The sequence below is a fragment of the Leucobacter komagatae genome (genome assembly GCF_000834055.1).
Taxonomy (GTDB): Bacteria; Actinomycetota; Actinomycetes; order Actinomycetales; family Microbacteriaceae; genus Leucobacter; species Leucobacter komagatae_A.
On the sequence record NZ_JXSQ01000003.1, the window covers coordinates 1 to 56,706 of the forward strand.

Annotated in this window: 53 protein-coding genes and 1 pseudogene (1 of these 54 only partly in view); 35 read left to right on the plus strand and 19 right to left on the minus strand. The window is 65.4% G+C overall.

What is annotated here, in order from left to right; all coding sequences use genetic code 11:
* The 6 genes from SD72_RS02995 to SD72_RS03020 form a co-directional block, all read right to left on the minus strand.
* The coding region (locus SD72_RS02995; RefSeq protein WP_157000432.1) for a TIM barrel protein at positions 1-545 on the minus strand (545 nt) is incomplete at its 3' end.
* An 89-nt stretch (positions 546-634) separates the two neighbouring features.
* Positions 635-2,101, minus strand: coding sequence for an FGGY-family carbohydrate kinase (locus tag SD72_RS03000; RefSeq protein WP_042542972.1), 1,467 nt, complete (start codon positions 2,099-2,101; stop codon positions 635-637).
* 2 nt (positions 2,102-2,103) lie between these two features.
* Positions 2,104-2,601 (minus strand): YjbQ family protein, encoded by a 498-nt coding sequence (locus SD72_RS03005; RefSeq protein ID WP_042542973.1) that lies wholly within the window; start codon positions 2,599-2,601, stop codon positions 2,104-2,106.
* A 73-nt stretch (positions 2,602-2,674) separates the two neighbouring features.
* Positions 2,675-3,574 (minus strand): carbohydrate ABC transporter permease, encoded by a 900-nt coding sequence (locus tag SD72_RS03010; RefSeq protein ID WP_084766725.1) that lies wholly within the window; start codon positions 3,572-3,574, stop codon positions 2,675-2,677.
* Positions 3,571-4,506, minus strand: coding sequence for a carbohydrate ABC transporter permease (locus SD72_RS03015; RefSeq protein WP_042542974.1), 936 nt, complete (start codon positions 4,504-4,506; stop codon positions 3,571-3,573). Before SD72_RS03015 ends, SD72_RS03010 begins: the two co-directional genes overlap by 4 nt.
* Entirely contained in the window at positions 4,506-5,942 is a 1,437-nt protein-coding gene (locus SD72_RS03020) for an extracellular solute-binding protein (protein ID WP_052492423.1), read from the minus strand. The genes SD72_RS03015 and SD72_RS03020 overlap by 1 nt, the downstream gene beginning before the upstream one ends.
* Before the next feature lie 206 nt (positions 5,943-6,148).
* Here SD72_RS03020 and SD72_RS03025 point away from each other — a divergent pair, with 206 nt between their 5' ends.
* Both SD72_RS03025 and SD72_RS03030 read left to right on the plus strand, forming a co-directional pair.
* Positions 6,149-6,958, plus strand: coding sequence for a DeoR/GlpR family DNA-binding transcription regulator (locus tag SD72_RS03025; protein ID WP_052492424.1), 810 nt, complete (start codon positions 6,149-6,151; stop codon positions 6,956-6,958).
* Positions 6,951-7,718 carry a triose-phosphate isomerase gene (locus SD72_RS03030; protein ID WP_042542976.1) on the plus strand — a complete coding sequence of 256 codons (768 nt, stop codon included), beginning with the start codon at positions 6,951-6,953 and terminating at the stop codon, positions 7,716-7,718. Before SD72_RS03025 ends, SD72_RS03030 begins: the two co-directional genes overlap by 8 nt.
* On the opposite strand, the gene SD72_RS03035 is transcribed toward SD72_RS03030, so the two are convergent.
* From SD72_RS03035 to SD72_RS03050, 4 genes are all read right to left on the minus strand, one after another.
* Positions 7,715-8,659 carry a bile acid:sodium symporter family protein gene (locus SD72_RS03035; protein ID WP_084766726.1) on the minus strand — a complete coding sequence of 315 codons (945 nt, stop codon included), beginning with the start codon at positions 8,657-8,659 and terminating at the stop codon, positions 7,715-7,717. The genes SD72_RS03030 and SD72_RS03035 overlap by 4 nt on opposite strands.
* A gap of 107 nt (positions 8,660-8,766) precedes the next feature.
* Positions 8,767-10,455 carry an ATP-binding cassette domain-containing protein gene (locus SD72_RS03040; protein WP_042542977.1) on the minus strand — a complete coding sequence of 563 codons (1,689 nt, stop codon included), beginning with the start codon at positions 10,453-10,455 and terminating at the stop codon, positions 8,767-8,769.
* Between the two features lie 257 nt (positions 10,456-10,712).
* Positions 10,713-12,164 carry a carboxylesterase/lipase family protein gene (locus SD72_RS03045; protein WP_042542978.1) on the minus strand — a complete coding sequence of 484 codons (1,452 nt, stop codon included), beginning with the start codon at positions 12,162-12,164 and terminating at the stop codon, positions 10,713-10,715.
* Positions 12,165-12,324: 160 nt separating this feature from the next.
* Positions 12,325-13,605 carry an MFS transporter gene (locus tag SD72_RS03050; protein WP_042542979.1) on the minus strand — a complete coding sequence of 427 codons (1,281 nt, stop codon included), beginning with the start codon at positions 13,603-13,605 and terminating at the stop codon, positions 12,325-12,327.
* Positions 13,606-13,734: 129 nt separating this feature from the next.
* Between SD72_RS03050 and SD72_RS03055 the strand changes: the two genes are divergently transcribed.
* Together SD72_RS03055 and SD72_RS03060 are read left to right on the plus strand one after the other, a co-directional pair.
* A complete protein-coding gene (locus SD72_RS03055) occupies positions 13,735-14,481 on the plus strand; it encodes a MerR family DNA-binding transcriptional regulator (protein WP_042542980.1) in 747 nt (248 codons plus the stop codon).
* Between the two features lie 158 nt (positions 14,482-14,639).
* Positions 14,640-15,554: an alpha/beta fold hydrolase gene (locus SD72_RS03060; protein WP_052492425.1), complete on the plus strand. Its 915-nt coding sequence runs from the start codon at positions 14,640-14,642 to the stop codon at positions 15,552-15,554.
* Between the two features lie 141 nt (positions 15,555-15,695).
* Here SD72_RS03060 and SD72_RS03065 read toward each other — a convergent pair whose 3' ends face one another.
* Both SD72_RS03065 and SD72_RS03070 read right to left on the minus strand, forming a co-directional pair.
* Positions 15,696-17,561: a putative Ig domain-containing protein gene (locus tag SD72_RS03065; protein WP_042542981.1), complete on the minus strand. Its 1,866-nt coding sequence runs from the start codon at positions 17,559-17,561 to the stop codon at positions 15,696-15,698.
* Positions 17,562-17,978: 417 nt separating this feature from the next.
* On the minus strand, positions 17,979-19,814 hold the full coding sequence (locus SD72_RS03070; RefSeq protein ID WP_042542982.1) for a putative Ig domain-containing protein: 1,836 nt from the start codon (positions 19,812-19,814) through the stop codon (positions 17,979-17,981).
* A 251-nt stretch (positions 19,815-20,065) separates the two neighbouring features.
* Between SD72_RS03070 and SD72_RS03075 the strand changes: the two genes are divergently transcribed.
* From SD72_RS03075 to SD72_RS03110, 8 genes and pseudogenes are all read left to right on the plus strand, one after another.
* On the plus strand, positions 20,066-20,737 hold the full coding sequence (locus SD72_RS03075; protein ID WP_042542983.1) for a response regulator transcription factor: 672 nt from the start codon (positions 20,066-20,068) through the stop codon (positions 20,735-20,737).
* A gap of 3 nt (positions 20,738-20,740) precedes the next feature.
* Positions 20,741-22,150: a sensor histidine kinase gene (locus tag SD72_RS03080; RefSeq protein WP_042542984.1), complete on the plus strand. Its 1,410-nt coding sequence runs from the start codon at positions 20,741-20,743 to the stop codon at positions 22,148-22,150.
* Positions 22,143-23,129, plus strand: coding sequence for a TAXI family TRAP transporter solute-binding subunit (locus SD72_RS03085; protein ID WP_042542985.1), 987 nt, complete (start codon positions 22,143-22,145; stop codon positions 23,127-23,129). The genes SD72_RS03080 and SD72_RS03085 overlap by 8 nt, the downstream gene beginning before the upstream one ends.
* Positions 23,130-23,332: 203 nt before the next feature.
* Positions 23,333-24,079, plus strand: a complete 747-nt coding sequence (locus SD72_RS03090) for an amino acid ABC transporter ATP-binding protein (RefSeq protein WP_042542986.1) — start codon at positions 23,333-23,335, stop codon at positions 24,077-24,079.
* Positions 24,080-24,132: 53 nt separating this feature from the next.
* Positions 24,133-25,050, plus strand: a complete 918-nt coding sequence (locus SD72_RS03095; protein WP_042542987.1) for a glutamate ABC transporter substrate-binding protein — start codon at positions 24,133-24,135, stop codon at positions 25,048-25,050.
* 98 nt (positions 25,051-25,148) lie between these two features.
* A complete protein-coding gene (locus SD72_RS03100) occupies positions 25,149-25,805 on the plus strand; it encodes an amino acid ABC transporter permease (protein ID WP_042542988.1) in 657 nt (218 codons plus the stop codon).
* Positions 25,802-26,725, plus strand: a complete 924-nt coding sequence (locus SD72_RS03105; RefSeq protein ID WP_052492453.1) for an amino acid ABC transporter permease — start codon at positions 25,802-25,804, stop codon at positions 26,723-26,725. The genes SD72_RS03100 and SD72_RS03105 overlap by 4 nt, the downstream gene beginning before the upstream one ends.
* Positions 26,726-26,836: 111 nt before the next feature.
* Positions 26,837-27,669: pseudogene (locus SD72_RS03110) on the plus strand (TSUP family transporter).
* A 210-nt stretch (positions 27,670-27,879) separates the two neighbouring features.
* On the opposite strand, the gene SD72_RS03115 reads toward SD72_RS03110, so the two are convergent.
* The 3 genes from SD72_RS03115 to soxR all read right to left on the minus strand — a co-directional run bounded on the left by SD72_RS03115 (position 27,880) and on the right by soxR (position 30,952).
* On the minus strand, positions 27,880-28,935 hold the full coding sequence (locus tag SD72_RS03115) for a hemolysin family protein (RefSeq protein ID WP_042542990.1): 1,056 nt from the start codon (positions 28,933-28,935) through the stop codon (positions 27,880-27,882).
* A complete protein-coding gene (locus tag SD72_RS03120) occupies positions 28,932-30,296 on the minus strand; it encodes a hemolysin family protein (protein ID WP_157000433.1) in 1,365 nt (454 codons plus the stop codon). The genes SD72_RS03115 and SD72_RS03120 overlap by 4 nt, the downstream gene beginning before the upstream one ends.
* Before the next feature lie 203 nt (positions 30,297-30,499).
* Positions 30,500-30,952, minus strand: coding sequence for a redox-sensitive transcriptional activator SoxR (gene soxR / locus SD72_RS03125; RefSeq protein WP_042542991.1), 453 nt, complete (start codon positions 30,950-30,952; stop codon positions 30,500-30,502).
* Positions 30,953-31,057: 105 nt separating this feature from the next.
* Between soxR and fdxA the strand changes: the two genes are divergently transcribed.
* The 9 genes from fdxA to SD72_RS16785 all read left to right on the plus strand — a co-directional run bounded on the left by fdxA (position 31,058) and on the right by SD72_RS16785 (position 39,164).
* The gene (gene fdxA / locus SD72_RS03130; RefSeq protein ID WP_042542992.1) at positions 31,058-31,387 is read left to right on the plus strand and encodes a ferredoxin; all 330 of its coding nucleotides are present in this window, start codon (positions 31,058-31,060) and stop codon (positions 31,385-31,387) included.
* Positions 31,384-32,751: an FAD-dependent oxidoreductase gene (locus tag SD72_RS03135; RefSeq protein ID WP_042542993.1), complete on the plus strand. Its 1,368-nt coding sequence runs from the start codon at positions 31,384-31,386 to the stop codon at positions 32,749-32,751. Before fdxA ends, SD72_RS03135 begins: the two co-directional genes overlap by 4 nt.
* Positions 32,748-33,326 (plus strand): flavin reductase family protein, encoded by a 579-nt coding sequence (locus SD72_RS03140; protein WP_084766728.1) that lies wholly within the window; start codon positions 32,748-32,750, stop codon positions 33,324-33,326. The genes SD72_RS03135 and SD72_RS03140 overlap by 4 nt, the downstream gene beginning before the upstream one ends.
* Before the next feature lie 67 nt (positions 33,327-33,393).
* On the plus strand, positions 33,394-33,993 hold the full coding sequence (locus SD72_RS03145; RefSeq protein WP_042542994.1) for a superoxide dismutase: 600 nt from the start codon (positions 33,394-33,396) through the stop codon (positions 33,991-33,993).
* A 294-nt stretch (positions 33,994-34,287) separates the two neighbouring features.
* The gene (locus tag SD72_RS03150; protein ID WP_232299626.1) at positions 34,288-34,941 is read left to right on the plus strand and encodes a M15 family metallopeptidase; all 654 of its coding nucleotides are present in this window, start codon (positions 34,288-34,290) and stop codon (positions 34,939-34,941) included.
* 5 nt (positions 34,942-34,946) lie between these two features.
* A complete protein-coding gene (alr, locus tag SD72_RS03155; protein WP_232299627.1) occupies positions 34,947-36,119 on the plus strand; it encodes an alanine racemase in 1,173 nt (390 codons plus the stop codon).
* A complete protein-coding gene (locus SD72_RS03160; protein WP_042543169.1) occupies positions 36,116-37,090 on the plus strand; it encodes a D-alanine--D-alanine ligase family protein in 975 nt (324 codons plus the stop codon). The genes alr and SD72_RS03160 overlap by 4 nt, the downstream gene beginning before the upstream one ends.
* A gap of 8 nt (positions 37,091-37,098) precedes the next feature.
* The gene (locus SD72_RS03165; protein WP_042542995.1) at positions 37,099-37,782 is read left to right on the plus strand and encodes a response regulator transcription factor; all 684 of its coding nucleotides are present in this window, start codon (positions 37,099-37,101) and stop codon (positions 37,780-37,782) included.
* Positions 37,782-39,164 carry a sensor histidine kinase gene (locus SD72_RS16785; protein WP_052492427.1) on the plus strand — a complete coding sequence of 461 codons (1,383 nt, stop codon included), beginning with the start codon at positions 37,782-37,784 and terminating at the stop codon, positions 39,162-39,164. The genes SD72_RS03165 and SD72_RS16785 overlap by 1 nt, the downstream gene beginning before the upstream one ends.
* A gap of 7 nt (positions 39,165-39,171) precedes the next feature.
* Here SD72_RS16785 and SD72_RS03175 read toward each other — a convergent pair whose 3' ends face one another.
* Positions 39,172-40,359: an ROK family transcriptional regulator gene (locus tag SD72_RS03175; protein WP_042542996.1), complete on the minus strand. Its 1,188-nt coding sequence runs from the start codon at positions 40,357-40,359 to the stop codon at positions 39,172-39,174.
* Between the two features lie 114 nt (positions 40,360-40,473).
* Here SD72_RS03175 and SD72_RS03180 point away from each other — a divergent pair, with 114 nt between their 5' ends.
* The 7 genes from SD72_RS03180 (at position 40,474) to SD72_RS03210 (ending at position 48,598) form a co-directional block, all read left to right on the plus strand.
* Positions 40,474-41,655 (plus strand): Gfo/Idh/MocA family protein, encoded by a 1,182-nt coding sequence (locus SD72_RS03180; protein ID WP_042542997.1) that lies wholly within the window; start codon positions 40,474-40,476, stop codon positions 41,653-41,655.
* On the plus strand, positions 41,652-43,187 hold the full coding sequence (locus SD72_RS03185; RefSeq protein WP_042542998.1) for a sugar ABC transporter ATP-binding protein: 1,536 nt from the start codon (positions 41,652-41,654) through the stop codon (positions 43,185-43,187). Before SD72_RS03180 ends, SD72_RS03185 begins: the two co-directional genes overlap by 4 nt.
* Positions 43,184-44,260, plus strand: coding sequence for an ABC transporter permease (locus tag SD72_RS03190; RefSeq protein ID WP_042542999.1), 1,077 nt, complete (start codon positions 43,184-43,186; stop codon positions 44,258-44,260). Before SD72_RS03185 ends, SD72_RS03190 begins: the two co-directional genes overlap by 4 nt.
* Positions 44,257-45,375: an ABC transporter permease gene (locus SD72_RS03195; RefSeq protein WP_084766730.1), complete on the plus strand. Its 1,119-nt coding sequence runs from the start codon at positions 44,257-44,259 to the stop codon at positions 45,373-45,375. Before SD72_RS03190 ends, SD72_RS03195 begins: the two co-directional genes overlap by 4 nt.
* Positions 45,375-46,574 carry a substrate-binding domain-containing protein gene (locus tag SD72_RS03200; protein ID WP_042543000.1) on the plus strand — a complete coding sequence of 400 codons (1,200 nt, stop codon included), beginning with the start codon at positions 45,375-45,377 and terminating at the stop codon, positions 46,572-46,574. The genes SD72_RS03195 and SD72_RS03200 overlap by 1 nt, the downstream gene beginning before the upstream one ends.
* Before the next feature lie 141 nt (positions 46,575-46,715).
* Positions 46,716-47,585 carry a sugar phosphate isomerase/epimerase family protein gene (locus tag SD72_RS03205; protein ID WP_042543001.1) on the plus strand — a complete coding sequence of 290 codons (870 nt, stop codon included), beginning with the start codon at positions 46,716-46,718 and terminating at the stop codon, positions 47,583-47,585.
* Positions 47,582-48,598 carry a sugar phosphate isomerase/epimerase family protein gene (locus SD72_RS03210; protein WP_042543002.1) on the plus strand — a complete coding sequence of 339 codons (1,017 nt, stop codon included), beginning with the start codon at positions 47,582-47,584 and terminating at the stop codon, positions 48,596-48,598. Before SD72_RS03205 ends, SD72_RS03210 begins: the two co-directional genes overlap by 4 nt.
* 32 nt (positions 48,599-48,630) lie before the next feature.
* Here the strand turns inward: SD72_RS03210 and SD72_RS03215 are convergent, their stop codons facing one another.
* Both SD72_RS03215 and SD72_RS03220 read right to left on the minus strand, forming a co-directional pair.
* Entirely contained in the window at positions 48,631-49,800 is a 1,170-nt protein-coding gene (locus SD72_RS03215; protein WP_042543003.1) for an acetyl-CoA C-acyltransferase, read from the minus strand.
* A gap of 34 nt (positions 49,801-49,834) precedes the next feature.
* The gene (locus SD72_RS03220; RefSeq protein WP_052492428.1) at positions 49,835-50,728 is read right to left on the minus strand and encodes an acyl-CoA thioesterase domain-containing protein; all 894 of its coding nucleotides are present in this window, start codon (positions 50,726-50,728) and stop codon (positions 49,835-49,837) included.
* Positions 50,729-50,785: 57 nt separating this feature from the next.
* Between SD72_RS03220 and SD72_RS03225 the strand changes: the two genes are divergently transcribed.
* From SD72_RS03225 to ribB, 5 genes are all read left to right on the plus strand, one after another.
* Positions 50,786-51,277, plus strand: a complete 492-nt coding sequence (locus SD72_RS03225; RefSeq protein WP_042543004.1) for a winged helix-turn-helix transcriptional regulator — start codon at positions 50,786-50,788, stop codon at positions 51,275-51,277.
* A gap of 85 nt (positions 51,278-51,362) precedes the next feature.
* The gene (locus SD72_RS03230; RefSeq protein ID WP_042543005.1) at positions 51,363-51,779 is read left to right on the plus strand and encodes a hypothetical protein; all 417 of its coding nucleotides are present in this window, start codon (positions 51,363-51,365) and stop codon (positions 51,777-51,779) included.
* A gap of 153 nt (positions 51,780-51,932) precedes the next feature.
* Positions 51,933-52,892 carry a cytochrome c oxidase assembly protein gene (locus SD72_RS03235; RefSeq protein ID WP_042543006.1) on the plus strand — a complete coding sequence of 320 codons (960 nt, stop codon included), beginning with the start codon at positions 51,933-51,935 and terminating at the stop codon, positions 52,890-52,892.
* Positions 52,889-53,653 carry a DsbA family protein gene (locus tag SD72_RS03240; RefSeq protein WP_084766732.1) on the plus strand — a complete coding sequence of 255 codons (765 nt, stop codon included), beginning with the start codon at positions 52,889-52,891 and terminating at the stop codon, positions 53,651-53,653. Before SD72_RS03235 ends, SD72_RS03240 begins: the two co-directional genes overlap by 4 nt.
* 170 nt (positions 53,654-53,823) lie before the next feature.
* Positions 53,824-54,468 carry a 3,4-dihydroxy-2-butanone-4-phosphate synthase gene (gene ribB / locus SD72_RS03245; RefSeq protein ID WP_232299628.1) on the plus strand — a complete coding sequence of 215 codons (645 nt, stop codon included), beginning with the start codon at positions 53,824-53,826 and terminating at the stop codon, positions 54,466-54,468.
* Here ribB and SD72_RS16790 read toward each other — a convergent pair.
* Positions 54,456-55,196 carry a siderophore-interacting protein gene (locus tag SD72_RS16790; protein ID WP_198141841.1) on the minus strand — a complete coding sequence of 247 codons (741 nt, stop codon included), beginning with the start codon at positions 55,194-55,196 and terminating at the stop codon, positions 54,456-54,458. The genes ribB and SD72_RS16790 overlap by 13 nt on opposite strands.
* Before the next feature lie 91 nt (positions 55,197-55,287).
* On the opposite strand from SD72_RS16790, the gene SD72_RS03255 reads away from it, so the two are divergent.
* On the plus strand, positions 55,288-55,908 hold the full coding sequence (locus SD72_RS03255) for a TetR/AcrR family transcriptional regulator (protein ID WP_042543008.1): 621 nt from the start codon (positions 55,288-55,290) through the stop codon (positions 55,906-55,908).
* Between the two features lie 91 nt (positions 55,909-55,999).
* Positions 56,000-56,706, plus strand: the 5' portion of a protein-coding gene (locus tag SD72_RS03260) for a helix-turn-helix domain-containing protein (RefSeq protein WP_042543009.1). 136 nt of this gene lie beyond the right edge of the window; 707 of the gene's 843 nt are visible here — the first part of the coding sequence; the start codon lies at positions 56,000-56,002; its stop codon lies off the right edge, out of view.

The window sequence follows — 56,706 nt, forward strand, 5'->3', positions numbered from 1 at the left end:
CCAGCGGATCGCAGAGCGCCGCTGATGCTCTGCTCTTCAATCGACATGTGAAAAGTGTCAGGTAGCAGGCCGCTATTGGGATGATTAACCAACTCGAGCACGCGGAGGTTGTCGCTCACGGAATTGAGATAACGGCTCTCATACCTGTTCAGTGGTTCAAGCAGGACAGCTGCCGCCGAACCGCTCGCTCGGGCTAGGAGTTCGAGGTAGAAACTCACGAAGTCAGTTTCCTCGGCCGCTGGCATCTGCCTGTAGGGAGTGAAAAGCGGCATTGGATCCTGGGGCCCGTACTCGTATTCGATTTCGGTCACCATGCCTAGCTCAGCGCACACGTCAACAGCCTCGCGGTACATGTCGCGACAGGCATCACGGAGTCGCAGGTCCTCAGACATTGCGTTCCCGTAAATATCGTCGGTGAGGACGAACTCGACAGGACGAACCCCAGTGCGCGATTCCAGCTCGAGGAGTTCGCCGTGGACCGCTGGGGTCCACTCGTCTTTTGGCTGGAACACCGCGAGGGTGTCGTAACCCCAGGCGCGGACCAATTCGGCTTTTTCCGTAAGTGACCTGCCTGGAATCATGGGGGATGAACAGCAGAGTTTCATTGTTGTCTCCTGGTGAGTGTTGAAGGTTATTACGATCCTGCGCCGTGTAGTTTCTGGACAGCGGATCTGAACGAGGCGTACCTCGTGTCACGGAGGTGGTCGGGGAGTGGCCGATAGGTGCGCTCAGTTGGCCGGTGCAGACTTGAGGTGTCGACGATGGAATCGATGATTCCTGCGGCGGCGAGCGCCAGAACGGCAGCGCCGCGGCACGCTGCCTCGGGCTCGTCCGGGACACGAAACTCAACACCGCCGACATCAGCTTTGAGTTGATTCCAGAAGGAGGAGGCCGTGCCACCGCCCGTCGACACGATGCCTGTGATATTCCGGCCGTGGTTGGCGAAGTCGTCCACGTTGCTGCGCAGCAGATGAGCCACACCCTCCATGACGGCGAATCCAAGGTCAACGCGATCGTGTCGAAGCTCAAGCCCCAGGAAAGCTCCTTGAGCAGACTCGTTGTAGTCTGGCGGGCTCATGCCCGCGAGATATGGGAGAAACAACGGGGCCCCTGTGTGATCTCGCTCGGCCAGCTCGCGACCCAGGTCGTCGTAGCTCATTCCTGGAGAAATGTTATCCATGAACCAGCTGAGGCTCACGCCACCGCCATCAGCACAGGTGAAAAGAACGGTCTCTCCGCTTCGAAGCCCCGGATGAAACGATGCGCGGTGAGCGCTGTCAAAGACCCAATCAGTATCAAGGGCGGAGAAGGAAAGCACTGTGCCTGCGGAAACACTCAGGGTTCCCTCGCGGTAAGAGTCGGTGCCGACCATCGCGCAGAAGTGGTCCAGTGCGCCGACGTTAACCGTGTAGGAGCGCGCGCGGGGGAGAAGATCAACGACTGACTGCTGCAGTCCTCCAATATCGCTCCCGGCGGGCACAATCCTGGGGAGCATGCCTTGCGTGATTCCGCAGAACGCCACCATCTCGTCCCAGTAGCAACGTCGCTGGACGTCGAACAGATAGCTGAACCCGCGGGTGGACTCTTCTCCAACAGCGAGGCCGGTCAGACGCAGCAGCACATAGTCCTTGACCATAAGCACCTGGTTCGAGTGGGCCAGCACCGTAGGCATGTGCATTGCCAGCCACCGCAGCTTCGATGCGGGCCAGGTCGCAACGGATTCTGGCTCTCCGGTCACCGCGAAAGCCACCTCCTGATCGAACCGTTCTGAGATTTCGCGTGCCTCAAGGGTCGAACGTCCGTCCATCCAAGACAGACCAGGCATCACGGGAAGCCCGAACCTATCGACAACGACGAGAGACTCTGCTTGTCCTGTCACCACGATTCGCGCATGCTCGAGCTCGGTCGCCCGCGCTTCGCTAGCGCATTCACGTATCAGCTCCAGCGTGAGCTCGAAGAGCGCCTCTGGGTCGAACTCGACACGCTCACGGTCGCGCCGGTAATGCATTGGAGCCCGCGTAGTAGCGAGGGGAACCAATGACTCGTTGTAGAGGACGACCTTGATGTTCGTCGTGCCCAGGTCAACCGCGTAGATCAGCACGATCAGCGACCGAGGAGCGTCACGAAGACGGTGCGGCTGCGCTCTCGAACTGAGTCAAGATCACCAAAGTAGATACGCCCGAATTCACCCAGCACAGGTGCGCCCCCATCGACAGGAACGGTTTCTGAGCGCCCGAGAACCGAGGAGATAATGTGCCCATCGGTATTGAGACCCCAGGAAGGGTGCTCATCTCTCAGCTCAGCAGCATTCCGAATATGAACCGGGCCTGGGTGCAAGTACTGGCCCTCATGTCGAGCTGGCGGGGCGACCTTGGCGAACACGTTCATCGTGTCCTGCAGCAGCAACTGCGTCCCGTAATAGGTGACGTCCTCTGACTCCTCCTGGATGATCACGCAGCAGCTCGTGTGCTGGGAGTAGGCCACGGCAATGCCGTCAGCCAAGCCTGACTCAGTGATGAGTTCTGTAACGCGATCGGTGATGTCGAAGAACTCTTGGCGAGCGGGGGTCTGGATAGTGAACGAGCGGTTCTGAACGATCATGCTGTGGTTCCTTCGAATGCGGCGAAGACAGGAAAGAGGAGTCTTGGAGGGGGGCGATGCGACGGGAAAATTATCACTCCGCAGATACCGCCCCTCCGGTCATTCCAGAGACAATGTGCTTCTGAACCAGGAAGGCGATGATGATCACCGGAAGGATCGTGATCGTGCCAACTGCCGCAACCTGACCCCATGATGTCCCCATTGGCGTAATGAGGCTCGGTATAGCTACGGGAAGCGTCTGGGTGTGCCGGCCTGTGAGAACGAGTGCGAACAGAAACTCATTCCAAGAGTTGATCAAGCAGAAGATCCCGGTAGCCGCGAGTCCGGGTTTTACGATGGGGAGGACGATCGTGAAAAAGGTTCGCCACTCGCCGCACCCGTCGAGTCTCGCGGCTTCATCGAGTGAGGGTGGGACGGACAAAAAGAACCCGCGCATCATCCAGACGGTGAAAGGGAGCGCAAAGGTGAGGTGCGCTGCGATCAGTGCGAAGTATGTGTCGCGCAGCCCGAGATTTGAGGCGAGCACGAACAGAGGAACCGCGAGCACCATCGCTGGGAGCAGTCTTGCCGCAAGGAGTGCCATCATCAAGGATTCGCCCTTGCGAACACGGCTGAGGCTATACGCTGCCGGCACGCCGACAACAAGTGCAACGACCGTAGAAACGATACCTACAGTCGCTGAATTCAGGAGGTTTCCAGCGAACCCCTTCGTGACGAAAGCGTCGATGTAGTTGCTCAATGTGGGGGTGAAAAACACGCTTGGAGTGGCTGAGAATATGTCTACACGGTTCTTGAAAGAGGTGAGGATTAGCCAAATGATTGGGGAGAGGTATACCCCGATCAGCCCAACCGCGAGCGTTGCGGTCAGCCCCGTAACAAGGAGGCGCCGCGAAGGGCTATTGACGACGCGTGTCGTGGTGGCAGGGACGACGTTAAGCAGCCTTTGTGTGTCGGTAACCGTCGATGAACTCATGCGTCAGCTCCCTTTCGGTTCAAATAGCGAAACAGCACCCAAGCCAGCACGGTCACGACGAGGAAGGTAGCGATCCCGAGCGCAGCGCCATAGCTCATATCGAAAGCGGTAAAACTCACGCGGTACTGGAACATATCGTTGACGGTCGTCGCAGCCCCAGGGCCCCCACCAGTGAGGATGTAAACCTGATCAAACTGTCGAATTGCCTCAGTCGCCCGGAACAGGATCGCGACCCCGATAACGGGGCGAATCATGGGGAGCATCACGTGTCGGTAGATCTGGAAAGTGTTGCAGCCGTCGAGTTCGGCAGCTTGGATCTGAGCCTGCGGTGCCGCAGAAAGACCCGCGAGCACCATCAGTGCAATGAAGGGCGTCCATTCCCACACGTCAAGTGCAATGAGCGCTGTGAAAGCGCCAGCTGAGCTATCCAGCACGCCTGCTTCGCCCACAAGCCCGAGGGACTGGAGCGCCGAGGTCATATAGCCAAACTGAGGGTTGAGCCCGAAGCTAAACATGAGACCGACCACGAGAGGCGTTGCAATCATGGGAAGCAGTAGAAATGACGTCACAAGGCGGCGAGTGCGCATGAGGCGAGAGAGCCACACCCCAACCGCGGTGCCCAGTATGGTCTCGATGCCGACAGCGAGCACGACGTAGACAATCGTGACAAGGATTGCTCGCCCAAACTGTGAGTCTTGGAGCATGCGCACGTAGTTCGCGAGGCCGATCCATTGGCCGTTGGCAGTCGGGTCGACTGGGCTGTAACTCTGAAAGCTGAGCGCGAGGCTGTACCCGAGAGGGAACACGAGAACAAGGGCAAGGACGATGAGGCTAGGAGCCTGCATAAAGAATCTCGCCCAGCGCTGCCTGGACACCGCTCCCAGCCGGCGCTTCTGCGCCGGCTGGGAGCGGTGCGTGAGTGATGCTGTCATCAGAACGCCTTGAGCGGCAGCTTGTCGCCGAGGACAGCGGTGATGTCCTTTTGGGCGTTCTGCAGCGCGGCCTCAGAGGTAGCCTCTCCGATCAGCGAGTTGGAAACCTGGAGGGCAAGCTGTTCGAGCATCTGCGGCCACTCAGCGTTTCGTGGACGGGCGAGCGCGTTCTCGAGGCTGTTCAGCTGCTGAGGCCAGGAAGGCAGCGTGGCGAGGAGATCCGCATCTTCAAATGCAGATCGCGTTGCAGGCACACCGCCCTTCTCTCCGATTGCCTTTTGTACAGGGGCCGATAGAGCCCAGGCCGTGAACAGGTAGGCGGCGTCCGGAGTCTTTGAGTCCTTGCTGATCGAATAGGTCCACGCCCCGTGGAGCGCGTGTGGGGCGTCCCCCTCAGAGAAGACAGGAATGTCGCCGTAGCCCATCTTGCCGACCACTGCTGACTGGTCAGGGTTCTCCATAGCGCCTGCGGTATCGCCCCAAGAGATGGCTTGGACAGCGATGCCCTGCTGGAGCTGTGCGGTCACTTCGTCCCACGTGGCCGAGGTGTAGCCTGGGGGAGCGAATTTCCCGAGGGAGCCCATGTACTCCAAGCTCTTTACAGAATCGGGAGAATCAACAACGAGGTTGCCTTCGGCGTTGACAACACCACCGCCGAATGAGTTTGCGTAGTTCATCCATTCGAACACAGCGGCCTCGTGCCGTTTGCCGGCTAGCGTAACCCCGTAGAGGGGCTGTTCGAGCGTTTCACCGGCAAGCTGCTCGCCGGCGCTTCTGGTGAAGAACTCAGCAATGTCCGAGTACTGTTGCCAGGTCGTTGCCGGTGCAAGTTCGTAGCCGTAGGCTTCCTGGAACGCCGCCTTTTCCGAGGGATCGTCGAGTATGTCGGCGCGGTAGAGCATCATCGTAACGGCGCTATTCGAGGGCATCCCGTAGGTGACGCCGTCCCAGAGAGCTGCTGTATCCCAGAGGCCGGGGAGGATGTCGTCCTGGTTAAAGTCCGGGCTGACGCGCTCGGAGTTTTCTTCCATGAGCGGAGCGAAGTCCAACAGGTAGTCGCTCCCGGCATATGCGCCCAGGTAGTCATAAGGTATTGACACGACGTCAAAATCGCCCTGTGCGGTCGAGAAGTCAAGAGTGACGGTCTGTACGAGCTGCGCGAACGGTGCTGTCTCGATGTTCACGGAGATACCGGTCATCTTGGTGAATTCAGGCGCGAGCTCAGCGAGTATTTCGGAATTGAGTGTCGCTTCAGCGAGCACATTGATCTCGGATCCGGCGAATTCTTGAGACCAGCCGTTTGCATCGGCCGGATCGACAGCGCTTCCTGTACCAGCTCCGCACCCCGTGAGCAGCAGGGCGGATGTCGCTGCTCCCGCGATGACGGTGCCGAGTCGGCCTCTACGGATCGTGGGCGTTCGAGTGGAGTGGTACATCTTTGTCCTTCCGGTCAGGAGATCGGCGAGCTCGGGATCGTGACTGTGATCCTATTTCAGGTAAATGTAATTGTTTAACACCATTTGCGCAAGCATCATGTTCTTGAATGTGAACCCATAACATTTGAGAAGCTCGTTGTGATAGGTTCTCGTCACGGGACTTGCCCTGGGGCGGTCCGCAAATTTCACCGATGACGGGAGCTGAGATGAGTCAAGGGCCCCAGCGCCGCCGCTCTGCAATTGAGCTGCTAATGCGAGACCGAGCCGAGGTGGACATCGCTAGCCTTGCCACCCATTTCGAGGTGTCTGAGATGACGATCCGTCGAGACTTAGAGGCTCTGGAAGCCGACGGTGTACTGCGTCGGCTTGTTGGGGGGCGAGCGGTCATTGTTGATCCGAAAAACCGTGAACCTGCACTCTCAGCTAGGGCTGACTCCGAACATGACACGAAGGCACACATCGGCCGCGCTGCAGCGGAACTCATCGCTGATGATGAGGTCGTGTTCTTTGACGGGGGCAGTACAGCTCTTGCGGTAGCTCGTGCTCTGAGCGGCAGTGGTAAAGCACTCACCGTAGTGACCCGCAGTCTTGCCGTCGCTGCTGAGCTGACAGGCGAGCCCCACATCGAGATATTTCTGCTTGGGGGTCGGCTCAAACACTCCGAGATGGCGACGACAAGCTCAACGATGTCTGACGAACTGCAGCACTACAACGTTGACACTTATGTCATGGGAATTAGCGGGGTCCACCCAGCGAAGGGGCTTACAGACTACGATCCTGGCGAGAGTGCAGGCAAGCGTCTCGCGATTGAGCGAGCCGACCGAGTAATACTTGCCGTAGACCACTCGAAACTCGGCCGCGTGCTTATGTCTCGAGTCGCCGGGGTTGATGACATCGACGTGATCGTTACCGACGTTGACCCCAAAAACCTATTCATCGCTTCGATGCCCCAGACAGTGAGCATCGTGCTCGCTGACCCGGTGCGCGTGGCGACTCGGGACGAACCTGATGAGTAACCTGCAGAACGGATACACGATGGACAAGCTCGAGGCACCATTTTTCGAGATCGGGCCAAAGAATCTCCTCCGTTTGCCGGAGATCATCGAGCTTGCTCAGGCAGCACAAGTTGCTGCGAAGCGCAATCGCGTTGCGGTAATTCTCACGGTACCGGCCCCGCTCATCGCCCAAGTGCGGGCAGCCGTGCCGGGGGTTCATGTGTTTGCGCAGACGATGGACGCTGAGGAACCAGGGACAAGTGTCGGTCGCACGATTGCTGAATCTTTGAAGGACGCAGGTGCCTCTGGCGTGATGCTGAATCATGACAGCTGTCCACTGGACACTGAGTCTCTGGAGCGAGCGATCGCCCGCGCTCACGCGAACGGGTTGATGACGATGGTGTGTGCGGGGAATCGGGAGCAGGTACTTAGCCTCGCTCGCTTGCGCCCCACGGTCATTCTGTTCGAGCCTCCGGAACTCATCGGGCACTCTGGAGGTGAAGCCCGTCCGTGGATCCAGGACATTGACGCACGGATGTCTGAGCTAGCACCGGAGGTGCTTATGATGCACGCAGGAGGGGTGGGAGCCCCCGACGATGCTCGGCAGATCATGACAGACGGCGCATCAGGTACGGGCGCCACTTCCGGCGTGTTGCGTGCCGCTTCGCCGGTTGCGGCCGTAGCTGAATTCGTACGCGCAACTCGTGCAGGGTTTGATGATTATCAGGCCGCTATGGTCGTATCGGGCTCCGTGCCTATGGCGGCCACGTCGGAGCGCTAGCTTCTTCTTTCACCGCCCGCCCTCGGCTGTGCTCGATCGTGGCGTTCTGGAGACGTCGTATCCGCCGCGTCTGCCGCAGCATCCGCGCGTCGGTGCGCAGCGCGCAGCCCGAAACCGAACGCGAGCGCGACGAAGAACATGAGCACCCCGTAGACGGCGGCCGGGAGCGAGAGCTCCATGTTGCCGAGCACGGTCTGCGCGATCACGATCGCGAGGGTGGCGTTGTGGATCCCAATCTCGAACGAGCTCGCGATCGCCTGCTTTCGCTCGACCTTGAACAGCCGGGGAACGAAGAAGCCGACGCTCAGGCTGAGCAGGCAGAACAGCACCGTGATGAGCGACAGCTGCCCAAGGTTCTCGAGCAGCATGTCGAGGTTGGAGACAATCGCGCCAGCAATGACGACGATGAGGATCACGATCGACGCGATGCGCACGGGCTTGTCCATGCGGTCGGCGAACTGGGGGCGCCAGCTTCGCACGAGCATCCCGATTGCCACGGGCGCGAGCACGATGACAAACACCTCGATGGTCTTCCCGAGCTGCAGACCGAGCGTCGCGTCTCCCGGCAAGAAGTAGGCGATGGCGAGGTTGGTGATGAGCGGGAGCGTCACCACAGCGATTACTGAGTTGATCGCGGTGAGGGAGATGTTGAGCGCGACGTCGCCCCGGAAGAGATGGCTGTAGAGGTTCGCTGTGCTGCCTCCCGGCGACGCGGCGAGCATCATCATGCCAACGGCGAGCACCGGCGACAGGTTGAACGCAAGCACGAGGCCCAAGCAGATCGCGGGGAGGAGGAGAAGCTGGCAGACGAGTGCGATGAACACCGCCTTCGGATGCTTCGCGACGCGAGTGAAGTCCCCGATCGTGAGGCTCAGGCCGAGGCCGAGCATGATGATCCCGAGAGCTACGGGCAATCCAATGGTGGTCAACGCTGATCCCATAGCGACAGTATGGCGGAATCAGTGTTGAATGTCTCGTCTTTTCTGTGGCGCAGTGTGGGGGAGCCGCTCCAAAGCTCCTCCCACACCGCAGGTGCGTCACCCTCAGCTCACCGCGAGTGTTCCGACAATTCCAGGGCGGGCCAATCGCGAAGATCCCGCAGCAACTGCCGGTCGTGGGTCGACACAACGGCGGCGGCCTCCGTAGCGCCGAGTGCGTCGGTTAGCTCGTCGACGAGGGCGATCGAGAGGTGGTTGGTCGGCTCGTCGAGGAGGAGTACGTGCGGTCGTGCGGCGAGCACGAGCGCAAGATCGAGCCGGCGTTGTTGCCCGGTGGAAAGATCGCCTACACGCTTCCCAGCGTCGCGGGCCTGCAGCAGCCCGAGCTGAGTGAGGCCGACGGCCTCACGTGCGGCGAGAGCTCCCGAGGAGACGAGCGCGTCCACATGCTCCGTAAAGAGATCGACAGCTCGCCTGTCTGCGGGTAACGCCGACTCCTGCCTGAGGAATCCGAGACGTGCCCAAGCGGCTGACGCGACCGCGCCGGTATCCGGCTGCAGTGCTCCCGCAGCGACAGCGAGCAGGGTCGACTTTCCTGCGCCGTTCTCACCCCGCACGAGGAGCCGCCCCGCGCGACGAAGCACGAACGACGCGGGCTGAGCGAGCCTGCCGCGGACGGTCACACCGGAGACTGAGAGGAGATCTGCACCGCCGCGCACGGTGAGCTCAGGGAACCGGAACGCTTGGGGCGGCGGCGGTATCGTGACTGCCTGCTCCGCGAGCGCTTCCTGCCTGCGGTGCACGCTCTGCACGAGCCCGCCTGCCCTGGTGGCCCTGCCGTGTTTGCTTGTGCCCTTCTCCGGCCGCCAACCCGATACGAGCCGGTTCTGCGCGCTACTCAGACTGGCCTGCAGTCGTTCCCGCTCAGCCTGCTGTCGCTCGTACCCTTGCTCCCACCGCTCGCGCTCAGCGTGCCGTCCAGCCCGGTAGCCTGCGAAGCCGCCGCCGTAGACGCGTGGCCTGTCGTCTGGGGTTGGGTCGAGATCCACAAACGTGTCTGCGACGTCGGCGAGCAGCGTGCGATCGTGGCTCACCAGTACGACCCCGCCCGCCCGCGAACGCAACTGCGCGGTGAGGAAATCGAGGCCACCCCTGTCGAGGTGGTTGGTTGGTTCGTCGAGGAGTAGGAAGTCGTCGTCGGCTCCGAGTAGGCACGCGAGCCGCACCCGGTATCGCTGCCCGACCGAGAGCTCAGCGAGGGCGACGGCCGGATCCGTCTCGGCATCGAGGGCCTCGAGGGCGACGGTCACTCGGCGCTCCGCGTCCCAGGCGTCGAGTGCCTCGGCGACCTCGAGCGCCCGCGCGTATGCTTCTGCGCTCGCGGCGCTCGGGCTGCCTGGGGCGGTTGCGCCGCTCGGACCGTTGGCGGGCCCGTCGCCCGCTGCGAGGCCAGCGGCCGCGGCGTCGAGCGCGCCAAGGGCTGCGACCGCGGGTGCGATCGCCTCGGCGACGGCATCGCCGACAGTTCGTCCGGGCGCTGCGCTCATCTCCTGCTCGGCGACCCCGAGCGTGCCGATGCGGTGCACGGATCCGGTATCCGCCTGCAGCCTGCCGGCGAGCGCGTGCAGCAGCGTCGTTTTGCCGCGCCCGTTCTCGCCGACGATAGCGACGCGCGAGCGCGGAGTGACGGTGAGATCGACGCCGGTGAGGACGCGCGTCGGGCCGCGCAGCACCGACAGATCTGACGCGGTGAGTTGGGCGCGATGGCGCGCCGGAATAGGGGTGGTCTTGCTGGGCATGTTGTTCCTTCACGGTGAAGCGCACGGCCAGCCAAACGGCGGGCGGGGTGCGCAAATAACGGCGACCCATCAGGGTCAGAGCGAGTGTTCACCGCGCGCTCGGAAGAGCTCGACGAGGGCGGTGGCGCTCGCGGCCGTTACATGAAGTACAAATGCATGGGGGTAGTTTACCGCACGGCTGATCGCCGCGGGGAGGTGGTGTGCGGTGAGCGGTGGCCGGTGAGCTTTGGCTCAGGATCCTGCCACCGCTCAGCCGGTCACCGCAGCGCGTCGATGAGCGCTGCGCGCCGCTGCGGGACCGTCTCCGAGCGCTCGGCGAGCACGCGGGTGGTTCTCGCCTGCCCGAACGCCGGCCAGCCGGGGTCGCCGCTGCGAATGAACGCCACCCACGCGGCGTGCATCTCGCGGCCGAGCTCAGCTGGGGCGGCCGTGCCGTTGAGGCGGAGCGCATCCGCATCTTCGAGGAGGTCGAAGGCGAACGCGATGTCGATGGCATGCGCAGCCCGCAGGTCGCGGACGGGGCTCTCCCACGCGAACTCGTAGACGAACGTCGGCGCGGTACGAGCCTGGGCGAGCCGCGTCGCTGGGGCGCGCAGCAGCCGGTCGGTGACGATCTGTCCAAGCTGCTCGCCGGGTGACGCTTCCGGGAATGCGTCGCGGGCGGCCCGTGCCGCGCGACCGGGCACGCGCATCGCGAGCCGGGCGAGGAACGCCTTCGCGCGGCCGATCCCCGCGACGGCATCCGGGGTCAGCCACAGCCGGTACTCGTCTGTGTTCGTGCCGATGAGTACGGGAATGTCGACATCGATGAGTGCCTGAGCTGGCGAGCTTGGGAGCGATTGCGGATCCACCGCGAGCGTGTAGCCAGGGGCCCCACCGAGCGGCGATCCGCCCGCGGCGATCTCTGAGCGGGCGCGGAGCAGTTCCTCGGGTGACGTGTCGGCGAAGGCCGCACGCGTCGCTGCGATGCCGAGCTTCTTGGCGATTGCGTCGGAGACGCGGCGGGCCTTTGCTGGCTCGACAGCGTCCAGCGGACCCGACTGGATGATCGCGCCCGCGACAAGCGCGCGCGACGCCGGGTGTGTGAGCAGGGCAGCGACGAGCGCGCCGCCAGCCGATTCGCCCATGATGGTGATGCGTCGCGGGTCCCCACCGAACGCGGCGACCTCCCGGCTCACCCACTCGAGTGCGAGCTGTGCGTCGAGGAGGCCGAGGTTGGCCGGTGCGCCGTCAACGAGGCTGAAGCCCTCGGCGCCGAGCCGGTAGTTCGCCGAGACGAACACTATCCCGTCGCGAGCGAACGTGCTCCCGTCGTAGCCCGACTGGGCGGCGGCCCCGCGCTCGAGTGCGCCACCGTGGAGCCAGAGCACCACTGGCGCGTTCGCCGCATCGGCGGGAGCCCACACGTTCACCGTGAGGATGTTCGTGCCCGCGATCGCAGGCACCTTGATGAGTTCGCCGAGCGCGCCGCCGTAAGGCGACTGCGGCGCTGTCGGGCCGAACGCTGCCGCGTCGAGCGCGCCGTCCCATGGTGCCGCTGGCTGCGGTGCCGTGAAGCGGAGCTCCCCGAACGGGGGCTGCGCGTACGGAATCCCGAGGTATCGGTCGATTTCGCCGAGCCTGGCTCCCGCGATCGTACCCGTGCTGATCGTCGCCGAAGCTTCGGCTGCGGCTTTGTTGGCGCCCAGTGGCGCGTTGGCATCTCCCATGAGGCCTCCTGTGTCGGGTTAAGCGTATTGCCTGCTGCGGTGAAACGTCCACGCCAACACCAGACACGAACCAAAACCCGCTCCGCACCGTGCGCCTCGGCGCCGCCGCGCCAGTCGAACAACTCGCAGCGACCCCTGTGTCACTGACGGTAGGCGGCAGCTACCCCTCCCGCGCAGGCAGCGCAGCACGCTCAGCCGACCGGGCGGCGTGGATCGTCGCCCTGCCCGATGGCAGAAGCACCGAGACCGTCACGACCCCAACGAGCAGCGCGCCAGAGACGATGAGCAGGGTCTGAATGCTGAACACGTCGGCAAGTGGCCCGAACACCATCACGCCAAACGGGGTCGAGAGCGTCATCGCAATCGTGACATAGCTGAATACGCGGCCAAGCATTTCGGGGGCAACGGTCTGCTGCAGGATCGTGATGAACGGTGCGGAGAACGCGGGAATCGCGAGGCCAGCAAGGAAGGTGAAGAGGTAGTAGACCCACAGTTCGGGGCTGAGCCCGAGAGCGACCGTGAACACCCCAATCGCGTAGGCGGAGGCGAGGAGCAACCTGATTCGGCTGCGCTTCGCGAGGAGCGTGGCGACGAGCACGCCCCCGAGCATCGTGCCGAGGCTGACGAACACCTGCGCCGCCGCGAGCATCCACGGCTCCGTGCCAAACACCTCAGCAATGAGGAGCGGGGAGAGCACCGCCGCCGGAGCCTGCGCGAGGATAAACAGCAGCGCAAGCACGCTGATCAACCAGCGGATCATGGGGGCGCGCACAATGTAACGGATCCCCGCAGCGAGGTCCGCCCGAAACGTCGACTCGGTAGCAACCGCGCCGCGCGCCCCTGGGACGGTCACCAAGATGAGTAGGCCGATCCCGACGCACGCCGTCGCAACGTCAAGGTAAAACGTTGGAATGATTCCGAACGACGTGTAGATGACGGCGCCAACGGCCGGCGACAGGAGTGCCATAGCCGACGATGCGGTCTGGAAAATTCCGTTCACCCGCATGAGCTGATCCGCAGGCACAATCTCCGGAATGAGCGCCTGCACCGTTGGCGCCTGCACGCCAGCGCCGACGGACCGAATCGCCACTGCCAGGTAGATGACCCACAGGCTGTCGATACCGGCTGTCATGAGTAACGCGAGGGCGAGTGTAGCGACGGCGATCGTCGCGTCAGCCGCGATGATGAGCCGCTTCCGGTTCAGCCGATCGGCGAGCACGCCGCCGAAGATCGACATCACGCCCTGCGGGCCGAAGGCGAACAGCACGTAGAGGCCAAGCGCGAGCCCCGAGCGGGTCTCGAGCGTGATGAACCACATCACCGCGAACTGCACGACCGTCGACCCGAAGAGCGACACCGATTGGCCTGCGAGGAAGAGGGTGGCGTTCTTCGCCCACCCCACCGGTGGGGAAGGGGCGGCGTCTGTTGCGGGAAATGACATGCGTTGTGTCCTTCCGAACGGGGAGGGTGACGGCGGTGTCGATCGATGTGGGTTACATGATACATGTTGCGAACCCATTGAGTGTTGCGTTAGGAAATAAGCTAAGTATGTTGGTAAAGTCTCAAAGCGATGGACACCCTCAGACCGGCGGATCTCGCCCGGGATCACGGGCTCTCAACCCAAGCGGTGCGCAACTACGAGCGCGACGGCTGCCTGCCGCCTGCCGAACGCACAGCGAGCGGGTACCGGATATACACCGGGCTACACGCGCTCGCGCTCAGAGCATTCCTCGCGCTCGTCGCGGGATTCGGGCACGCGGAGGCGAGCCGCATCATGCGCGCAGTGCACCGGGGCGACATCGACCAAGCGCTCGACGCCGTCGCAGCCGGGTACGAGCGCCTGCGGGGCGACCGGACAACGCTGCTCGACGTGCGAGCGGCGGTGGATCACATTGCGCTCGCCGCAGCAGTCGGGGGCGAAAAGCTGCCGGGCGCTGAGCTGGGAGCGGCTCCGGCAACGGGCAGGCTGCTTTCGATCGGGGAGGTCGCACGCATGTTGGGGGTGAGCCCCGCGACGCTGCGCACGTGGGAACGCGTCGGGATCCTGCGACCGAAGCGCGACCCGGCCACCCGGTATCGCGTCTTTGGCGCGGCCGATCAGCGCGACGCCCGGCTTGCGTCCCTGCTCAGGCGTGGGGGATACCCGCTTGCGCAGATCCGCGCAGCCGTCACCCAGATTCGTGACGCCGGGGGCACACACGAGCTGCTGCGCACCATGCTCGACTGGCACGAGCGACTCAACGAGACGGGGCTGCTGATGCTGCGAGCCTCAGGAGCGCTCGCCGCCTACCTCCACGCCGTGCGGCGGGGGGAATGATCCACGCGTAGGCGCGTGCCGCTGCGCGTGGAACCTGCGCTGCCGGGTCTCCCGGGTGGGCTCGGGGTTCTTGGAGCTAAATACGAAAGAGTCGGGGGAGCGCCGCTGCCGAGGCCAGCCAACGCAGCAGCGCACCAGCGAAGAGAGGCGGTATCGCAATGGAGCGAATAAATGAGGCAACACGACTGGATGCACTGCTCGAACCGTTTGCGGGGAAGACCTGGGAATCCCCGCTCGGCCCGGTGAACTACTCGCTCCTCGGCGAGGCGCGAAACGGGACGGTACTGCTCATCCCCGGCCTCGGAATGCAGCGGACCGAATGGTCACCAGAGCTCATCGCAGGGCTGCATACCGCAGGCTACGCGACGCTCATCGCCGACAACCGCGACTGCGGCCTGACGGAACTCACGGGAACCTACGACCCGCCCGCTCCGGGAAGTGGCGGGCTCCCGGAGTACACGCTCCGCGACCTCGCAACCGACCTGCGGGAGCTCGTGACGCACGCAGTCGCTCGGCCCGTGCACGTTGTTGGCATGTCCATGGGGGGAATGGTTGCCCAGCATCTCGCCCTGCTCGCCCCCGAACTCGTGCGCTCGCTCACCTCGCTCATGTCGACGACGGGCAACCGCGCGGTCGGCCGGCCGCGTGAGGAAAGCAAGTGGGTGTTCCTCACCCCAGCGCCACTCGACAGTCTCGCCACGTACGTTGATTACGCGGTGCGGTACCACGGCGCGCTGACGGCAGAGCAGTTCGCCGATGTGGATCGCGCACGGCAGCTGGCGGTGATCGCGTGGGAGCGGGGTGTTCGGCCTGAGGGCACGGCGAGGCAACTCGCCGCGATCCAAGCCGACGGCGACCGGACCGAACGGCTCGCAGCCCTGCGCGTGCCCACGCTCGTGCTGCACGGCGACGCAGACCCACTCATTGGGATGTCGGGCGGCACGGCGACAGCCGCGGCGATCCCCGGCGCCACGATGCACAGCATTGCCGGGATGGGCCACTCGGTCCCGTGGCAGCGCGCGGGCGAGGTGAAGGATCAGCTGGTGGCCCACTTCGCTGCGGCCGCCGGGTAGCGAGCGGCCCTAGCCGGGCGTGTTCAACCCGAGCACGTATTCGGTGAGCGCAGCCCGGCTACACGGTCGGCCTGCGCGGAAACAGCAGACGGCGTGGTCCAGGAACAATCCTGAGCCACGCCGTCTCGTGATGCGCGCTGGTTAGACCGAGCTTCCCCCGCGCTTGCGAGCGATCATGACCGCGGTGCCACCGGCCGCGAGCACCCCGGCAGCGAGGAGGCTCAGCAGGAGCGGTGAAGCGCCGCCGGTGTCGCTGAGCTGGCCGCCCTTGTTGCCACCGGACGTATCGCCGGGGTTGGCTGGGTCAGTGGGGCCGGCCGGGTCGGTTGGGTCGGTCGGCGTCGGGCCGACTGGATCCGTCGGGTCCGCTACATCATTGACGGTGAGATCGTAACTGCGGGTGTCCTCGCCGAACACGTCGGTCACTCGCACCGTGAAGGTGAAGCTGCCAGCTTCGGTCGGGGTTCCCGTCAGCGCGCCCGTTGCCGCGTCGAGCTCCATGCCGGCGGGCAGCCCTGTTACGTCCGCATCCTCAACGAGCGACCAAGCGAGGTCGTCCTGACCCGTTGCGGTGATCACGGTGTTCGGGTACGCCGTGCCGACGGTGCCGTCCTCGAGGGGGCCGTCGAAGGTGATCATCGGAGCCGGTGCTACGATCCGCGCTGGCTCACTCGCGCCGCGCTGGCCCCAGAAATCGTCAACCCAGCGCACGCGGTACTGGAGGTTCATGGTCTCAGCGGTTGCGACGACGTCGAGCTGCTCGTCGTAGGCGCCCTCAATGTCGGTCCAGGTCTCGCCGTCCTCCGAGGACTGCCAGGCGATGCCGCCACCGTTGCCCCGCTTGATGCCTACGGCATCGGTCTCAAAGCGCGCGTCATCGCCCATCGCGGTGATCTCGGCGTTCGCCGGGTTCGCAACGCTCGGCGGGTTCACGATCGTGACCGTGCTGCCCTTCTTCGCATTCGTGAAGCCAGCGTTTGCCGAGAGCAGTTCGCCGGTCACGGGGTTCTGCTTCATGGAATAGGGGGCCGTAGGCGTCGCCCTGAAGCTATCTGGGCGCAGTCCCGTATTCAGGTCTGCCGCCATCAGCTTGTTCCAGTAAATAACGTTTCCGAAGGCGCGGTTGTTTGCGTCATTGCCGACTACCTCGTGCATAGGGTTGCCGACCGCCACGCGGCCGAGCATCTCGCCCGTTGCCGGGTTGAAGGCGCCGAGCGCTGTGTCAGCCGAATCGGCGAAGTAGACGCGCTCGTCCGTGCCATCGGTAACGAACGAAGCAAGGCTGTGGATGTTGCTCAGCTTGAAGCGGTCGAGCTCCTCGAGTGTTTCTGCGTCGAGGGTGTAGACAGTGTTTCCCATGCCAATGAGGAGCTTTGAGTCATTGTTGATGAGGACCATGCCGTACGCGTTGACGCCGCCAAAGTCCTTGGTCGCGAGCTCGGTTCCGGTGTTCGGATCGATGCGAGCAACGTCGCCTTCGTGTCCGAGCACGTAGAGCGATGCGCCGTCCTGCGAGACGACAATCTCCTCGATGGCTTCGGGAACGTCCGTGAACTCGTTGATGAGCGTACCGCTCGCGAGGTCGAGCACGCCGACGCCCGATGAGAACCAGCCGGCCAAGATGGAGAAGTAGGCGCGGGATCCGTCAGGGCTGAGGGCAATCTCCTCCGCTCCGGTTCCCGGGGTCGCGATGCGGCCAGTGACCTCACGCTTCGCCATGTCGATGATGGTGAACTCGTTCAGCTGGCGGGAGGTGACGTAGCCGGTAGTCCCGTCGGCTGACGAGACGAAGTCGTTCGGCATCGACTCTTCCGCAATGAAGATCTCGGTCTGCAGGTCTGGCGTGAACGTCGTCGCACTGCTGCGCGTCGAGGCCTCCTCCGCCGGCTCAAACGGTTCGGCTAGTGCGAATGCAGGGGCGGGCAGGGAGAGTGCGAGCGCGCCTCCTGCAACGACTCCGACGACTCCGAGTGTCTTCCTCGGCCGGCGAGCTGTAATTGTGCTCATAGTCCTTCGCTTCCTCGTGTGATTGCGTAGGAAGCGTGAATTTGGAGCGCGAATTCGCTGGGTCGCACCGGAGTTGCGGCAGTCGACCGAGAGATGGCTTCGCTGCTCCCCACCGCATCAACGCATGGGCTTCCCAAAAACTACGGTAGGTCCTGAAAGTGCCGCCTGAGTAGTGCGCCCGGCGGGCGGTGTGGTGGAAGTGAGTAGTCCTGAGGGAAGACTGAGGAGAGGCATTGGGGCCCGATGGGGAGCTGATCGATGACCGCTGAGGGTGCACTGGTGCTCGGGATGGTGAGGGAATGTGGCCTGAAGCGTTGCTCGCTCCAAGGGCTCTGCAACACGAAGGCGCAGCGGGGCTTCTCTCACTGGTGGGAGAAGCCCCGCTGCGCCTTGACGCGCGACCGTGTCGCTCGGGGTTTACGCTCCGTCGATCCGACGCTTGCGGGCGAGGGAGAGCCCGCCTACTCCGAGCGCGACGACGCCCGCGCCGATGAGGCCGAGCAGCAGCGGGGAGGCGCCGCCGGTCTCACTGAGTGGATCGTTCGGAGTTGGCTTCCCCGGTGTGCCGGGGTTGCCAGGGCCGCCCGGATTGGTGGGGTTCGTCCCGATGTCCTTCTCAGCAACCTTCAGCGTGAATGTCTTCGTGTCAGTGCCGAATGTGTCGGTCACGCGCACAGTGAACGTGAACGTGCCTGCAACCGTCGGCGTGCCGCTCAGCTTGCCGGTCGCCGGGTCCAGGGTGATCCCGGCAGGGAGCCCTGATTCGCCGTCCTTTGGCACAACCTCCCACGCGAGGTCTGACTGACCGGTCGCAGTAATGACCGTTCCCGGGTATGCGGCGTTCACCTTGCCGTCGCTGAGCGGGCCTTCGAACGTGATGACCGGGCCCTGCACGACGATCTTTGCCGCATCGCTGAACCCGCTGAGGCCCCAGAAATCGTCATGCCAACGCACCCGATACTGCAGCGCAATTGCTGCCTCCGTCGCCACAACGTTCACCTGCTCGAAGGTCGCGCCAGGGATATCCGTCCAGTTCTCACCGTCACTCGATGACTGCCAGAACACCCCGCCGGTGTGCCCTTGCTTGATGCCAACGGCGTCGATTTCGAAGCGTGCGGTGTCGCCGAGCGCACTGATGCTGACATCGGCAGGGTCAGTCGTGCTGGGGGTGTTAATGATCGAGACGGTGCTGCCCTTGGTAGCGTTCGTCCACCCAGCGTTCGCGGTGAGGAGCTCGCCTGTAGCGGGATTCTTGTCCACGGAGTACGGCGCGGTCGGCGTAGCCCGGAAGCTCTCCGAGCGGATCCCCGTTTCAAGATTCGCTGCCATCAGCTTGGTCCAGTACGGCACCGGACCGAATGCGCGGTTGAGATCGTCATATCCGACCGCGCCCGCCATGGGCGATCCCACCGCAGCGCGCGACTCGATCTCGCCTGATGCGGGGTTGAACACTCCGAGGGTCGCGCCGGCCGAGTCTGCGAAGTAGACCCGTTCGTCTGTGGTGTCGACCCTCATGAACGCGGTCGATGTCATGCCTGACAGCGTGGCTTGCCCGATCACACTGAGGTCGCTCGTGTCGAGAGTGTAGATCGCGTTCTTGGAACCAACGAGCAGCTTGCTGTCGCCTTCGATGAGGGCGAGCCCGTCTGAGGACGTCCGCCCGAGCTCGGCCCGAGCGAGCTCGGTGCCCGTTGTCGCATCGAGCTTGAGGACGGTCCCGTCGATCCCGAGCACGTAGATGGACGCGCCGTCGGCGGCGACCACGAGCTCCATGATGTTCTCTGGCACGTCGGTGAACTCCGCGAAGGTCACGCCGGCACTGAGATCGATGACGCTGACCTGTGAGGTGTATTCCCCTTCGAGCGTGGCGAGGTAGGCGCGGGTGCCGTCGGGGCTCACGCGAATGGCCTCGTTGCCAGAGCCGGGGGTCGAGACCCGCTGAATGACCTCTCGGCTCGAGAGGTCAATGGTGACGATTTCGTTGAGCCACCGCTGCGAAACGTAGCCCAGACTGCCGTCGACTCCGGCGACGAAGTCGTTTGGCAGTGTTTCTTCGCCGATGAAGATGTCGGTTTGCAGGTCAGGGGTGAAGGTTGTCGATCCGTCACCGCCGGGAACTGATGGCTCCGCAGGGTCCTCTGGGCCGTCTGCGGCAAAGGCGGGCAGGGCGAGCCCCAAGGCGAGAACACCCCCGAGGATGCTGCCCGCGACGCCGAAGGCGCCCCGGTGTCGACGTGCTGTGCTGCTTCGCATGTGGCATTCACTTTCTCTGGTGGGGACTCGGGAAGTCACGTCTGAGGGGCGAATGCGCAGTCGTCGCGGGGTGAGCGGGACAGTGAACAAGCTGCGGCAGGCATAACTTTGCCTAATATTCAGCATACGTAATAGATAGGGGACGGCAAAGGAAAAGTTACGCGGAGGCTCGCCTGCACTGCGGCGCAGGCGAGACGGTCTACCCTGGAAGAGTTGACGTACAACCCGACGCAGCCCGCAGAGAGTCAAAGATGAAGATCCTGATCGTAGAAGACGACGCCCGCGTCGCCGAGGCTCTGAGCGCCTACCTCCGGCAGGCCGGCTACACCACACACTGGGTAGGCGACGGAACTTCCGCGATTGACGCTGTCGGGGCAGACACCGAAGCAGTCGTACTCGACCTCGGGCTGCCAGACATCGACGGCCTCGACGTCTGCAGACGCATTCGCGGGGTGAGTAACGTCCCCATCATCATCGCGACGGCACGGAGCAACGTCGAATCGCGGATCAAGGGCCTGCACGCGGGGGCAGACGACTTCGTGGTGAAACCCTACGACGTTCGAGAGCTCATCGCGCGCATCGAAGCCGTGACCAGGCGCGCGCGGACGACAGCGCCAGCACCGGGGGAGAGCTCAAACCTCGAAATCGACGGCACCTACATTGATTTCGCGAACCGGCTCGTGCTCTCCGACGGCGTCAGCATCGAGCTCACGCCAAAGGAATTCGACATCCTTGCGGTGCTCGCAAGATACCCGGGCGTTGTCACCCCGCGAGACAGAATCATCCGTGAGGTCTGGGGAACGGACTGGACGGGGTTTAGCCGTTCGCTCGAGGTGCACGTCGCATCGATCCGCCGCAAACTCAACTGCCCGGCGCTCATCGCAACCGTGCGCGGCGTTGGATACCGGCTGATGGGCGGATAGCGCGTGCGCAGGCGACTGTTTGTGGTCTTCCTCGTCCCCACGACCATCATCCTGGTCATCCTTGGGGGAGCATACGGGTGGAGCGCAGCACGGAGCATCCAGCAGCAGGTCGCGACGCAGCTGCTCAGCGACCTCAGCTACTTCACGACCGGAGCTGGCCAAGCGCTCCGAGCGGGGGATCCCGCGATGATCGAGACGGAGCTGCGCCGCTACGGGATGCTCTATGACGCCGGGGTTGTCGTGTTCGACCGCTCTGGCACCGCGTGGGCCTCGGGTGCGCGCGTCCCCGCGCTGAGCGAGGGCGATGCTGAGCAGGTGAGCCTCGCGCTCTCCGGGAGGCGTGGAGAGCCTGTGGGGGACCTCCTGCCGTGGACAGCGAGCGAGCTCGTCGTCGTCGAGCCAGTCTTTGACGACGGCCGAGTCATCGGGGCGGTCAGAATCTCGGCGAGCACCGACGCGCCGCGGCGAGCGATCCTCACCCAGTGGGGCGCCATCGTCGGCCTGAGCGTCGTGATTATCATCGCGCTCGTGTGGGCGGTGTACCGGCTCGCGAGCTGGGTGCTCAAGCCGCTCAACCGGGTCGACAGCGCGATGGCTGCCATCGAGCACGGCGAGATGGGGGCGCGCATCGACGACGAGACCGGGCCGCCAGAAGTGCGGCGCATGGTGCGCATGTTTAACCAGATGGCCGAGGAGATCGAGCGCGTCATGACCAGGCAACAGGAATTCGTGATGAATGCCTCGCACGAGTTGCGCAACCCGCTCGGGGCGCTCCTCATGCGAGTCGAGTATCTCGCAACGGGCCTCGACGAGGGGTGGATCGATGACGTCGAGCACGCGCGCGAGGAGGGGCGACGGATGACACGCATCCTCGACACGCTGCTGAGCGTCGCACGCGACGGGAAATCAGACTCGTCGTTCGTGGCGGTGGATCTCGCCGAGCTCGTCGAGGCGCGCGCCGCAGCCTGGCGTGAGCGCGCAGCCGACGGGTGGGTGGTGATCCACACGCACAGCGACGCTGACGCGTTGAGCGTCACGGATCGGATGGCGGTTGAGAGCGCGCTGGATGCGGTCATCGATAACGCGCTGAAATTCGCGCCCCGCGGCAGCGCGATCGACCTCACCGTTGCGCGCAGGGACGACGGGCACGCGGTCTCCGTCCGGGATCGGGGCCGCGGGCTCGAGCCGGAGCAGCTCGAACAGGCGACCGGCCGGTTCTGGCGAAGCCCGCAGGATCAAAACGTGCCAGGGTCGGGGCTTGGCCTCGCTATCGCGGCAGACCTGCTGCAGACGATGGGTGGAAATATCGTGCTCTCCTCACCGGCGAATGGCGGGCTTGAAGTCACGCTGTTGCTTCCGTCCACCGATGCTGCGGGGGTATCCGCGGCGACACCCGAAGACGTCGATGCGTAGGTGGGCGGGCGCAGGGCGCATCACCGGCCGCATCGGGGCGCGAGCGCTTGCTGTGCTGCTCACCCTTGTGCTCAGCGGGGCGACGCTCGCCGGCTGCAGCTCGGCGGTGCGCGACTCGGGCAGCCACCGCATCGCTGGTGGAGCATCGACGGGGATCTACTACGCATACGGCGGCACACTCGCGGAGCACCTGCGCGACGTCGGCTTCGATATCGCCGTCGACGAAACCGGTGGGTCCGTCGACAACCTGCTCCGCGTCGGGCGAGGCGAGGCGATCCTGGGCTTCGCCCAAGCTGACGCGGCAGCAGACGCCGTCGCAGGGGTAGGGGCCTTCAGCGCCCCGCTACCAATTGCCGGCGTCGCTCGCGTCTATGACGAGTACGTTCAGGTGGTCGTGAAAGCGGACGCCGAGGCAGAAAACATCTCAGACCTCGCGGGCTTGCGGGTCTCCATCGGGGAGGCAAACTCCGGTGTGACGGTGATCGCGGACCGCGTGCTCCGCGCCGCGGGCATCGACCACGAGGATTTTGTGCCGGTGACGCTCGGCATCGACGACTCAGTCGAGGCGCTCGCGCGCGGAGAGATCGATGCGTTCTTCTGGGTCGGCGGGGTCCCGACACCCGGCATCGAGACGCTGTCGAAGGGCACACCGCTGCGGATCCTTCCGATCCGCCCTGAGACCGTCGAGAAGGTGAACTCTGGCCACGCCGGCGTGTATCGGCTGGCCGAATTCCCGCTCGGGGCGTACGGCACGGAGGCCGCAGTCGAGACGATGACTGTGCCGAACTACCTCATCACCTCTACGGACGCGCCAGAGCGGCTGGTGTTCGAAATCACCCAAACCCTGTTTGCCGCGCGCACCGATATTGCGCGGACGGTTCCCGCCGCAGCCCTGCTCGACAGGCGGCAGGCGATCTTCACGAGCCCCGTGCCGCTGCACCCCGGCGCGGCGGACTTTTACGTGAGCAGCCGCAGCTAGCTCCCACAGCGAACCTCAAGAAACCTCAGCCCGATTCTCAAGAAAGCCTCAAATCCCGTGACTTGTGGGGTCCACCCTCACTAGCGTGTTGCTGATCGGTTCAAGGGCGAGCATCTCAAGCGCTCCTCGAACCAGGCAACCCAAGCAGTGTGCCGACGCAGCGCAGCCCGCGCTCGCGGTCAGGATCCAAAGGTGGAACATAGATGAGTGCGAGCGAACCGCTGGTCGTCGTCGAGAACGTGCAGAAGCACTACGGCGATTTCCAGGCGCTAACCGACGTGAACCTCACGGTGGACCGCGGCGAAGTCGTCGTGGTCATCGGCCCATCCGGCTCAGGCAAATCGACGCTGTGCCGCTCGATCAACCGCCTCGAGACCATCACAAGCGGCTCGATCCGCATCGATGGCAAGGAGCTCCCAGCTGAGGGGCGAGGCCTCGCGAAACTCCGCGCCGAGGTCGGAATGGTATTCCAATCCTTCAACCTGTTCGCGCACCTCACGATTCTCGAGAACGTGACCCTCGGCCCCATCAAGGTGCTCGGCAAGTCAAAGGCCGATGCGCAAAAAGAAGCCATGGAGCTGCTCACCCGAGTCGGCGTTGAGAAGCAGGCCTCGAAGCTCCCCGCGCAGCTCTCCGGCGGTCAGCAGCAGCGCGTCGCGATCGCGCGTGCCCTCGCCATGCGCCCCAAGGTCATGCTCTTTGACGAGCCGACGAGCGCGCTCGACCCCGAGATGATCAACGAGGTGCTCGACGTGATGGTCGGCCTCGCAAAGGAGGGCATGACCATGGTCGTTGTCACCCACGAGATGGGCTTCGCCAGGAAAGCGGCCGATCGCGTCGTATTTATGGCTGACGGCCGCATCGTCGAGTCGGAGACCCCTGACGAATTCTTTACGAACCCGAAGAGTGATCGAGCGAAAGACTTCCTGTCCAAGCTCATCACGAACTAACCACAGGGGTGCCCACACCGGGCGTCCTTCATCCCAACCGAAAGGAACGCACTATGCGATTCAAGAAAGCTTTCGCAACGGCCGGCCTCATTGCTGCGGCCGCGCTCGTACTGACCGGCTGCAACAGCGGCACCCCCGGCGCGACCGACGAGGGCGACGGCGGCACCACCGAGCCGACGACGTCGAGCAACCCCTGGACCGTTGCCGAGGACTTCACGCTCGAGGGCAGCCCAACGTTCGACAAGATCCAGGAGCGCGGCAAGGTCGTCATCGGCGTCAAGGAAGACCAGCCAGGCCTCGGATACTACGACAACGTCACCCAGGAGCGCTCGGGCTTTGACGTCGACATCGCCCGCTGGATCGCGGCATCGATCGGCTTCGACGAGAAGCAGATTGAGTACAAGGCGATCGCCTCGGCGAACCGCGAGCAGGCGATCGTGAACGGCGACGTCGACTACTACGTCGGCACCTACTCGATCAACGACAAGCGCAAGAACGACATCGACTTCGCCGGCCCCTACTTCATCACCGGCCAGGGCCTGCTCGTGCGTGTCGACGACACCGACTACCAGAAGCTTGAAGATCTGAACGGCAAGACGGTCTGCTCGGCGACCGGCTCGACCCCGATCCAGAACATCAAGGACAACTTCAAGGAGATCAAGCCGCAGGAGTTCGACCTCTACTCGGCCTGCGTTGAGAACCTGGTGAACGGCCAGGTTGACGCGGTCACCACCGACCAGGCGATCCTCATCGGCTACGCTGCGCAGCAGCCGGACGACCTCAAGGTCACCAGCGGCCCGGTCTTCACCGAGGAGCAGTACGGCGTCGGCCTCGCAAAGGGCGACGACGTCTTCCGCGCACACATCAACGAGCTCTTCACCGATGGCGGCGACGTCTGGACGAAGATCTTCGACAACAACCTCGGCGACTCGGGCATCACGGTCGACCAGCCTGCGGTTGACGCGTACTAACCCGCGGTAGGCGCGCACCCTCGCGTGCGCGCACTCTGCACTAATGTTCGGGGGCGGCCAGCCCGCCCCCGAACGTCATCTTCACAGAAGGAAGACGAATGGACGTCATCTTCGGGAACCTGGATCTCTGGGGGATCGCGATCAGGAACACGCTGCTCGTGTTCGCCGCCGGCGGGGCCATCGCGCTCGTGCTCGGCATGATCGTCGGGGCCATGCGTGTTTCGCCCGTGCCCATCGCGCGCGGCGTCGGCACGGTGTACGTGAACATCATCCGTAACACACCACTGACGCTCGTGTTCTTCTTCTTCGTGCTCGGCTACCCGGCGCTCGGCTTCGGACGCGTAAACCTCACGGTGCTCGGCATCGCCGCGATCGGCGTCTACACCGCCACCTACGTCGCAGAGGTCATCCGGGCCGGCATCAACACCGTCCCAGTGGGTCAGGCGGAGGCTGCACGAGCGATCGGGCTGCCGTTTGGGCAGGTCATGACCAGCGTCGTGCTTCCCCAATCATTCCGCTCGGTCGTGCCCCCAATGATGAGCGTCTTCATCGCCCTGCTCAAGAACACCACCGTCGCAGCCGGCTTCTCGATCGCCGAGCTCGCCCAGCTTCGCGCAGCGATCAACGACTCCGGTGACCGGCCAGGCAGCCCCATGGAGGTTCTCCTCTGGGTCGCAGCCGTGTTCATCGCCATGGTGATGCTGCTCAGCCTCGTACAAAACCGGCTCGAGAAGAAATGGAGGATCGCGCGATGACCACCTCAGTGCTCTACGACGTCCCCGGCCCGAAAGCGATCCTGCGCAACCGCATTCTCGCGGTCCTCACGATCCTCGTGGTCGGCGGGCTGATCGCATTCGTGCTCTACCGCTTCTACCTCACCGGCCAGTTCACGGCCCAAAAGTGGGGCCTGTTCACCTACGCGTCGATCTGGGAGCAGATTCTCGCGGCCCTCGGCAAGACGCTCGCGGCCTTCGCTGTCGCGGCTGTGTTCAGCCTCGTGCTCGGTCTCGTGCTCGCCATCGGGCGGCTCTCAGACCACGCATGGGTGCGGATTCCCGTCACGACCGTGACAGAGCTGTTCCGTGCCATGCCCGTGCTCATCATGATGATGCTCCTGTACTACGGACTTCCGTCAGTCGGGATCAAGATGGACCCGTACTGGGCCGTCGTGATCGCCCTCGTCGCCTACAACGGGTCAGTGCTCGCCGAGGTACTCCGAGCGGGCATCGAGTCCCTCTCGAAGGGGCAGAAGGAGGCCGGCTACGCGATCGGGCTGCGTAAGAGCGGCGTGATGCGGCTCATCCTCATGCCACAGGCCATCCGCGCCATGCTTCCGGTGATCATCTCCCAGCTCGTCGTGACCATGAAGGACACCGCGCTCGGATTCATCATCACCTACCCAGAGCTGTTGTACCTTGCGAAGCAGTTCAGCAGCAACGTCCAGTTCGGCAGGCCGCTCTTGCAGTCCGCGTTCGTCATCGGCGGCATCTACATCCTGATGTGCTTTATCCTCTCCGGCGTCGCGCAACTCGTGGAGCGGCGACTCCGCAGCAGCTCGCGGGGCCAGTCTGGCGAGGCGACACCGACAGGCACCGTTCCCGTGCAGCCGGACGATCCGCGCATGCACGAGGGTGGGACCGTTACCGAGGTACTCTCGGTGCAGCGGAAACGATAGCGAAACGGGGCTCCGCGTGCGGGGCCCCGTTTGCTGTGCCCGGCTCCGCCCCGCCCCGCTTCACCCCGCGCCGCCGGTACGATCAGTGCCACCCGTGAAAGGTCACAGCCGATGAGTCTGCATGCCGTCTCCCTCGCTGCGCCCTTGACACTCCCGCTCACGCCGGATGGGCTCGGCTGGGGCGGCATACTGCTGCTCGTGCTCGCGGCGTTCGCCGCAGGGTGGGTGGACGCAGTTGTCGGCGGTGGCGGGCTGATCCAGCTTCCCGCCCTGCTGCTCGTGCCGGGAATCACCCCGGTACAGGCCCTCGCGACGAACAAGCTCGCTTCCGTGTTCGGCACAGCGGCAAGTAGCGTGAGCTATTACCGGAGCGTGCGGCCGAGCCTCCAGACGGCGCTGCCAATGGCCGCTGTCGCGCTGCTCGCCGCCGTTGGCGGGGCCTCACTCGCGGCGTTCCTGCCAGCGGAGGTGTTCAAGCCGATCATCATGGTCGCGCTGGTGGTCGTCGCGCTCATCACGATTTTTAAGCCCGCACTCGGGGCCGTCACCAAGCTCAAGTACTCGGGCGCTCGGCACGTGGTGCTCGCGGGCGTCGCCGGCGCAGCGATTGGCTTCTACGATGGCCTGATCGGGCCGGGCACGGGCACCTTCCTCGTGATCGCGCTCGTTGCGCTGCTCGGCTACGACTTCCTCATGGCAAGCGCCCAGGCGAAGATCGTGAACTTTGCGACGAACCTTGGCGCGCTCATCCTGTTCATCCTCTCGGGGCGGTGCTCTGGCCCCTCGGCCTCATCATGGCGGTCGCGAACGTTGCCGGCAGCGTGCTCGGTTCCCGGATGGCCATCGCGCGCGGCGCGAAGTTCGTCAGGATCCTCTTCCTCATTATCGTCGCCGCGCTTGTCGTGAAGCTCGGCTTCGACGTGTGGGGCGACCTTTCGTCCTAGGCCACCCGCCCGGGGCTTCCGCCCGGGGCTTCCGCCCGGGGCCCCCGGGGCCCCCGACCTCGGCTCCCGGGCCCCCGCCAGCCCGCGCCCGCCCGCCCGCCGGCGATACTGAGGAGATCTGCGATTCCTAGGCCAAATCTGCGCGATTTGGTGTGAGGATGTGCATTTTTCAGATCTATCGCCGCGGGCGGGCGCCCCGAAGCCCCGAAACTATGCCACAGCCCGGTGTCTCCAGGTTGCGTCCTGCACCTCACCGATGAGTTCCTCAACGATGTCCTCGAGAAACACGATGCCTGTGGCCACGCCGTGAGCGTCGGTGACCCGAGCGAGGTGGCTGCCGTCCGAGCGCATCTGCGCGAGGGCATCCTCGAGATCGAGCGAGGCTGGCACGTCCGCGAGTGCGCGCAGCCTAGTCTGGGGGATCGGTTCGTCGCGCTGCTCGGCTGAGCCGAGGTCGAGCACGTCCTTGAGGTGCACGTAGCGTGCGGGGGCACCGTCGGGCGCAGCGAGCACGAACCTGGAGAAGCCGTGGGCGGCGACGGCGAGCTGCACGTCCCTCGGGGTCGCAGCAGCTGGCAGCACGACGAGCTCGCTGAACGGCAGCTCGACCTCCGCCGCCGTCTTCTCGGTGAAGTCGAACGCCGCCGACACCGTGCCGGACGCATCGACGAGGGTGCCCTCAATCGTCGACTGCTCGACGATGTTCGCGACCTCGTCGAGCGTGAACGCGCTCGTTGCCTCATCCTTCGGTGTCACGCGGAAGAGCCGGAGGATGCTGTTTGCGACCCAGTTCAGCGCCCGGATGAGCGGGCTCACGATCTTCGAGACGAACACGAGCGGGGGAGCGAGCAGCAGCGCCGCCCGGTCGGGCACGGAGAACGCCATATTTTTCGGGATCATCTCACCGAACACGACGTGCAGGAATGTGACGAGGGCAAGCGCAACACCGAAGGCAACGCCCGTGACCATCGCAGGGGTGAGGCCGGTCCAGGCGAGCGGCACCTCGAGAATGTGCTTGATCGCCGGCTCAGAGACGTTCAGGATGAGCAGCGAGCAGACGGTGATGCCGAGCTGGCTCGTTGCGAGCATGAGGGTGGCGTGTTCCATCGCCCACAGCGTGGTCTTCGCTGAGCGGCTTCCCGCGGCTGCCCGCGGTTCGATCTGGGATCGGCGGGCGGAGATCACCGCGAACTCTGCGCCAACGAAGAACGCGTTCAAGGCGAGCAGCACAAACAGCCAGACCAGGCCGGGCACGTATTCGCTCATCGGGTTGCCTCCGCGTGATCAGTGTGTGTGGTCGCCGATTGCCGGGGCGTGCCGGTGCTGGTGTGGGGGGTGAAGCGGAGCAGTGCGAGGCGGGCACCGGTCATCGCCTCGACGCGCAATGCGCCCGCCTCAATATTGACTTCTTCGCCGACGTCGGGAATGCGTTCGAGCGTTGCGAGGAGGAACCCAGCCACGGTCTCGTAGTCGTCACTTTCTGGCACGCGGATCTTCGCCCGCGACCACAGCTCGTCTGGCCGCAGCGCCGGGTTGAAGAGAACGGACTCGCCCTCGGAAACGATGTCGCCCGTGAGCGCTGCTGGGTCGTCGTGTTCGTCGAGTAGCTCGCCGAGGAGCTCCTCGATGAGGTCTTCGAGCGTGACAATGCCGGCGGTGCCGCCGTGCTCGTCGACGACGACCGCGATTTGGTAGCCGCGCCCGCGGAGCATGCCGAGCAGTGTGTCGGCGCCGGCCGATTCTGGCACGCGCAGCAGTTCGGATGTGATTGCCGTGATTGGCGTCTCTGCGCGGCGCTCGTCGGCGACCGCGTAGGCGGCCTTGACGTGCGCGATGCCGATTACGTCGTCGATGTCGTCGGCAAAGACTGGGAAGCGCGAGTGGCCCGTCTCGATCGAGGCGGAGATCACGTCGCCGGCGCTCGCCGTGTTGGGGAGGAACGCGACGCGCACGCGTGGCGTCATGACCTCGTCCGCGGTGCGTGAGGAGAACGTGAGCGTGCGGTGGAGCATGTCGGCATCGTTTTCGTCGAGCAACCCCTCGGTCGCCGACCGGCGGATGAGGTACCCGAGCTCTTCAGCGCTGCGGGCGGCCGACAGCTCCTCCTTTGGCTCAATGCCGAAGGAACGGATCACGCGGTTCGCAGTCCCGTTGAAGAACATGATGATGGGGCGCAAGAGGAACGTGAAGGCGAGCTGGAATGGCACGACGATCTTCGCGGTCGCGAGCGGGACGGCCAGCGCGAAGTTTTTCGGTACGAGCTCGCCGACGATCATCGAGAACAGCGTGGCTAAGACGATCGCTACCACCGTGCCGACAGCGGATATGAGCCCCTCTGGCACGCCGAGGTCGCCGAGCGGCTCACGGAGGAGCGAGCTGATGGCAGGCTCAAACGTGAAGCCGGCGAGCAGGGTGGTGAGCGTGATGCCGAGCTGTGCACTCGAGAGGTGGGTCGAGGTGACCCGCAGCGCCGAGATTGTCGGGCGGAGCCCCTTCTCGCCCTGCGCCTGGCGACGCTCAAGGTCGCTGCGGTTGAGGTTGACGAGGGCGAACTCGGAGGCCACGAAGAATCCCGTGCCAACCGTGAGGAGCACGCCGATGACGATGCCCCAGAAGTCGGTGATCAATGCTCACCCCGCATTCGAACCGCGCGTCGCGGCTGGGTCGGGGTGAGCCAGGGTCTATGACAATCATCCATACATCGATCATAGAAAAAGCAGGGGCGTCGAAAACTGTGACTTCGCCTCGAACCTTGAGTTCCCACAGGCGCTGCGTGGTGTTCGCGGCCTGTCACGCGCAGCCGTGGGAGCGGGCGCGCGAAAGTGTGGCGCTACACGGGGATGCGGATCGCGCCGGCGCCCGTGTCGCCGAGCTCGTCGTCTGGGTTGAGGAGTGAGCACGCCTTCATCGAGAGGCAACCGCAGCCGATGCAGCCGGTGAGCTCCTTCTCGAGCTGTTCGATGCCGCGCCGGCGGCGTTCGAGGACCTTCTTCCACTCGCGCGAGGCCCGCTGCCAGTCTTCGTGGGTCGGCGGGCTCGATAGTGGCACGTTCTCGAACGCATCCTTCACGTCTTCGAGCGGGATGCCGAGGCGCTTTGCGACCGAGATGAGCGCGACGCGGCGCAGCATGTAGCGCGGGAAGCGGCGCTGGTTGCCTGCGGTGCGCTGCGACGCGATGAGTTCGAGGCGCTCGTAGTAGTGCAGCGCTGAGACGGGCACGCCCGTGCGGCGGCTCATCTCACCGATGCTCAGGAGTTCCTCTGGACTGTGAAGCTGCTCCATGTTTCGCCTCCAACACGCAGTGGGCTTGACCTCAACCTAACTTGAGGTTTTAGCATAGCTGATGTGCCTCCGAGGTGGGGGCTCACCTGGATTAGGGGGAAAGCCGTGACGTATGTCATTGCGCTGCCGTGCGTAGATCTGAAAGACCGAGCGTGTGTCGACGAGTGCCCCGTCGACTGCATCTATGAGGGGGACCGGATGCTCTACATCCACCCCGACGAGTGCGTCGACTGCGGTGCGTGCGAACCGGTGTGCCCCGTCGAGGCCATCTACTACGAAGACGATCTGCCGGGCGAATGGCAGGACTACTACGGAGCGAACGTCGAGTTCTTCGACGCAGTCGGATCCCCAGGAGGCGCCGCCCGAACCGGGCTCATCCCCGGGGACCACCCGCTCATCGCTGCGCTACCACCACAGGAGAGTGTTCTCGCATGACCCACACCCGAACCGTCGCGATCATCGGGGCCGGCCCAGCCGGCGTCTACGCGGCAGACATTCTGCTGAGCCGCGACGAGGAGGTGCGGATCGACCTGTTCGAGAAGCTCCCAGCCCCGTACGGGCTCGTGCGCTACGGCGTCTCGCCCGACCACCCGCGCATCAAGAAGATCCAGGACGCGCTGCACGTCGTGCTCGAGAACCCGCGGATCCGCCTCGTGTGCAACGTCGAGATCGGCGTTGACGTCACGATCGATGAGCTGCGCGAGGCCTACGACGGCGTCGTGATCGCGACGGGCGCGGACCGCGACGTCGACCTGCGCGTCCCCGGGGCCGAGCTGCCCGGTTCCTTCGGCGGTGCTGACTTCGTTGCCTGGTACGACGGCCACCCCGACGCGCCGACGGAGTGGCCGCTCGACGCTGAGGCGGTCGCGGTGATCGGCGCAGGCAACGTCGCGCTCGACGTCGCACGCATGATCATCACGCACCCCGAGCAGCTCACCCAGACCGACATTCCCGATCACGTCGAAGCCGCGTTCAGGCAGAACCCGGTGCGCGACCTGCACCTCCTCATTCGCCGCGGGCCTGCAGACGTGCGGTTCTCCCCGATGGAGCTCCGCGAGCTTGGCGCACGCGACGACGTCGACGTGATCGTCGACCCCGCCGACATGCTGCTCGACGACCACGCCAAGCGGATGATCGCGCAGTTCAACCAGCGCAAGATCATCATGCGCACGCTCGAGGAGTGGGCGAACATCGACCCTGCGACCCGCACAGCCTCCCGCCGCGTGCACCTGCACTTCTACCAGCAGCCAGCCAGGATTCTCGGCGAGGATCGCGTGACCGCGATCGAGATGGAGCGCACCCAGCCAGACGAGCTCGGCCGCATCACCGGCACTGGCGAGACCGTCCAGCACAACGTTGGTGCCGTCTACCGCACCATCGGCTACCGATCCACCCCCGTGCCAGGGGTGCCGTTCGACGACGCGAGCGGCACGATCCCCGACAGCGCCGGGCGCGTGCTCGACGACGCGGGCGAGCCCATCCCTGGGCTCTACGCGACCGGGTGGATCAGGCGCGGGCCCGTCGGCCTCATCGGCTCCACGAAGTCTGACGCTTCGGAAGCCATCGCGAGCATGCTCGTCGACTTCGCCGAGCGGGAGGAACACGGCGGGGGATCCGCCACGTCAAGCGCCGCCGACGCGCTCTGCGAGCGGCTTAGCCACTCGGTCTGCTGGGACGGGTGGCTGCGCATCGACGCGGCCGAGCGCGCCCTCGGCGCCGAGCGCGGGCGAGAGCGAACCAAGATCGTCAACCGCGAAGAACTGCTTGAACACGCACGAGAAATGGAGCGAGCGAAATGAATCACGATACGAGCGCAGGCACCGACCGCGAGGTGAGCGAGGTGAGCGAAGTGCTCGCGAACGCGGCAGCCGAGCACGCTGCAGAACTCGCGAACGACTTCAAGGCTGCGTTCCGCTACCACCCGGCAGGCGTCGCCCTCATCACCGCAGCGACGCCGGAGGGGCCCGTCGGCCTCACCGCGTCGAGCGTCGCCTCGGTCTCCGTCGAACCCGCCTCCCTCGTGTTCTCCGTCACCCGCACCACGGGAAGCGCTGGCCTGATCCTCGCCGCCGACACCTTCCTCGTGCACCTGCTCGACGCGCGGCACGCAGGCGTCGCGCAGGAGTTCGCGGTCTCGGGTGGCGAGCGCTTCACGCAGCGGCAGGGATGGAGCACCTTGCCGACGGGCGAGCCGCACCTCGCCGGCGTGCGCTCGGCGCTGCGCGCCCGGTCGATGCAGCAGATCCCCGTCGGCGCATCGATGCTCGTGGTTGCCGAGGTGCTCGAGATCCACACCGCGAACGGGGAGCCAGTCGCAGCCGAGGCGATGGCCTACCGCGACCGCGCGTTCACCAGGCTTGGCGAGCGGCTCTAGCGCCCCGACCGCACCCGGCCGCGAACCCACAACCGACCCACACACCGTCAACGAAAGGAACACTCACATGTCCGTCTACACCCTTCCCGATCTGCCCTACGACTACTCGGCGCTCGCGCCGCACATCTCGGGCCGCATCATGGAGCTGCACCACTCGAAGCACCACCAGGCATACGTCACCGGCGCGAACACCGCGCTCGAGCAGCTTGACGAGGCCCGCGACTCGGGCAACCTCGCGAACGTGAACAAGCTCGAGAAGGATCTCGCCTTCAACCTCGGCGGCCACATCAACCACTCCATCTTCTGGGAGAACCTCTCCCCGAACGGTGGCGGAGACCCCGAGGGTGCGCTGCTCGAGTCGCTCGGCACGCACTTCGGCTCGCTCGAGCAGTTCCGCGCACACTTCACCGCGACAGCGATGGGCGTGCAGGGCTCGGGCTGGTCGGTGCTCGCGTGGGACGAGCTCGGTAAGCGTCCCGTCATCTTCCAGTTGTTCGACCAGCAGGGCAACGCGCCCCTCGGCGTCACCCCGCTGCTGCAGCTCGACGTCTGGGAGCACGCGTACTACCTCGACTACGAGAACGTGCGCGCCGACTACGTGAAGGCGTTCTGGAACCTCGTGAACTGGGACGACGTCGCGCGGCGCTTCGCTGCCGTGCAGAAGTAACCGACAGCTCCTCCTCGCAGCCAAGACTGAGCGCGGTCGCCCATGGTGGGCGGCCGCGCTCAGTCGTCTCTGCGCTCAGTCCTCTCCGCGCTGGTGCGCTCGCGCCGATCCGCCGGGGGGAGCCTGCCAGCCGATGTCCGCTGTGGCTGACGGCGCATGCAGCGAATTCCCAGCATTTCGTTACCGTATGGGGCCTGCCCGTGCGCTGCACTTATCTGAGGTGGCGAAGCTTATGCGTACCAGGGGCCAAACAGGCCCCTCGGCCAGCTCAGTTGAGCGAGAGGAGCACGCATCGTGACCAGGCGCCCGAGAGAAACCTACGTTCCCGCCGCCCGCAACGGCTTCCCCGAACGACCATCGGTGGCGGTGCAACGGCGCCGGGTCGTTGCCATTTCGCTTGCCGCAATCGCGGCGGCCGCGATCGCGATCGGGGTGTCGATGTCGTTCTTCAACGCTGCCGGTCAACTCCCCGGGGTGGATCGGGCGGACGCTGTGCCCGTCGACGACGGCGAGACAGGCGAGATCAGTCTGACCGAACCCATCTCCCCGTTCGACGACGCCCACGTCGCCGTTGCGCGGCTCGACCCCGCGCTCAGGGAGGCGGTGCAGTCCGCTGCGTCTGACGCGGCAGCCGACGGCGTCGAACTGCTGCTCACCTCTGGGTGGCGCAGCGCCGACTATCAGGCGATGCTCCTCCGTGACGCCGTCGATGAATACGGCAGTGAGAGCGCTGCGCGGGAGTTCGTGAGCACACCGGAGGGGTCGCGGCACGTCTCCGGCGAGGCGGTCGACATCGCGAGGGTCGACCCTGCGCTCTGGCTCGAGCAGTACGGCAGCGCCTACGGGCTGTGCAGGGTCTACGCGAACGAGAGCTGGCACTTTGAGCTGGCTACGACCCCGGGAACTGAATGCCCGCCCATGCTTGCAGACGCCAGCGAGGCAGGGTGAGTATCGTGACGCGCCACCCCGAACCTCCCGTAGACGGCGACGCGTTCCCGGCTGCGGCAGGGCGGAGGCTCGCGGAAATCTTCGTCGACAGGCAGGCCATCGCACGCAATGTGCGCCACTTCCGAGCGGTGACAGCTACACCGGTGATGGCGGTCGTGAAGGCCGACGCCTTCGGGCACGGGGCTGTCGCGGAGGTAGCGCTCGCGAACGGGGCGACCTGGATCGGCGCAGCGAGCATCCCTGAGGCGCTGCGGTTGCGCGCTGCGGGGATAGCAGCGCCGACGCTCAGCTGGCTGAACCCCGTCGAAGCCGACTGGGACGCCGCGATCACGCAGCGAATCGACGTTGCCGTGTCGAGCCTTGAACATCTGCACGCGATCTCGCAGTCGGCCGCGCGGGTGGGAAGTCCTGCAAGGATCCACCTGCACCTCGACGTTGGGATGTCACGCGACGGTGCGCCGCGCGAACTCTGGGCGGTGCTTTGCGAGACCGCGAGAGCGTTCGAGCGCAACGGTAACGTGGCCGTCGTCGGGATCATGGGGCATCTTTCCTGCGCTGACGCGCCGACGGCTCCGCAAAACGATATTGAACGGCTGCGGTTCGTCAACGGGGTGCGCGTCGCGCTGCGGCGCGGACTCACCCCAAGCGAACTGCACCTCGCGGCCTCGGCTGCGGCGCTGCACCGATCCGACACACGCTTCACCCTCGCACGGATTGGGGCGGGGCTCTACGGCATCGACCCGGCGGGCCGCGAGCAGCTCGCCCCAGCGCTTACGCTCACCGCGCCAGTCGCGCTGCTCCGAGAGGTGCGGGCGGGGGAGGGCATCGGCTACACACACGACCACCGAACGACGCGCGCGACCACGCTCGCCGTGCTGCCACTGGGCTACGGCGACGGGCTTCCACGGGCGGCGCAGGGGCGCGCGGCAGTGAGCATACGAGGGAAACGAATGCCGATTGTTGGCCGAATCTCAATGGATCAGGTCGTCGTCGACGTCGGGTGCCACCCGGTGCAGCTCGGCGACATCGCAGTCGTGATGGGCCCTGGAGACCGCGGTGAGCCGACCGCGAAGGACTGGGCCGCATGGGCAGGGACGATCGAGCACGAAATCGTGACTCGATTGGGAACACGGAGCAGCAGGGTGCTGCGAACCGCAGATGAAAGGTGGGCGCGATGAGTGGGACACAGCACGTGATGGTGATTGGCGGTGGGGCAAACGCAGAGCACGAGGTGTCACTTGGGTCGGCGGCAGCGGTGCGCGAAGCGCTTGCGGCGAGCGGACGAACCGTCACTGGCCTCGCGATCAGGCGGGACGGCGAATGGGAGACGCTCTCCGGGGAGCGGATCAGCCTCGCGGCAGCGATCCAGCGCATGCGCGAGAGCGACGTGGTGTTCCCCGCGCTGCACGGTGAGGGAACCGAAGACGGAACGTTCGCCGGTCTCCTCGAAATCGTCGGAGTGCCATATGTCGGCTCCGGGGTGCGTGCTGGCGCCCTCGCGATGGACAAGTGGGCCGCGAAGCTCATTGCAACGGAGCTCGGTATCGCGACAGCACAGGGGGTGCTGATCGATGGCGAGCAGGTGTGCGGGGACCCAGCGGGGCTTCCGTTCCCCGTGATGGTGAAACCCGTTGCGTCTGGGTCAAGCTACGGCGCCACGCGTGTCGACAGCAGCGCGGAACTCACCGCGGCGATCGAGCACGCAAGAACCTTCGACGATCGGGTACTCATTGAGACATTCGTCGTCGGCAGAGAGGTCGATATTGCCGTGCTGCGCGGGGCGGACGGCACGCTGCACATCTCCCAGCCGCTCGAGATCGGAAAGGACGCCGATGCGGTCTTCGACACGGCACTCAAATACGACGCTGAACCCGACTTTGTGGTGCCCGCCCCGCTGACGGCGGAGGAGGGGGAGGCGATGCGTACTGCGGCACGAGCCCTGTTCGTTGCGCTCGGGTGCGACGGTGTCGCCCGCGTCGACTTCTTCATTCAGGGCGCTGAAATCGTATTCAACGAGATCAACACGATGCCCGGAATGACGCAGCTCTCGCAGGTGCCGCGTATGTTTGCAGTGGACGGTGTCTCGTTCCCTGAGCTGGTGGCGTGGCTCGTCGAGGGGGCGCTCGCCAGGAGAACACGAACAAGCTAGGGAGCGGAATGCTGAAGATTCTGGTGGTCGAGGACAACCCCGAACTCGCGCAGGCGTACCGCCTTGCGCTGAGCCAACGCGGCCACGAGGTGCAGATCGAGGGGACAGGGGCCGGCGGCGCGCGCGCCGCGATCCAGGAAGAACCAGACATTGTGCTCCTCGATCTCATGCTCCCCGACATCGACGGCTTCAGCGTGTGCCGCCACATCAGACAAGAATCTGACGTCCCGATCATCATGCTCACCGCGAGGGACGACGACGGCGACGTGATTGGTGGGCTCGACTCCGGGGCGGACGACTACGTAGTGAAGCCGGTGTCGCCCGGGGTGCTTGAGGCCCGCATCAGGGCGGTGATGCGCAGTCGGCAGGTGGGGCAGGCCACTGAGGACACCGCTTCCGTCCTGGCTTACGGCGACCTCAGCGTCGACCTCGGCTCGCTCGTGGTGACACGTGGCGGCGAGGAGCTTGAGCTGTCACCCAACGAGCTGCGGTTGCTCATGGTGCTGCTTGAGCATCAGGGGCAGGTGCTCAGCAGGGAGCAGTTGCTCGCGCGGGCGTGGGGATCGGCCGCATCGCTTGACCTGCGACTCGTCAACGCCGCCGTGCAGCGGTTGCGGTTGAAAATCGAAGAGGATCCGGCTGACCCGCAGCTACTGCGAACGGTCCGCGGCTTCGGATACAGGCTCGGCTAATGCGTTGGCGGTGGCGCCCGAGTCTGCGGACCCGGATCACGATCACGCTCGTCGTCGTCGCAGTCGGCGCGGCCGCGACGACTGCGGGGGCGCTCGTGTGGAACGCGCGGTCGATCATTCTCGAGTCCAAGCAGGCCGCAATCTACGAGGTGCTTCGTTTCGAAGCGACGGCGGCAACCGTGCAACTCCCCCCAAGCCCGGACGGGCGGGAGCTCGCGCAAGCGGCCGAGATGTTCTCCGTTCCGGTGGTGCTCATCAATATGAAGACGGGAGCATACGGCGGCTCGCTCCCCATAGACGCTATCCCGGAATATCTGCTGGATACGCTCAGCGGTGGCGAAGATATCAGCGCCTATGAGCGTACGAGTCGCTCGAACAGACTCGAATTCATTGCGGGGCTCTCACTGGTTTCGGTGCCAGCAGCCAGCGACGGGCTCGCCGCGTTCGGGCTGTACGACATGCAGGAGCAGCAGGATGAGATCGACGCCCTCGTGAGCCTCGGCGTGCTCATCGGGGTGATCTTCACGGTCGCAGCTGCGGCGACGGGTCTCCTCGTCGGGCGGCAGCTCGGGCGCCCGTTGCAGACGCTCGCGACGGTCGCTGACGGCCTGGGGGATCGCGGCCGGCCGCGTGTTGCCGCGACCGGTTACCCCGATGTCGACGCAGTCCTCGATGCGATGCACCACTCCGAGCAGCGGGTGGACACGACGATCGACCAGCTCGAGCGGAGCGAAGCTACGGCGAGGCAACTCGTCGCAGACGTTGCACACGAGTTGCGGACGCCGCTCGCGACGCTCGTTGCCGTCTCCGACATCCTCGCGGACACGGAGGCAGCGACCGTCGCGAACCGGCAAGAGGCAGGCAGTATCGCTGCCAGGAGTGCGACTCACCTCGCGTCGCTCACGAACGACATTCTCGAGATGAGTCGATTCGATTCGGGCAAGAGCGAGGTCGTTCGGCAGCCGGTCGATATCGCCGAGATGTGGCTTCAGCTCGCCGAGCTGCGGCAGTGGGACGGCGTCACGTTTGCCCTCGAAGGCGGCCCGGTGGTGCACACCGACGCGGTTCGATTGCGGCTGATCCTCTCAAACCTCGTGACAAATGCGCTGCGTCACGGGGCACCGCCCGTCGACGTGCGTGTGTGGGTGCAGGAGGGACGTTTGACGATCGCGGTCGCAGACTCTGGCCCCGGCATTGAGCCCGAGCACGAGGAAAGGGTGTTCAACCGCTTCTACAAGGCCAACTCCGCGCGGACCAACAGCGACAGCAGTGGGCTGGGGCTCGCAATCGTTCGGGAGAACGCTCGGATTCTCGGGGGAGACGCGTGGTTGACGCAGGAACACGGAACGGTGTTCGCCGTGTGGGTGCCGATCCTCACCTGACCCGCCGCTAGCGGGAAGACATGGCGTCGACGCCCTCGGGCGACAGCGCGTGGTGGATCGCGAGTAGGCTCGCGCCGAGCACCGCAGCCTGCTCGCCGGCGGATGACTGCACGATCGCGAGGTGCTCGGTGGCGAGTGGCATGGAACGCGTGTAGACGATTTCCCGCACCCCGGCGATGAGGTGCTCGCCGGCGCGCGCCATTGACCCACCGATCGCGATGACTGACGGGTTGATCAGGCTCACCGCTGTGGTGAGGACTTCGCCAATGTCGCGCCCAGCCTGACGCACCGCCTGGATCGCTTCGATGTTTCCCTGCTTCACGAGTTCGACGACCTCGCGCCCGGTCGTGACCTCAATGCCCTCGGCGCGCAGGGCCCGCGCTATCGCGGGCCCGGAGGCCAGTGCCTCGAGGCAACCCCGGTTGCCGCAGTGGCAGGGGATGCCTGCGCCGCGCGGCACCTGAACGTGTCCAATGTCGCCTGCGATGCCCTGCGCACCGCGCTGCAGCCGGCCGCCGGAAATCACGCCGGCTCCGATGCCGGTTGCCACTTTCACGAGCATGAAGTGCTCTGACTCCGGCCACGCGAACGCGCTCTCGCCGAGCGCCATGATGTTCACGTCGTTGTCGACGAGCACGGGTACCTGTAGGTGCTGCTGCACCCAGCCGGGAACGTCGAACCGGTCCCAGCCCGGCATGATCGGCGGGTTGACGAGCCTCCCGGTTGAGTGCTGCACTGGCCCGGGAACGCCGATGCCGATGGCGATGAGGTCTTGCTCCGATCGCCCGATTTGGTCGAGGAGGTCTCGTGCGGCTGCGACCATCCAGCCGAGCACTGCCTCGGGACCGCTGGCGATCACGATGTCCTCATTCACCTCACCGAGCACGGTTCCGGTGAGGTCGGTGGCTGCGAGTGTCGCGTGCGAGGCGCCAAGATCGGCGGCGAGCACAACCCGGGCCGAGGGGTTCAGGGCGAAGCGCGAGGACGGCCTGCCGCCTGTTGAAGCGGCTTCCCCGACCGGGGCGACGAGGTCAAGCGCCATGAGCGATTCGACCCTGGCGGCGACGGTGGAGCGGGCGAGCCCGGTGACGGTGGCGAGCTCCGCGCGAGTTCGCGGCTTGCCGTCTCGGAGCAGCTGAAACAGTTCGCTTGCGCCGGATGTTCCGAGAGGTGAGCCCCGATGAAAGTCAGCCATGCGGACAGTAAATCACATTCGGATAACGTGAAGTAAGAGGCAAAGCTGCAACCAAACTAGCGACTTTTGATTTTGCTCTTACAAAAGTCACCTGATCTGTGTCACACTCTCCGTATGACAACGACCGTCATTGGGCAATCCGCACCCGCAGGGACCGCGGCACGCACCGCAGCAGGCCAGACCGGGGAGCGTGCTGTGTCCGGCAGCGTGCGAGCCGGGTTCATCGGGAGTGGCTTCATGGCCGCCGTGCACAGCCGAGCCGCACGCGCGGCCGGAGCCCAACTCGCCGCGATCGCCTCGTCGAGCGCGGAGAGCGCACAGCGAGCGAGCGCGAAACTTGGGATCGCGAAAGCGTACGAGAGCGTGGATCGTCTGCTCGGCGACGACACCATCGACATCGTTCATGTCTGCACGCCGAACACGACCCACGCTGCGATCACCGAAGCGGTGATCGCAGCTGGCAAACACGTCATCTGCGAGAAGCCGCTCGCGACAACGGTCGCAGATGCCGAAGCGCTTCGCACCCTCGCGGCCACCGCCGGAATCACGGCAGCCGTCCCGTTCGTGTACCGCTTCCACCCGATGGTGCGCGAGGCTCGGGCACGGATACTCGCTGGGGCGACAGGGCGCGTGCTCAGCGTCAGCGGCAACTACCTGCAGGACTGGCTTGCGGAGCCCGTCGCAGATGACTGGCGGGTCGACGCCGCGCTCGGTGGCCCGTCCCGCGCGTTCGCCGACATCGGCTCCCACCTGGTTGACCTGCTCGAGTTCGTCACCGGGGACAGGATCCTGCGCCTCAACGCGACCTCGCGCACCGTCTACGGTGAGCGCGGACTGAGCCGCGACATCACCACGGAGGACCTGGTTGCGCTCGTCGTCGAACTGCGCGGGGGCGCCGTCGGGACCCTGCTCGTCTCGCAGGTCGCAGCTGGCAGAAAGAACAGCCTCGTTCTTGAAATCACCGGGGCGCGCGAAAGCGTTCGCTTCGACCAGGAACGACCAGACGAACTGTGGCTCGGACGCCGCAGCGGATCGGAGCTGATGCAGCGGGACGCCGCGACGCTCTCGAGCGACGCCGCGAGATACAGTGTCGTCCCAGCCGGTCACCCCATGGGTTACCAGGACGCCTTCAATGCGTTCGTCGCAGACAGCTACGCCGCAACGAACACCGATGCGCGTGACGGGAACACCACTGCTGGTCTGCCGACATTCGACGACGGCCTCCGCGCCGTGCGCATCACCGCGGCTGTCCTTGCATCCGCGCAGTCCGGCCAGTGGGTGGAGGTAGCCGAATGAGCGAGCATGAAGCGCACAACGCCCCCGCGGCGGAGCCGATCCTGCGTGCCGCTGGTGTGAGCAAAAGCTTCTTTGGGGTCACCGTGCTCGACAGCGTCGGTATCGAGCTCATGCCGGGGAGTGTGCACGGGCTTGTCGGCGAGAACGGTGCGGGCAAATCGACCTTCATGAAGATACTCGCCGGTGTGCACGAGCGCGATCGCGGTGAGATCATCTTCGCGGGTGAGCCCGTCACCTTCTCGCACCCCGTGCAGGCGATGCACGCCGGGCTCGCGACCGTGTTCCAGGAGTTCAACCTGCTCCCGGCGAGGAGCGTTGCACAGAACGTGTACCTCGGCCGTGAGCCGCGCAGAGCGGGGCTCGTCAACCAGCGCAAGATGGTGAGCGACACCAGGCAGCTACTGCTCGAACTTGGCATCACCTTCATCGACCCAACGGCATCAGTGAGCTCCCTCACCGTCGCCGAACAGCAGATCGTCGAGATCGCGAAGGCGTTGAGCTACGACGCGAAGGTCATCTCTATGGACGAGCCGACGGCCGCGCTCGCTGACCACGAGGTCGAGCTGCTGTACGGAATCATTCGGAGGCTGCAGGCGAGAGGCGTCGCCATCCTCTACGTCAGCCACCGCCTCAAAGAAATCTTCGACCTTTGCGACACAATCACCGTGCTCAAAGACGGCGAGTGCGTGAGCAGCGGCCCAGCCGCAGAGCTCGACACGGCAGAGCTCGTGCGCAAAATGGTCGGACGCTCCATCGAGTCGTTCTTCCCCGACCCCATCGCAGGCACCACAACCGGTGAGGTCAGGCTCGCTGTCTCCCGCGGGGGAAATTCGTTCGTCGATGCAGTCGATCTCGAGCTCCGCGCCGGCGAGATCGTCGGGATCTCAGGCCTGCAGGGGAGCGGTCGAACCGAACTCGTCGAAGCGATCTTCGGTGTTGCGCCGTTTGAGCGCGGCACGGTCGAGCTCGACGGCGAGGCCGTGGTGCTGCGATCCCCTCGCGCTGCGGTGCAGGCCGGGATCGCCCTCATCACCGAGGACCGCAAGGCGCAGGGGTTGACGCTCGGGCAGTCGGTGCTCGACAACGCGCTGCTCGTCGTCCGCGGTGTGTTCCCCCGCCGCACTCCAGCAGTACGGGAGACCATCCCCGGGGTGCTCAGCGCGCTCGAAGTGAACTACCAGGGCGCGGACCAAGAGGTGCAGTTCCTCTCGGGAGGTAACCAGCAGAAAGTCGTACTCGCCAAGTGGCTCGCGACGAACCCCCGAGTCGTGCTCCTCGACGAGCCAACGCGCGGCATCGACGTCGGGGCAAAGATCGCTGTCTATCAACTCATGCGCCAGCTCGCACACGCGGGCGTCGCGATCCTCATGATCTCGTCCGAACTGCCAGAAATCATCGGGATGTCGGACCGGATTCTCGTGATGCACGATGGCCGAATCGTCGCGAAGTTGCCCGCGGGAGCGAGCGAGGAACGGGTCTTGTCGGCCGCAACCGGCACGGTCTCAACGATCATGGAAGGGACACAGGCATGAGCGCGATCATTGCACGCGGGAGGGCCGCTGGCAGGAGACTCAGCCCCACAGCAATCGTCTACATCGCGCTCCTCGGTGTGCTCCTCGTCGGCGGGATCCTCGTCGCAACCGTCGGGCGCAACCTCCTCAGCGCGGGCAACATTCGCGACATTCTCACCGGGATGAGTGTGCTCGGATTCGTCGCGATCGGGCAATCCCTTGTCGTGCTCTGCGGCTCACTCGACCTTTCCGTGCCCTACGTCATCAGCCTCACGAGCCTGCTCGCAGCTGATCTCATGCGGGGCAGTGCGGCCAACATCGCGGTCGCGGTGCTCGTCGCACTCGCAGTCGCCGCGGTGATCGGGCTGCTCAACGGTCTCATCGTCACGAAGCTGAAGGTGCACGGCTTCATCACCACGCTCGGTATGGGCCTCATCGTGAAGGGCTACCTCGACACGAACTACAAGGGCACGAGCGGGGATGTGCCGTGGGAATTCCAGCTCATCGGCGCAACAGGCATTGGCCCGGTCCCCGTATCGACCATCATCATGCTCGCCGTCGCGGTGCTCGCAGCGCTCATGCTCAGCCGCACCCGCATCGGCAACCACATGTTCGCTGTCGGGGGCAACGAGCAGGTCGCAAGGCTCAGCGGCATCCGCACGGCCAGTCCCGTCGTACTTGCTCACGTGCTCTGCTCGCTCACCGCGGCGTTCGCCGGCCTCCTCCTCGCAAGTCGGCTCGGTGTCGGCAGCCCGACCGTCGGGCCGCAGGGCGGCTACGACCTGCTTTCCATCGCGGCCGTCGTGCTCGGCGGGACGCTGCTCACTGGCGGGAGAGGATCCATCTGGGGCACCATCGGCGGCGTCGCAATCTTCGCCGTGCTCGACAATGTCATGAGCGTGCTGCAGGTCAACCCGTTCGCGAAGGACATCGTGCGGGGGATCGTGATTGTTGCAGCGGTTGTTGTCTATACGAGCCGTCAGGTGGAGCGCAGGCGCGCCCGATTCGGGCACGCTGCCGACGCTCCGCCACCAACCACTGGCAGCGCTCCGCCACCAGCCTTCGTAGACGCAGCGAAGGGAGAACGCGCATGAACGCCCTGAAAACACTGGTGAGCCCGCGCGGGGCAGTCTTCCTGCTGCTGCTCGTCTTCCTCATCGCGATCACCGCACTCAACCCGAGCTTCGCTGAGCCCGGCCAACTGATGCGATTCATCCAGCGCGTTGCCCCGGTCGCTATCGTCGCGATCGGCCAGTACTTCGTGATCGTCGGAGGCGAGTTCGACCTGTCGATGGGATCCGTCGTGACCGCGCAGGTCGTGATCGCGGGAAACCTCGTAGGCCAAGACGAGAGTCGCACCGTCCCCGTGCTGCTGCTCATGTTCGTTATCGGTGCAGCCGTCGGGCTCATCAACGGCCTCATCGTGTCGCTCCTCAAAGTGCCCTCGTTTATTGTCACGCTTGGGATGATGCTCGCGCTCCTCGGCGGCATCCTGCTCTGGACTGGCGGGGCGGCGACGGGCAACCCAGCCGACGGGTTCCGCGCGATCGGGCGTGGCGGGATCAGAGACGTGCCCGTGCTCGACTTCATCCCGTGGGCAGTGCTCATCCTTATCGCGGTGCTCGCCGTCGCGATCTGGTTCACGAAGCGGCCATTCGGGCGCACAATCATCGCGCTCGGAGATAACCCGACCGCCGCAAGCTACGCCGGAGTCAGAAGCTGGTGGGTGAAAACCAGCACCTTCGTGATCTCCTCGCTCTCCGCAACACTCGCTGGCGTGCTCCTTGTTGGGTTCGCAGGCGTCCACCCATCCGTGGGTCGCGGCTACGAGTTCATGGCGATCACGGCTGTGGTGCTCGGCGGTGTTGTCCTCGGAGGTGGGCGCGGCTGGATCGTCGCGGCCGTCGCCGGTGCGTTCGCGCTGGAATCCTTGTTCATGCTCTTGAACTTTGCGGGCGTCCCATCGACGATGCGTGACGCCGTACAGGGCGTCATCATCATCGCCGCCGTTGCATACTCTGCGACAAGCTTCCGCGCGAAGCGGCGGTCGCGCCCCACAGAAACTTCCCTCGCAGAGGAGAAGGAGGCGGTGCCACCAGGCAGCGCGCCTCAACCTGCTAAACACCACACCCACGCTCTTCGCGACGACACAGCTCCGTCGGTGCGGATCGTTGAGGGTACCAACCCACACAACCAAGGAGGCTTGTGATGCGACGAATGCACGTAGCGTTCGCCATGGTCGGAGTAGTTTCACTCTTCGGCCTTGCCGGCTGCACGACCGACCCAGGGGTCAGCGCCCCAGGCGAAACTGAGACGACCGAGGCAGAAGGGGAGTGGTTCGATCAGGCACTGTTTGACAAGCAGTACGACGAACGCGGCGTCACCCCGGGTGGGCCAGCGGACGAACCGTATCTGCAACACATCAACGCCGAGATGGTCGACACCTCGGAATTCGCTTCTGACGGGGCAAAGAAGGGCTGCTTCGCGAACGCCTCCCTGTCGAATCCGTGGCGCCAGACTGGCTGGATCACCATGAACGAGCAGCTCAAGGAGTTGCAGGCTTCCGGTGCGATCAGCGAACTGGAGACACGTGACGCGCAGGACAGCGACGACACACAGATCGCCGACATCGACTACTTCATCGCGGAGGGCAACTGCGACTTCTTCGTGATCTCCCCGAACAGCACGGCGGCAATGACGCCTGCCGTGCAGCGTGCGTGCGACACCGGCAAACCCGTCGTGCTCTTCGACCGCGGAGTGCAGACCGACTGCCCGGTGACCTTCATCCACCCGATCGGCGGCTTCGCGTGGGGAATTGACACCTCAGAGTTCCTCGTCGACAACCTCAACAAGGGCGACAAGGTCGTCGCCCTGAGGATCGCTCCGGGCGTTGACGTGCTCGAGCACCGGTGGGCAGCAGCAGAGAAGATCTTCGGCGACGCCGGCATCACCGCAGTCGACTACTTCAGCGGCGGCGACCCGACGGAGATTAAGAAGATCATCTCGGACGAACTGGCGAAGGGCGACGTGCACGGCGTCTGGATGGACGCGGGTGACGGCGCGGTTGCCGCCATCGAAGCGTTTGAGGATGCCGGACTCGACTACCCAGTGATGACGGGTGAGGACGAGATGAGTTTCCTCCGGAAATGGAAGTCGACCGGGCTCACCGGGCTGGCGCCCGTCTACTCGAACTTCCAGTGGCGAACCCCGCTCATCGCAGCGTCGATGATCTTCGCCGGCGAAGAGGTGCCGAAGGAGTGGGTGCTGCCACAGAACCCCATCCCCGCCGATGAGCTCGACGGGTACCTCGCCGATAACGAGGGCATGCCAGACGGGCACTACGCGAAGTTTGGTGGGGAGAATCTCCCAGGCTTCCCGAAGATCTGGCAGGAGCGCCGCATCCCCTAACCGGGAGGCACGACCGCTCGCTTCGCGCGACGCTGGCTCGGGAGTCGACGGGGATATCCTTGTCGGATCTCGAGCCAGCAGCGTACGTGCCAGCTCGAACGAACTGATCACCGACACGATCACTGACTGCAAGGAGGCAGCATGCGACGCGCACTCGGGGTGAACACGTGGGTGTGGGCGAGCCCGCTGAGCGACGCGACACTCGAAACGCTTGCCGGGAAGATTGCTCGCCTCGGATTCACCGCGATCGAACTGCCGGTCGAGCAGCCGGGGGATTGGTCGCCGGAACGCGCACGGGGCATTGTCGCCGAACACGGGCTCGCGCCGGTAGTGGTCGGCGCGATGGGGGCTGGCCGGAATTTGGTCGCAGCGCCGCGCGACCAGATCGCAGCCACCCAGGCCTACCTGATGCACTGCGTCGACGTCGCCCACGCGCTCGGGTCGAGTAGCGTCGCGGGCCCCTTCTACACCGAGACCGGCCGCACCTGGCGGATATCCGACTCCGCCAGGCAGGGGCTGTACGACGAGCTTCGCGATGGGCTCGCTCCTGTCGTGGCCCACGCCGAAGCCGCGGGTGTGCGGCTCGCGGTGGAGCCTCTGAACCGCTACGAGACGAGCCTCATCAACACCGTCGACCAAGGACTCGGTGCGCTCGGGCCGCTGCTTGGCGGCGGCCTTGGGCTCGCGCTCGACAGCTATCACATGAACATCGAGGAGCGCGGGATCGCACCTGCGATCCGCTCCGCTGGCACACACATCGCTCACGTGCAGGTCTGCGGCAACGATCGTGGTGCCGTCGGTGGCGACAACACGGACTGGCCGGCCTTCCTCGACGCGCTCGACGACGCGGGCTACGCCGGCCCGCTCGTGCTTGAGAGCTTCACCGGTGACAACGACACGATCGCCGTAGCCGCGTCCGTCTGGCGGCCGCTCGCCAGCAGCCAGGACGCGCTCGCCGAGGACACCCTCGGATTCCTTACAGCCATGCAGACCGAAAGGTACCCGCGATGACCAGCCCCACAACACCCCAGGTCACCCTGTTCACCGGCCAGTGGGCCGATCTTCCCCTCGAGGAGGTTGCGAAGCTCGCGAGCGGCTGGGGGTACGACGGGCTCGAACTCGCGGCCTCCGGTGATCACCTCGACCTCAAGCGCGCAGACGAGGACGACGCCTACCTCCGGTCGCGGCTCGAGATCCTCGAGCGGTACGGCCTCAATCTCCACGCGATCTCGAACCACCTCACCGGGCAGGCAGTGTGCGATGACCCCATCGATTTTCGGCACGAGGCAATTGTCCGACCATACACCTGGGGAGACGGCGACGGTGAGGGGGTACGTCAACGCGCGGCTGAGGACATGAAGCGGGCCGCGCGCGTGGCAAGAAAACTCGGTGTAGACACCGTCGTCGGCTTCACCGGATCAAAGATCTGGCAGTATGTTGCGATGTTCCCGCCGGTATCCGAAACGGTTATTGAGCAGGGATTCGACGACTTCGCGGCGCGCTGGAATCCGATCCTTGATGTGTTCGACGGCGAGGGGGTGCGATTCGCGCACGAGGTCCACCCTGGGGAGATCGCCTACGACTACTGGTCGAGCGTGCGCGCGCTCGAAGCGATCGGCCATCGGCGCGCGTTCGGGTTTAACTGGGATCCGAGTCACATGATGTGGCAGAACATCGACCCGGTCGGTTTCATCTGGGACTTTCAAGACCGGATCTACCATGTCGACTGCAAGGACACGCGACTGCGGCCGCACAATGGGAGATCCGGGGTGCTCGGATCGCACATGCCGTGGGGGGATCCGCGGCGCGGCTGGGACTTCGTTTCGACGGGCCGAGGGGATGTGCCATGGGAAGACGCGCTGCGTGCGCTGCGCGCCATCGGCTACACCGGGCCGATTTCGATCGAGTGGGAAGACGCAGGGATGGATCGGCTGCACGGCGCACCAGAAGCGCTCGCGTACATCCGGTCACTGCTCTGGACGCGTCCCGAAGCGAGCTTCGATAGCGCGTTTTCGAACCAGTGACCGGATGTAGCCGCCACGGCGGTGAGCTCGAGCTACAGCCGCTCGAGGATCGTCGCGTTCGCCATGCCCCCGCCCTCGCACATGGTCTGGAGGCCATACCTGGCCCCCGTGTCCTTGAGGGTGTGCACGAGTGTGGTCATGAGCCGCGCGCCGCTCGCGCCGAGCGGGTGCCCGAGAGCGATCGCGCCGCCGCGCTTGTTTACCTTGGTGAGGTCGGCCCCGGTTTCCTTCGCCCACGCCAGGACGACGGGGGCGAAGGCCTCACTCACCTCGAACAGGTCGATGTCGTCAATGCTCAGCCCGGCACGCTTCAGTACCTGTGCTGTTGCCGGGATAACGGCGGTGAGCATGTACAACGGGTCAGCCCCTGCAACGGCAAAGCTGTGCACTCTGGCGAGCGGGGTGAGGCCAAGCTTTTCGGCCATCTCGCTCGTGGTCACCATGACCGCTGCACTGCCGTCGCTGATCTGGCTCGCTGAGGCTGCAGTGACGTTCCAATCAATCTGGGGGAAGCGTTCTGCCATCTCCTCGTTGTAGAACGCCGGCTGCAGCGTTGCGAGTTTCTCGAGTGTGCCGCCCGGCCTGATCCCCTCGTCGTGGGTGAGCCCGGCGACGGGTGCGATCTCGGCGTCGAAGGCACCTGCCTTCGTCGCCGCATCAGCTTTCTCGTGCGAAGTGATCGCGAATGAGTCCATCTCCTCGCGCGTGATGCCCCAGCGTGAGGCGATGAGCTCAGCCGAGTATCCCTGGTCTACGAGCCCATCTGGGTAGCGTTCAGCGAGCGCCACCCCGTTGATATCGTTCGCGCCGGCGACGGAGGACCCAATGGGTATGCGGCTCATCGATTCAACGCCAGCAGCGATGGCGATGTCGTACGCGCCAGAGATCACTCCCTGAGCGGCGAAGTGGACGGCCTGCTGGCTGCTGCCGCACTGGCGGTCGATGGAGATCGCCGGAACCGTGTCAGGGAAACCGGCGGCGAGCGCCGCCCTGCGGGTGATGTTGCCGCCCTGTTCGCCGACCTGGCTGACGACGCCGCCGATGACGTCGTCGACGAGTGCTGGGTCGATGCCGGTGCGCTCGATGAGGGCGCTGAGTGAGTGGGCGAGGAGGTCGACGGGGTGTACCTCCGCGAGCGCGCCCGTCGGGCGGCCCTTGCCAACTGGGGTACGTACTGCCTCGACGATGACTGCGTCTCTCATGTGCTGTCCTTTCAGCTAACTATCTGGTGTGAGCCTACGACGCCTGTGCCTGGCGCACTAGTCTGAGCTGCCTGGCTTCGGCGAGATGGGTGCCGTCTTCGCCGAAGACGTTGATGGTCTCGGTGTTCCACCCGCTGGGAGTGGTGGTTGTGGTGTGTGCGTCGACGAGCACCCACGGCGTTGTTGCGTGTGCTCCGCTGAAGTGGACGGAGAGTTCGACGGTGGGGATGGCGGTTGGTGCGGAGAGTATTGCCGCGTATGAGGGTGCGAGTGCGTCGACGAGGAAGAGGAGCCGGTGGTCGTCTGGCGGGAGGTCGTCGTCGGTGAGGCGGATCCAGGAGGTGAGCCGTGGCTCGGTGCCACCTGCGAAGGGGCGGTGGGTTCCCGTCACGCGAAGCTCGGTGTGCACGCTCACTGGAACGAACGAGGGTGGCGGGCGGAACAGGGTTCCCTCACGCCAGGTGGGTACAGCTGGCGGGGTGGGGAGGATCGCTTGGGTGTCGAGCGTGCTGTCGCTGCCAAAGAGCGCCGTTGCGCTTGCGAGCGGTGTGGCCTCGGGCTGGGTGGGGTCGTCGTGGCCGCTCGCCGCGGCGACAATGCGTGCGCTGGTTGAGGTTGTTGAGCGGGTCGCGCTGTCGGTTGCCGCTTCGATGCGGAACTCCTCGCGTACGGCGCGGTGCAGCCTGCCGGTGACGCTGCGCAGGCGCTGCGGGTTCGCCTGGGGTGGATCGTCAGGCGACAGGCCAGCTGCGCGTGCGGCCGTTGCGCGCATCGCGTTCGTCATGGCGGCGAGGGCGAGGCCGCCGTGTAGCCCGCCGAAACCCCAGAGATCGTGCGGTGACGCGTGTGTGGCGTCTGGCTGGGAGCTCAGGAAGCCGCCGACCGAAGTGAGGGTGGCCGCGCCACCTTGCTGACTATGTGTGACCATAGTTAGATAGTACGATGCTCGCTATTGTTTGCACAAGTCAGGTGGTACAATTCGCGTATGTCCGTCAAACTCTCCGGCCCGCTCGCCGACCGATCCTCCTGGAGTACGGAGGAATGCTCGGTCGGCAAAGCCATGGATGTCGTGGGATCGCGCACCGCCATGCTGTTGCTCCGTGAGGCGTTTTACGGCACGACCCGCTTCGACGACTTCGCCGCGCGAGTTGGCGTCACCGATGCGGTTGCAGCAGCGCGCCTGAAGAAGCTGGTCGCGCTCGGCATCTTTGAAAAGCAGCCGTATCGCGAGCCTGGCCAGCGCACCAGGTACGAGTACCAGCTCACCCAGATGGGGCGCGACCTCTTCCCTGCCGTGTTTGCGCTCATGCAGTGGGGCAACACCTACCTGCAGCACAGCGGCGGGCCACTCGCACTCGTCGAGCAGGGCACGGGAGCACCCGTCACCGTTGCGCCGCGCACCCCAGAAGGGGAGCGCGTCGCCGTCGAAGATATCGCGGTGCGCGTGAACCTCGACTGGCTGCAGCCGCAGGGCTAAAGATCCGCCGTCGCCGCTGCAATCACAGGGCTTCTTCACCGTTGCGGTGCTACCGTAAATTCGAGTTCAAGGCGGTGGAGATTCGATGCGTTCAGGGACGGTCGGCGTGAGGCCGGTGTCAGGCCGCGGCCTCGTGTTCCTCCTCGCATTCGTATCGTTTCTCGCACTCATCCTCATCGGGCCACACATTCACGGGCTCAACGCGGCGCCAACGCCCGTGGTGTCTTCTGCAGCGGCGGCCGCCGTGACGCCAGACGCTGCGCCCTCCGGAGCCGTCATTGGCGTGCAGGGGGAGCACGGGCAACCGGGCGATGATTCGCTCGGGGTCGCTGCCGCCTGCGTGCTCGTGCTGCTCCTCACTATCGGATTCTTCGCGGCACGCGCTGCGCCGCGGCTCGCGGTTGCTCGACCACGTCCAGCCGTGCGGCTCCGATCGGTGGCGCGGGCGCCGCGCGGGCTCCCGCTTCCGCTATTTCGGTTGCTCTCCATCAGCCGCACCTGAGCGGTCGACGCTCGACGGCGGGGAGGCGTGGCGCACGCGTACCCCGAGCCGAGCACCTCGGAGCCGCCGTTGGTGTGAGACCAGCCGCGGCCAGCGCGACACCACCGCAACGCCCGCGGCCAGCCGCACGTACCGAGAAAGGCGCAACGCCCTGTGAACCCCACGAGCCGCGCTGTCACCAGCACCCTTGAAATCGCTGACCTCGTCACCTTCAACGTCACCAGTGTGCCGTTGCTTGGGTGGCTTGCCGTCGCATGCCTGATCGCCTACCTCGCGGGAGCGATCTCCCTGTGGGCGCGCGGCCGCCGCTGGACAGTGCCAGGCACGATCTCGTTCGTGCTCGGCTGTCTCGCCTGGTTCGCGGCGACCGGGCTCGGCGTGAACCAGTACGCCGATGACCTCGTGACGGCGCTCGTGTTCCAACAGATCACGCTCTTCGTCGCGGCGCCCCCGCTCTTGCTCATGGGTTCGCCGGGCAAGCTGCTGCTGCGCACGACCCCACACGTCGGGCCTGGCAAGTGGGTGGTGCGCGCGGCGATCGCAGCTCAGCGCTCGCGCGCGGCGTGGATCCTGCTGCACCCGATGGTCGCGATCATCATCGCCATCGCGGCCTTCCCCGGCCTGTACTTCACCGACGCGATCAGTTGGGTGATGGCCACCCCCGGCGGGCACCAGACGCTGCTCGCGCTCCTCCTGGTCCTCGGCATTATTGGCGGCGCACCGCTGTGGGCGCTTGACCCGCTGCCGCGCTCGCCATCGTTTGGCATGCGCATGGTGAGTGCCTTCCTCGAGCTGCAGATTCACGCGCTGTTCGGGCTCGTGCTGATCAGGAGCGCGAGTGGCATGCTCAGCTGGTACTCGACCGAGCCCGAAGGGTGGGGCATCACGCGCGCCTTTGACCAGTCGTTGAGTGGCAGCCTGGTGTGGACATACGGGCAGCTCCCGCTGCTCATTGTGCTCATCTTCACGCTCTCGAAGTGGCGCAGCAGGGACCTGCGGGTCGCGCGGCACCGGGCGCCAGCGGAAGACGCTGCGCTCGACGAATACAACGCATACCTGGCGAAGTTTCACGAACACGAAGCCCGCGAGGACAACAGAAAGGGCTCGGCATGACCGGCACAGACTCTCAGACCCCCCGTACGCCGCATCCCGCCCAGCCGGGCGAACCACAGCAGCGAAAACGGTTGAGCACCTCGGCGAAGGTTGCGCTCATCACCATTCCGACCGTGTTCGCTGGCGCGCTCATTCTGTTCATTGTGCTTGCGCTCGGAAAGGCCGGCTCCTCGCCAGCCGGTGACGGATCCGACCCGGCTGGGGAACCGGGCGCCAAGCCGGCAGTCCCGCTGGTCACCGAGAACTCGCACCTGCTCGCGGACGCAGGCAAGGATGCGCCGGTGCTCGTCGAGTTCCTCGATTTCGAGTGCGAGGCGTGCCGGGAGATCTACCCCGTCATGGAGGATGTGCGGGAGGAGTATGCCGATCAGGTGAGTTTCGTGGTTCGATACTTCCCGATTCCCGCCCACAAGAACTCGATGAACGCGGCGATTGCGGTCGAAGCCGCGGCGCAGCAGGGCAAGTTCGAGCAGATGTACCAGCGCATGTTTGAAACGCAGTTGGAGTGGGGTGAGCGGCAGGAGTCTGAGGCACCCCGCTTCCGGGGCTTCGCCGAAGCGCTTGGGCTCGACATGGGCGCATACGATGCCGCCGTGGCCGATCCCGCGACGCAGGAGCGCGTCGAGTTCGATTTCGAGCAGGGGCAGCAGCTCGGCGTGCAGGGCACCCCAACGTTCTTCCTTGAGGGGAAGCTGTTCCAGCCGCAGTACGTGAACGACATTACGGAGGCGCTCGACGCCGCGATCGCCGCGCGGAAGTAGGGCGGACACGGTCGGATGGCCCGCGCGCAGACCCCGCGCAGACCCCGCGCGGGCGCCGCGGGAGGCAGATGGCTCGGGTGTTAGCCCGTCACGCGCCAATCGAGACAGCGTGGCTTGAAATGATACGCTCTATCAAGACACTCTGTCTCGAAATGGATTTGGAGATCCCCGTGAACGAACTCGAACTGACCCCCATCCCCGAGGTGCTCGCGCGCCTGCGCCGAGGCGAGGTGGTGCTCGTTGCCGACAGCGCCTCGCGCGAGAACGAGGTCGACGCGATCGTCTCCGCCGAGCTCGCGACGCCCGCGGCCATCGGCTGGATGGTGCGGCACACGTCGGGGCTGCTGTGTGCACCGCTCACCGCGGATCGGGCGGACGCGCTCGAGCTTCCGCCGCTCGTTGCTCGCAACGAGGATCCGCGCGGCACGGCCTATACGGTGACCGTGGACGCGCGTGCGGTGCTGAGTACGGGGATATCCGCGACGGACCGCGCGCTCACGGTGAATGCGCTCGCCGACCACGCGACGCAGCCAGCCGACCTTATTCGGCCGGGCCACATCCTGCCGCTCCGGGCGCATCCGCTCGGCACCCTCGGCCGCGGCGGGCACACGGAGGCCACGGTGGATCTGCTGCGGCTCGCCGGAATGACCCCCGTCGGGGTGCTCGCCGAGCTTGTGGATGACGCGGGGGAGATGCGCCGAGCGGGCGAGGTTGGCGCAACCGCGCTGTTTGCGGGTATGGCGTTTACGACGGTTGCCGCGGTGGCCGCGGCTGTCGCCGAGGCCACTGCGGCCGGCCCCGACTACTCCCGGTAGTCGCCGACGCCGCTTCGCCAGTAGCCCTGGACGTGCAGTTGTGCGATGTCCAGGGCCTGGAGGCGGTGCCGAAACCAGTGCGCTGATGCCGCCTCACCCGCAAACCACACGCCGGAGGTTCGGGGGAACGCCGCCTGCTCGGCGGCGGCGAGCAGCTGGGTGCCGGGGCGTTCGCCGTTGCCGCGGGTGAGCCAGGTGATCGCCGCGCCGCGCGGGAGCGCGATGTCTTGGCGGTCCCTGTCGTCGCCAAGCTCGATGGTGGCCGCGATGGTGCGGCCCGAGTGCTCGCGTTCGAGGATGGCGGCGATCGCCGGGAGCGCGGTCTCGTCGCCGAAGAGCGTCAGCGCGGTCGCCGCGCTCGTTGGGGCGCCGCTTGCTCGCGGGCCCCCGATTCGCGCGCGCGTGCCGATCCTGCTCTCGTGCGCCCAGCGCGCGACGGTGCCCGCGCCGTGCCGAAACACGTCGATGGTGATTTCGTCGCGCATCGGGTCGAAGCTGCGAACGGTGTACGCCCGACCGTGTTCGCCGAAGCCGTCTGGCTCGTCGATGAAGAGCTTGATCCAGGCGCCTGGGGTGTCGTGGACGGTGGCGACGAGGTCGTCACCGCCGAGGGTGAGTCTGAGCATGCGCGGGCTGAGCTGCTCGCGTGCGGTCACGACGATGTCGCGCGTGACGGTCGGTCGGCGGTCGCGGCGCGTGGCTGCGGTGGCGGATCTTGGGGTGGTCATCTGGTCCATCTCTTTTCGAGTCAAGCTGTATCGTAATGGTACCCACGTGAGTTTCGGATCAGCAAGTCTCGAAAGTGTTAGGGTGAACACCATGGAGGAGCGCACACGACCACTTGGCCGGCCGCGGAGCGAAGACGCCCGGCTCGCCGTGCTCAGGGCAGTCGACGACATGCTCGTCGAAGAGGGCTACGCGGCGATGACTATGAAGGGCATTGCTGAGCGGGCGAAGGTGGGGCGGCAAACCGTCTACCGCTGGTGGTCTTCGAAGGCTGAGATTCTGCTCGAGGCGAGCGCGACAGACGCCGCGCGCGAGCTCACCGTTGAGCCTGGCGCGAGCGCTGCGGCGGACGTTGCCGCGTTTCTCACGGCCCTCTCGAAGTTTCTGACGTCCTCTGACGCCGGGCTTGCCTACCGGGCCCTGCTCGGTGAGGCGCAGCACGACCACAAAGTGGCCGAGCTGCTGCGCGGAACCGATGTGCTCGGCGACGCCGCGCGCGCCTTCATTGCGGACCTGCGTGACAGGGGCGCGCTCGGTAGTCGCACTCCAGGCGTTGGGGTCGCGGCTCAAACCGGGGTCGGTGTGGGCGCGGGGTCTGATGCCGAGCTCGCGGCTGAACTTGTCGGGCCGACGCTGTTTCGCACACTCGTCGAGGGGTGGGCGGGGGAGCCCGCGGGAATTCGCGAAATGGCCACCCGCTTCCTCGCCCGCTAACCGCGGGCCGCTCCGAGGGCGCTCGCCTGGCTTCCCGCACTCGGGGGCCGGCTCGCGCGACGGCGGAAACCCCTGCTACGCTAATCATCTGATGAATTGGATGGGGCCTATTGATTGGGGAGCGAGCGAGCAGCACGCCTCCTCGATGAGTGCTCCCTTCCTCATGTCGACGGGTGTCATTACCGGTGAGGGTCGCGGCGAGCGCCCGGTCTCCCCGCCGCACACTCACCCGGAACCGATGCTCGCGTGGTGCTACCGCGGCACCCTGTGGGTGTATCTCGAGGACTCGATCTGGCGGCTTGCCCCCGGGCAGGGGATTTGGATCCCCGCGCACACGCCACATACCGCGCGCCACGAGCGCGACGCGGTCGGGTGCTACACCTACGTGCCAGACTCGGCCCTCGACGCCCCGGTGGTGAGCGTCACGCGCGTGCACGTGCAGCGTGCTGTGCAGGAGATGATGCTCCACCTCGGAGGCAACGACATGGATCCCGACCTCCGGGTTCGTATCCAGGGGGTGCTCATTGACATGCTCCAGCTCCCGGCACCAGACCCGCTCGGCGACGCGGGTGAGATCCCCGTTCCGGGCGACGAGCGGGTGCGGCCGCTCGTCGAGACGGTGCTCGCCTCGCCCGGCGACGCGCGCACCGCGCGCGAGCTGTTCGCGCAGCACGGCCTGCACGAGCGCACCGTGCTCAGGGTGTTCAGCAACGACATTGGGATGAGTTTCGGGCAGTGGCGCACTGGCGTGCGCATGACCGCTGCCGCGCGCCTCATTGTCGGCGGCACCCCCGTCGG

Bases quoted from the DNA above. Each gene is read 5' to 3' on its own strand.
- SD72_RS03005 (WP_042542973.1), bottom strand. From the start codon at position 2,601: ATGATCGTTCAGAACCGCTCGTTCACTATCCAGACCCCCGCTCGCCAA.
- SD72_RS03010 (WP_084766725.1), bottom strand. From the start codon at position 3,574: ATGAGTTCATCGACGGTTACCGACACACAAAGGCTGCTTAACGTCGTC.
- SD72_RS03015 (WP_042542974.1), bottom strand. From the start codon at position 4,506: ATGACAGCATCACTCACGCACCGCTCCCAGCCGGCGCAGAAGCGCCGG.
- SD72_RS03020 (WP_052492423.1), bottom strand. From the start codon at position 5,942: ATGTACCACTCCACTCGAACGCCCACGATCCGTAGAGGCCGACTCGGC.
- SD72_RS03025 (WP_052492424.1), top strand. From the start codon at position 6,149: ATGAGTCAAGGGCCCCAGCGCCGCCGCTCTGCAATTGAGCTGCTAATG.
- SD72_RS03030 (WP_042542976.1), top strand. From the start codon at position 6,951: ATGAGTAACCTGCAGAACGGATACACGATGGACAAGCTCGAGGCACCA.
- SD72_RS03035 (WP_084766726.1), bottom strand. From the start codon at position 8,659: ATGGGATCAGCGTTGACCACCATTGGATTGCCCGTAGCTCTCGGGATC.
- SD72_RS03040 (WP_042542977.1), bottom strand. From the start codon at position 10,455: ATGCCCAGCAAGACCACCCCTATTCCGGCGCGCCATCGCGCCCAACTC.
- SD72_RS03045 (WP_042542978.1), bottom strand. From the start codon at position 12,164: ATGGGAGATGCCAACGCGCCACTGGGCGCCAACAAAGCCGCAGCCGAA.
- SD72_RS03050 (WP_042542979.1), bottom strand. From the start codon at position 13,605: ATGTCATTTCCCGCAACAGACGCCGCCCCTTCCCCACCGGTGGGGTGG.
- SD72_RS03055 (WP_042542980.1), top strand. From the start codon at position 13,735: ATGGACACCCTCAGACCGGCGGATCTCGCCCGGGATCACGGGCTCTCA.
- SD72_RS03060 (WP_052492425.1), top strand. From the start codon at position 14,640: ATGGAGCGAATAAATGAGGCAACACGACTGGATGCACTGCTCGAACCG.
- SD72_RS03065 (WP_042542981.1), bottom strand. From the start codon at position 17,561: ATGAGCACAATTACAGCTCGCCGGCCGAGGAAGACACTCGGAGTCGTC.
- SD72_RS03070 (WP_042542982.1), bottom strand. From the start codon at position 19,814: ATGCGAAGCAGCACAGCACGTCGACACCGGGGCGCCTTCGGCGTCGCG.
- SD72_RS03075 (WP_042542983.1), top strand. From the start codon at position 20,066: ATGAAGATCCTGATCGTAGAAGACGACGCCCGCGTCGCCGAGGCTCTG.
- SD72_RS03085 (WP_042542985.1), top strand. From the start codon at position 22,143: ATGCGTAGGTGGGCGGGCGCAGGGCGCATCACCGGCCGCATCGGGGCG.
- SD72_RS03090 (WP_042542986.1), top strand. From the start codon at position 23,333: ATGAGTGCGAGCGAACCGCTGGTCGTCGTCGAGAACGTGCAGAAGCAC.
- SD72_RS03095 (WP_042542987.1), top strand. From the start codon at position 24,133: ATGCGATTCAAGAAAGCTTTCGCAACGGCCGGCCTCATTGCTGCGGCC.
- SD72_RS03100 (WP_042542988.1), top strand. From the start codon at position 25,149: ATGGACGTCATCTTCGGGAACCTGGATCTCTGGGGGATCGCGATCAGG.
- SD72_RS03105 (WP_052492453.1), top strand. From the start codon at position 25,802: ATGACCACCTCAGTGCTCTACGACGTCCCCGGCCCGAAAGCGATCCTG.
- SD72_RS03115 (WP_042542990.1), bottom strand. From the start codon at position 28,935: ATGAGCGAATACGTGCCCGGCCTGGTCTGGCTGTTTGTGCTGCTCGCC.
- soxR (WP_042542991.1), bottom strand. From the start codon at position 30,952: ATGGAGCAGCTTCACAGTCCAGAGGAACTCCTGAGCATCGGTGAGATG.
- SD72_RS03135 (WP_042542993.1), top strand. From the start codon at position 31,384: ATGACCCACACCCGAACCGTCGCGATCATCGGGGCCGGCCCAGCCGGC.
- SD72_RS03140 (WP_084766728.1), top strand. From the start codon at position 32,748: ATGAATCACGATACGAGCGCAGGCACCGACCGCGAGGTGAGCGAGGTG.
- SD72_RS03145 (WP_042542994.1), top strand. From the start codon at position 33,394: ATGTCCGTCTACACCCTTCCCGATCTGCCCTACGACTACTCGGCGCTC.
- SD72_RS03160 (WP_042543169.1), top strand. From the start codon at position 36,116: ATGAGTGGGACACAGCACGTGATGGTGATTGGCGGTGGGGCAAACGCA.
- SD72_RS03165 (WP_042542995.1), top strand. From the start codon at position 37,099: ATGCTGAAGATTCTGGTGGTCGAGGACAACCCCGAACTCGCGCAGGCG.
- SD72_RS16785 (WP_052492427.1), top strand. From the start codon at position 37,782: ATGCGTTGGCGGTGGCGCCCGAGTCTGCGGACCCGGATCACGATCACG.
- SD72_RS03175 (WP_042542996.1), bottom strand. From the start codon at position 40,359: ATGGCTGACTTTCATCGGGGCTCACCTCTCGGAACATCCGGCGCAAGC.
- SD72_RS03180 (WP_042542997.1), top strand. From the start codon at position 40,474: ATGACAACGACCGTCATTGGGCAATCCGCACCCGCAGGGACCGCGGCA.
- SD72_RS03185 (WP_042542998.1), top strand. From the start codon at position 41,652: ATGAGCGAGCATGAAGCGCACAACGCCCCCGCGGCGGAGCCGATCCTG.
- SD72_RS03190 (WP_042542999.1), top strand. From the start codon at position 43,184: ATGAGCGCGATCATTGCACGCGGGAGGGCCGCTGGCAGGAGACTCAGC.
- SD72_RS03195 (WP_084766730.1), top strand. From the start codon at position 44,257: ATGAACGCCCTGAAAACACTGGTGAGCCCGCGCGGGGCAGTCTTCCTG.
- SD72_RS03200 (WP_042543000.1), top strand. From the start codon at position 45,375: ATGCGACGAATGCACGTAGCGTTCGCCATGGTCGGAGTAGTTTCACTC.
- SD72_RS03205 (WP_042543001.1), top strand. From the start codon at position 46,716: ATGCGACGCGCACTCGGGGTGAACACGTGGGTGTGGGCGAGCCCGCTG.
- SD72_RS03210 (WP_042543002.1), top strand. From the start codon at position 47,582: ATGACCAGCCCCACAACACCCCAGGTCACCCTGTTCACCGGCCAGTGG.
- SD72_RS03215 (WP_042543003.1), bottom strand. From the start codon at position 49,800: ATGAGAGACGCAGTCATCGTCGAGGCAGTACGTACCCCAGTTGGCAAG.
- SD72_RS03220 (WP_052492428.1), bottom strand. From the start codon at position 50,728: ATGGTCACACATAGTCAGCAAGGTGGCGCGGCCACCCTCACTTCGGTC.
- SD72_RS03225 (WP_042543004.1), top strand. From the start codon at position 50,786: ATGTCCGTCAAACTCTCCGGCCCGCTCGCCGACCGATCCTCCTGGAGT.
- SD72_RS03230 (WP_042543005.1), top strand. From the start codon at position 51,363: ATGCGTTCAGGGACGGTCGGCGTGAGGCCGGTGTCAGGCCGCGGCCTC.
- SD72_RS03240 (WP_084766732.1), top strand. From the start codon at position 52,889: ATGACCGGCACAGACTCTCAGACCCCCCGTACGCCGCATCCCGCCCAG.
- SD72_RS16790 (WP_198141841.1), bottom strand. From the start codon at position 55,196: ATGACCACCCCAAGATCCGCCACCGCAGCCACGCGCCGCGACCGCCGA.
- SD72_RS03255 (WP_042543008.1), top strand. From the start codon at position 55,288: ATGGAGGAGCGCACACGACCACTTGGCCGGCCGCGGAGCGAAGACGCC.